Source organism: Planctomycetota bacterium (assembly GCA_016207825.1).
In the GTDB taxonomy this organism is placed as follows: Bacteria; Planctomycetota; MHYJ01; order JACQXL01; family JACQZI01; genus JACQZI01.
Window position 1 is genome coordinate 1 of sequence record JACQZI010000006.1, and the last position, 55960, is coordinate 55960.

Here is a 55960-nt window from a genome sequence, read left to right on the forward strand (position 1 = left end):
AATTCTATTTAAGGGGAACAAAAATAGTTATGCCCTCCTTACAGGGTATCACCACCCCCTCTACCCACCTCCCCTATACCCCCCTCCTGACCCCTATCCGGACCGGTCAAAGCACTTGGAATAGGGGGTGCGACGGGAAATTGAGTTTAATCAGAATCGAAATGCCAAGGGAAATTTTGAATTCGGTATGTAAATTATCAGCCTATTCAGCCTGCAAGGCTTTAATCGGGTTTAGAAAGGCGGCTTTGATTGCCGGATAGACGCCGAATACCATGCCGATTATGCCGGAGAATAAGAATGCAATTATAATTGCCGGAACGGATAAGCTAAGTTGCCAGCCGGTAAAATAAGAAATTCCTACCGAAGCAAATACACCCAAAATAATCCCGATGATTCCGCCGGTCAGGCTCAACACGAATGACTCCATGATAAATTGGAGCAGGATATCCCGCCTTAACGCGCCCACCGCCCGGCGCACGCCTATTTCCCTGGTTCGTTCTTTTATTGATATCAGCATCACCGCCAAGATACCGATGCCGCCAACCAGAAGCGCGATAACCGCCACCGCGCTGAGCAGATTCGTAAACACCTGCGATGTTATTTGTTCGGTTCTCAGAATCTCTGCCTGGTTCTGTATGGTAAAATCATCCGGCTTTCCCCTTAATTTATGTTTTTCCTGAAGTATTCCCCTGATTTCATTGGCGGCGCTTTCAATATGACCGGAATCCTTTGCCTGGACATAAATATTGTTGATATAGCTGAGATTAAACAGCCGCCTGAGCGCCGTATTAATCGGCAGATAAATAATATCGTCCTGGTCCGCGCCCGTAATATCCGCTCCTTTTTCCTTTAGTATGCCGATAACTTCAAATAACACGTTCCCAATGCGGATTTGCTCGCCGACCGGATTCCTGTTTTCCCGCCTGAGGCGGGTCTGCCCCGCCTCCGCGAATCTGCCTTCGGCACCGACAAAGAACTCTGTTGCAATGGTTTTGCCAAGAACCGCAACTCTTTGCAGGGATTTATTATCATCTTCCGAAAAGAACCTGCCCGAATCGATAAGGAGATTCTTTATTCCCAGAATCTCTTCAGTTGTTCCGACAATATTGGCGGTAGTATTGGATGCTTCATATTTGACAAGCATTTTGGCGCTCTGCACCGGGGCAACCGCTTTAATATTTTGCGCCTCATCCGATATGGCTTTGGTATCCCTCATGGTTAATGTCGTCACATTTCCCGTTTGCCTTTGCCTTCCGCCGACTAATCTTACCTGCCCGGCGGTTACGATAACCAAATCAGTTCCCATAGCCCGGATTTTGGATAAGGCTTTAGTTTGCGCGCCCTCGCCGATGGCGACCATGACAATAACCGAACTGACGCCGATAATTATGCCCAAAGTGGCGAAAACGGTTCTTAGCTTGTGGCTGAAGAGCGTTTTAAGAGCGACCTGCGAACCCCTGATTATTCTCATAAGTTGCCAGTTTATCCCCGTATTGCCTCAACCGGGTCGAGCGATGCGGCGCGTTTTGCCGGCTGGATGCCGGATAAAACCCCCACTAACATTGAAAATACAATGGCAAGGGCAAACGGTTCCCAGGAAATCGCCACCGGCATCTTTTTAACAAAGGCAATACCTTTTGACAGGGCAATACCCAGAATCGTCCCGATAATGCCGCCGCTCACGGTAATAATCAATGCTTCAACGAGGAATTGGTTCATAATATCACGGGCCCTGGCGCCGAACGCACGCCTGATGCCTATTTCTTTACGGCGCTCATTGACAGAGATAAACATTATATTGGCAATGACAATGCCGCCGATCAGCAGTGCGATTAGAGACAACAGTCCCAATAATATCACCAGGGTTTGGGAAACCCCCTGGACTGTTTTGGCTATGGCAATTGAGTTAGTAACCCGGAAATCATCTTCTTCGGGAGGCGTAATATGATGGCGCTCCCTCAGGATGGAAGCAACGCTCTTGGTAACCTCATCCAAACGGTTCGGGTCACCCAGATAAAGGCGGAGCATCCCGATATGAGTAATATTAAAAAGCCGCCTCATTGCCGTGGAGAGCGGTATGGTTATACGGCTATCCATATCCATGCCTATCGGGCTTGTGCCGCGTTTTTTCATTATGCCGATGACCTTAAAATTAGTATTATTGATGCGCACGGTTTCCCCGATGGGGTTTTGATTGCCGAATAATTCCTTAACGATGGTTTGCCCGAGCACGCAATTCTTGCTTAAGGAAGAAACATCTTCCTCGCTTATGAAATCGCCTTTTTCGGTAAACCACTGCCAGGCATCTGCCCATTCCGGCGTTACGCCCACTATTACGCATGTCGCGTATTTGTTCCCGTAAACAATATCCTGTTCCAGATGCATGGTAAACGGCGCGATATATTTGATGCCGTTAACGGATTCTTTAATCGCAGTGACATCTTCAAGCGTCAGCGTCGTCGTGTGATCATCCGCCGGACCCCAGGCCTTTCCGCCGCCGGCGGAAACCATCACCGAGTTCGGCCCGAAATTCTGGATATTCTGCATAATCTTGTTTTGCGCGCCCTTTGCCATGGCGACGACAACCGTCAGGGTGGCGATGCCGATGATGATGCCGAGCATCATGAGGAATGTCCTGCCTTTATATTTCAGCAGGCTATTAAAAGAAACCCTGATAAGTTTGGATAGTGGCATTAAATATTCCTCCTATTTCCGCTATTGCGGGGCAATAATATCGCTGATGATTTTCCCGTCTTTCATATTGATGGTGCGTTTTGCCTGCCGGGCGATATCAGGTTCGTGCGTGACAATCACGATTGTCCTGCCTTCCTGGTTCAGCTTCTTGAAGATAGCCATAATCTCTTCGCTGGATGCCGTGTCAAGGTTGCCGGTCGGCTCGTCAGCCAGTATAATCGCCGGGTCGTTCACCAGCGCCCGGGCAATCGCCACCCGCTGTTGTTGTCCGCCGGATAATTCCGAAGGACGGTAATGAAGCCTATCCGCTAACCCCACAGATTCAAGGACTGATTTTACCCGGTGCTTTAAATCCACATTGCCCGATGAGTAAATAAGCGGAAGTTCCACGTTTTCCAGCGAGGTGCTTACCGGCAACAGGTTAAAACTCTGGAAGATAAATCCGATTTTCTTGTTCCTGATATGCGAAAGCTCGTCATCATTCAATTTATCGACTTCTGTGCCATCAAGGAAATATGTTCCGCCGGTGGGCTTATCCAGGCAGCCGATGATATTCATGAGAGTTGACTTGCCCATGCCCGATGGCGCCATAATGGCGACGAATTCGCCTTTCTTGATTTCCAGGCTCACACCTTTAAGAACATTCACCTCAAGACTGTTATCTTTTTTATAAGCCTTGGTGATATTCTTTAATTCAATCATATTAAAATCTCCTTTAACCTATTGGCTATCCGAAAGGCCCGTCTCTCCGATTATTACCGTTTCCCCCTCGGCTACGCCTTCAAGGATTTCCGTGAAGTTGCTGTCTTTCCATCCGGTCTTTACGGCTTTCCTGATCGGTTTATCGCCTTGAAGGATATAAACCACTTTCTGTTCAGATTCGCGCTTAACGGATTTATTGGGAACGCTTAAAACATTATCCCGATTACCTGCCGATATAATTACTGAAGCGGTCATATCCGGCTTGAGCAGGCCTTCGGTGTTTGTAATAGCGATTACGACATCATAATACACGACGTTTTGCTGGATGATAGCTTTGGGGTATATGGCGATAACCTTGCCGGAAAAGTCCTTATCAGGGTAGGCATCGACGGTAAAGGTAGCGGTCTGGCTGATGGCCACTCTGCCGATATCGGTTTCATCCACAAAGGTATCAACCTGCAATCTGGACAGGTCAATAATCGTAACGAAAGTGGGCGCGTTTAAGCCTGCGGCGACGGTTTCGCCTTCCTGGGTAGAGACAGAGGCGATAATGCCAGAAATCGGGGCGATAATCGTGGCATAGGACAGCTGGGTTTCGTTGTATTTAATCGTTTCTTTAATCAAATTCACCTGGGCTTGCGTTGCTTTGCAGTCCCTTTCCGCCACGTCAACATCCTCTTTTGAAACAAGGTCTCGTTTATAAAGAGACTGTATTCTCTGGAGCTTTTTCTGCATAAGCTCCAGATTCGCCTCAGACACCTGCAGGTTCATCTTGGCTTCGTTAACTTTTGCGGTTAAATCGTCCTGCTCCAGCTTGGCGATGACTTGCCCTTTTTCTATTTTATCGCCAATGTTGGCGTAAAGATGCTCGACCTTTCCCGAAAGCCGCGCGCCCACTTTAACTTCAGCGCCGACCATGGGCTTGATAGAGCCGGTCGCAAGAATGGATGAGTTGATATTCCGCTTTTTTACGATGGCTGTTTCAAAGGAAGATTTGCCATTTTGCTTTTCTGAAGATAAAACAACCGCCACAATAATCGTGCCGATTAAAACAATACCAATAAAGGCAGCTAATATCTTTTTCATAAATCCTTAGAATGACATTTCGTTAAAGACTTAAAAAGTCACGACCTTATCGCTCGCTTTAACGATTTCATACATATCTTTCATGGTTGAAATTGGGCACATTTCCGAACCTTCCTGCTCCCGGGATTTGATGCATGTTCCGCAAGCAAAAACGTTGCCACCTGATTTCAGAATCTTATTGGCTTGCTCTATTGTGTTGAATTTATCGGTGCTGACCTTTTGATATTCAACCCCTTTGCCCATAAAGAATATTTTAACTTCATCCTTCTGCCCGATGCAAAAGTTCGCATACCTTAACGCATTCCAGCAAGTCTCGGCATCATTACTCGAAATTATCACTCCTATTTTCATGCAAGACTCCTTTATTTATCTATTTCTATTTGCCGTAAATCAGCGTTTTATTAAGCATTCTTCTATGGTTTAATAACGCCTTGGTGTTAATAGAATAATGCATCCAGTAACCTCTTTTTTTCGCCTTGACCAAACCGGCCGATTTTAAAACCCGCAGGTGCTGGGACACCGCTGACTGGGTAATGCCCAAACGACAGGTGATGGCGTTGACGCATAGCCGATGCGCCTTAAGAAGCCGGAGTATCTTTACCCTTGCTTCAACCGAGAGCGCCTGGCAAACGACGGTAAACCCAGACATTTTAATTGCTCCTTTGCTTTATAAGTATATTAGCTTTTACTTATATAATTGTCAAGATTTTCACGGTATGATATCACAATAAACCAGGCCTCTCCAGCCGCGGGTCAGACCTGTAAGACGATGATTTTATGCAGTCTTCAAATAAATAAACCGCAGGATGAATAATGCGGATAAGAGATAAACCAGCCAGGAAACCTCTTTTCCACGGCCGCTAAAGAGTTTTATCGCAGAGAGGCAGACAAATCCCACCCCAATACCTATGGCAATGCTGAATGTCAGCGGGATGGTAATAATCACCATAAATGCCGGAATGGATTCGGTATAATCCTTCCAGTTTATCTTGATAATGGAAGCAAGCATAAAACTGCCCACGATAATCAGTGCCGGGGCAGTGACCGGATTCAGATTATTGCATCCGCCGGCAATCATCTTGATAAAAGGAGAGAAAAACAAGGCGACCAAAAAGAGAAGCCCGGTAACGATACTGGTCAGGCCCGACCGCCCGCCCGCCGCTATCCCGGCTGAGCTTTCGATGTAGCTGGTCACGGTGGGTGTCCCGCAAACGGCCCCGAAACAGGTCCCCACCGCGTCAACTAACATGGCCTTACCGGCGCGCGGCATCTTACCGTCTTTGATAAAGCCGCCCAATTCGCCCACTCCGGCCAGGGTGCCGACCGTATCGAAGATATCCATAAATAAAAAGACAAATATCACGGTCATTAAGCCCATATTGAACGCACCGGTAATATCCATCTTAAAAAGCGTCGGCGCCATCGAGGGCGGCATGGAGACCAGGCCATCATACTTTAAAACGCCTGTGAGAATACCCAGCACGGCGGTAACGAGAATTCCCCATAAGAGCGCACCTTTGATATTCTTGGCGAGCAATACCGCGGTTAAAACCAGCCCCAAAACCGCCAGCCCGGTTGCCGGATTCAGGATATTACCCAGCGTAAGCAGGGTCGCCGGATGGCCGGTGACAATTCCGGCATCAATCAGTCCGATAAAAGCGATGAATAATCCGATTCCGCAGGCCATGGAGTAACGCAGGCAGGGAGGGATGGCATCGAAGATTAGCTGGCGTATTTTTGTTATCGTCAAAATGATAAAGAGAACGCCTTCGATAAAGACGCAGCCCAGCGCTACCTGCCAGGAGATGCCCATAGTCAGGCAGACCGTATAGGTGAAGAAGGCGTTTTCGCCCATCCCGGCGGCTAAGGCTATCGGATAGTTTGTATAAAGCCCCATGAAAATCGTGGCAAAGGCGGCCGAGATGCAGGTGGCCACCATGGCAGCGTTAAAGTCCATTCCGGTTTTGGCTATCATGGATGAGTTGACGAAGATGATATATGCCATGGTCATAAAGGTGGTTATTCCGGCGATGACTTCGGTGCGGATGGAGCTGTTGAGTTCCTGTAATTTAAAGAAATTATTGAGTGTTTGTTTCATAACGCAATTCCGGGGACACCCCCTCTTATCCTGATTATTTCTTTAGCCCCGGAGTTAGTTCTTTTTTACCCCAATATCCACCGTTACGCTGGATGAGATTGTCGCTCATTTCCATATTGCCTATTTTATAAAGATTTAAAAAACCGGCATTGTCTTCGATAATATTACCCCTGATTTTTACGTCGTCGCAGTTGTTTATATAAAAAGCCGTGAAGGTATTGTCGTGGATATAACAATGCTCAATGGTAACAGAATTACTTCCTTCCGCATGAACCCCGATGGCCCCGCATCCGTTCAGGTCGCAGTTGGATATAACCGTTTTGGATGATTCGCGGATGACGACCACGCCACCGTGGCATTCGTATTCTTCCAGCGGTTTAAGGTGGCGCAAGTGGGCATTTTCCAATAGGATATCGCGCGAGTTTTCTATGCTGATAATGGCTTCATTGACATCATCGACAAAAATCTGCGTCCCCTTTTGGCACAGGATTTTCAGATTGATGCGGTTTTTCACTTTAAGCCCTTCCTTTAAGATATACCGCCCGTAAGGGATATCGACGACATCGCCGTCTTTGGCGTTATCTATGAGTCTCTGGATATTTAAGTCCGCCTTGGGCGGGTTTCCAGGGAAACCTTTTTCCTTTGTCCCTGTGCAACCGATAAGCAAGACCAATGCCAGGCAGATAAAAACCGTCATGTTCTTTTTCATATTACTACTCCTTAAATTATTTTTCCCCTTAGATGAAACCCGATTCTGGGCTTGGGTTTTTCATCTTCAGTCATTAATTGCCTGATGGCATCGAATACCACCTTAAACTGCTTGTCATATTTTTGTTCTAATGCATCTAACCGAAGGGCTAATTCCTTATTGGTAGATACCATTTCTCTTAACCGCACAAAAGTACGAACGACCTGTATGCTTGCCCGAAGTGCAATTTTGCTGTTAAGAACGCTTGCAAGCATTACCGCGCCGAGCTCCGTAAAAGCATATGGCAAATGAGGGGAAAATCTCAGCCTTTTGAGGTGGTCACAATTTGCGACCAGCTCATCCTTTTCTTTTAATGTCAGCTGAAACATAAAATCGTCCGGGAATCTGTCTTTATTGCGTTTTACCTGCTCGCTAAGGCGCTTTGTGGTGACGCCGTAAAGAGATTGCAAAATCAATATCAAGCATGACGTTATGGGTGCGTATAAACAAAACGACGCCTTCAAGCAATTCCGCAGGAATAATGGAAAGTTTATTGCTCATCGTGTCTACTCCCGCCAAGATGCTACTAACTTACAGTTTATAACTTATAATTAATTTTACTCCTCAATGGAAAGTTTGGCAAGAAATAAAAAGTCTAATAAGTCAACGGTGTTTATGGAGACTAAAGAATCAATCCTGATAAAATAGCCGGCTGAGCAGGGAGCGATGTTAGCCGGGAGTGATTCTTTTTATGCCACACTGGATTGGATGTTTGCCTCAGGGAAGCCGTTTTCAAGGAGTTCTTTACGCACGCTTTGTTTGGGACGCGCCATAACGATAAAACCAGGCTCGCTCCGGGCAAAGTCAGCGAATATTTTTATGCAGGCCTTTGCAATATGCTCCGTGCCGCTTAAATCCACAATAATGACGTTCCTTTGGGTATCATTATATAAGCCGTAACTATCTCCAACGGGTTTCCCGGCAGTTTCAACGCAATAGCGTATGAACTCTTTAATGAAGTTTTTGGCAATGCGGACTTCCTCTCCGGAACGCGATGTCGCCGGATGGTAATCTATAAAACGCGGCGCTTTTAGCTGCAAATCATTTATCACAGTAGCAGTGCTGGACATATCTTCCCCCTCCATTAATTTGCCGGCTGGGGAGCCGGTGCAGGGCTGGATTCATCCCCCGGAGTCTCTTCCGGCTTGGTTTCACCCTCTGGCTTGGTTTCTTTCGGTTCAGATTCTTCAGGAACAGTCGTCGCAGGCTTTGACCTGGCGCGCCTGGCCGCTTTACGGGGGCGTGGGGCAGGCATTTCCTGACCGGACTCCGCTTTTGCCACGGATTCGGATTTTGCTTCCTTTGGGGCATTATTCTTTCGGTCATCCGGCAATTCTGCCTTTGCCAATTTGTTGATAAGCGCCGACGCACGCTTCCTAATTTCCTTATCAGGGTCTCCCAGGACGGCTGCCAGGTAAGAAATGCTTTCCTTTTTATCAAGCAGTTCCAGCTTCCGGATGGCGGCTAAGCGCACCGCGGCATTTTTGTTTTTCAGACTGTTCACGGCTAAATCGAATTCATGCTGTTTTTTCCTTTCCCGTTCCCTGGATTCGATTTCATCCGTTATTTTTTGTATGCTCCTGCCGATTTCAACGGCTTTATCAACCATTTGTTTAATCTCCGGCTCGTCAAAGAAACCGGGCATCTGTTTTTTCCTGCGCTTTAAAACCTCTGCGCCAAGCGAGGCAAAAAGTTTCTGCTGTTCCGCCTTATATTTTTTCAATTCCGCATCATCAGGGCATCCGATGCAGCAGGCAAAGGTGCTTTTGACCACATCCTCGCTTTTCTTTACGGCTTTCTGGACCGCCTGGTAAGCTGAGGTTCCTATTTTACCGATGGGATAAACCTGGCGGACGATATTGTTGGAAAACTCGCTCACCCGGTTGCAGATAGTATTTTTCCGCATGTTTTGTTGTTCCGCTGCCTGCGCAGGGGCGGCCCCGGCCGGCTGGGCGGATTGCGCCGCCCTGCCGACGATGGTAAATATCGGGGTCCCGCATGAGGAACAAGCCCCCCGGATGGCTTTCATGCCGTTACTCAACACGACTTCCTTGTAATTTTCAATATCCATCCTTTTTTTGCATTTGACACAAAAACCTTTTTCTAACATTTTGGTTCTCCTTTTAATGCCGGCTGCCGCAATTAAACCTGTTCGGATGCGGCATTAGAAGCACCTCCCGGCTGGGATAAAGGCGGATTTGCCTTTTTCGCCCGCAGCCTGGCCGGTTTTGCCCGGCTTGTTTTTTTAGTTTCAACGGATTTTTTAATCTTCTGGATAGCATCTTCGATTTCCCGAATCTGCTTAATTAACGCCTTAACCTTCGGCTGGCTGAAAATATCCTTGTCGCTTTGCTTGAGAAGCCGCGAAATTTCGGCGCCCAGTTCGGTATGGCACTCACCCAGCTTTTGTTCCTGGCGCAGCAGTTTCCAGCTGTTTTCAAACTGGCCCAGCGCCTTCCTGGCAAAGCGGGAACTTGAATTGCCCAGTTTGGACAGCTGCTTTTCAATCTGCTTCTGTATAATATATAAACGCTTCGTTACTTTGCCGGCAAGCTTGCCAGCCTTATCGCAGAATTCCGTATTCTTAATGCTCTCCTCTGAACGGGCTGTTTTTTCCACTTTTACTTCATTATTGGGCATAATCGCACCTCCTTATATTATTAACATCCGCCATCAGCCATGAAGATTTTGGTCAAAACGACCAGGTCCAGGTATTCCAGATTAAACGGCTTCATGATATATTCGAATGCACCCAGATTTAAAGCCTGGTCTATCGTACCGGATTCACGGTCGCCTGTAATTATCATGACGTTGATTCTTCTATCCAATGCCTTGATTTTTTTTAAGGCCAGCAAGCCGTCCATGCCGGGCATGTTTACATCCAGTAAAACGAGGTCCGGCCTGTCCGCTTTGATTTTATCAAGCGCTTCTTCCCCACAGGATGCCGTATCCACGGTATAACCGCGCTGCATTAAGAATTTACCCAAGAAACTGCATATTTCCGGATCATCGTCAACTATCATAATTTTAGCCGTTTGGTTCTTGGGCTTGGCAGAAGCTGGTTTCTTTTTAAGCTTCAAATCTTCGATGGTATTCATGAATGATTCTATGCTCAAACCCTTTTGCAGGAAACGGGTCACCCCAAAAACTCTGGCATCCCTTTCCAGTTCTTCCGTGCCAAAACCGGTCAACATGATTATATCAACTGCTGGATCAAACCGCCTGATTTCCCGCAATAAATCCAAGCCGCTTAGCCCGGGCATACGATGGTCCAGGATTATCAAATCCGGCCGATCATTGCGCAGCTTAAGAAGCGCATCCTCTCCCGAAACACTGGTATCCACCGCATAACCATAGCGGTTAAGAAGCCTGTATAATAAATCCCTTATCGCCACATCATCATCCACGACTAGGATTTTTTCCATCTTATCTTTCCAGGATATTATGCAGTTTTTCGATACTAACAGTAAAAAAACCGCTGACCTGCCCGTCGTATAATAGGCGGGCAGGGTCGGACGCCTAGAGCATATAAATTAAAATATTTATTTATTGGTCTCTCCGCGTCTTTCAAGCGGTATATTTATCGTTTTCATATTCCGCTTAAAAGAGAAGCAACATTTATGCCAAAATGACATGAGAACAATTCATAATCTTTGTTGGATTTAAAAGAAGCATTTAACTTCCAGGATACCGTGTTAAATTTGTTCTTCTATGGCGGAGTGGGTCGCTATTTTATCACGGAGTTCTTCCAGCGGGATATTAATCATTTCCGCAGCTTTCTCCAGATTGCCGTTAGCCTGGTTTATGACATACTGGATATATTTCTGCTGCATTTCGGAAAGGGGTTTAATTTTATGTGGAGCTTTATTGCTAAATAGATCCAGTTCTTCCCACAAAATCTGGTAATCATCCAGTGATGGGATGGCCAGCGCCACATCAGCCGGAGTAATGGTTTCATTTTCACTCAGGATATGCACCCTTTCCACGAAATTCTTCAATTCCCTGATATTACCCGGCCAATCGTATTCGAGGAGCATTTGGATGGCGCTTGGGGAAAATGGTTTCCTCTTTTGACCGTTGTTTTTTTCATATAAACCTGAAAAATGACCGACCAGTAGCATGATATCATCCGGCCTCATGCGCAGGGGATAAACCTGGATATTCATTACCGCCAGCCGGTAATAAAAATCGCTTCTGAACCGGCCGGACTTAACCTCATCGGCAATATTGCGGTTCGTAGCGGAAACAATCCGGACATCCACCCAGCGTTCCTGGTTATCACCCAGTCGCCTGAAAGTGCCGGTTTCTATCACCCGCAATAATTTAACCTGAAGGGTAGCAGAAAGTTCAGTTACTTCATCCAGAAAAAGGGTGCCCTTGTTAGCTTCTTCCAAAAGCCCGAGTTTGGAATTGACCGAATCGGTAAACGCACCTTTGGTATGCCCGAAAAGCTCGTTTTCCAGGAGATTTTCCGGAATGGCACCGCAGTTAATCGGGATAAAAGGCGCCTGCGAACGCTTGCTGTTTTGATGGACCATGCGGGCCACCAGTTCTTTCCCTACGCCGGTTTCACCGGAAATCAAGACAGAAGCATTGGTCGGCGCCACCTTGCTAACCACATTCTGGATGCCTTTAATCGCAGTGCTTTGGCCGATAAACTCCGTGGCAGACGGCTTGATAACGGACCATTTGCCATCGTTTTTTTCTATTTCTTTCTTGTAATTACGGTTGGCTTTCCGGTAAGCACTGCCGATAACCGAAATGAATTCCTCCGAATTTGATGATTTTACCAGAAAATTATGCGCTCCCAGCGACATGGCACGGCAGGCTATTTTAAAATTGCCTTTGCGGGCGAGAATTATAACTTCTACAAAAGGCAGGTAGATTTTAAGGCTTTTAAGGGTTTCTAGGGATTCTCCTTCATCCTGATTGGCGCTTACCAGAACGACCAGAATCTTCTTTTCGGTCAAATCCTTGAGCCCGGCTGACAGGTTCGGGGTAGAAAACACCTGGTAATTCGCCTCTGCCAAATTAATGGTCAGGCTGTCAACAAACGGCTCATCATCATCAATAATCAAGACCTTGGGCTGCTCGTTCATACCCCTCTTTCTATATAATATTTTTACCTAAGCAACACCTATACCATACAAGAATTATAAAAAGGGAGAAGCTAAATATCCAGGTGCAAAATCAAGCGAGTCAAATCAAAGGATTCCAGCTTCCCCCCGAGCATTTCTACCGGAAACAAGTGGGGAGGGTTAGACTAACATCCCTAAGTCAACCTTGCGGGTAAAACTTATGGGCAAAGCCCAAGGACGTTGTTTCCCTCCCCTTATTACTTCCCTCACAACAAAGGAGCTAATGTCCGCAAGGCTATTTTTCTCAGGTCATCATTCAATATAAGCAATTTTTGTGCCACTATGCCGGATTATTGACATAATCTTTACTTATTGCCCTAACCATATGCCTTTATTGGAGTTAAAGACATAGAATTAAATTAAGGGCTGGATTCTTGTTGTGCGTAGCAACAAATTTTCCCATTAATGACACAGTATCGTGTGCCATTTTCCCATATTTGGGACAGTTATGCTGGCAATGATTCCCAAAACGCGGATTTTCTGGAGGGATGCGGTTATAGGAATGTATTAATCCGGTATTCCTTCAACTTCCTGTATAATTTTGAGCGGCTAAATTTTAAAGCCAGGGCGGCTTTTATTTTATTGCCTTTGTGATCTTCAAGGGCTTTAACGATAATGTTTCGCTCAAAATCTTTTATTGATTCCTTAGGGCATAGTTTATCAGGGGCAAGAAAATTGAGTTGGTTGGAAAGATGCATCGGCAGGTCAATGGGCAAAATGCAATCACCTTCAGAAATCATCAAGGCGCGCTCGACGACATTACATAATTCCCTGATGTTTCCCGGCCAGTTATATTGCATAAGGATTTTCATGGCGTCAGGTGTAATTTTTTTATTTGCTTTGACCCCTTTCCTGGCAATAAAATATCTTGCCAGCAAGGGAATATCCTCTTTTCGTTCCCTCAAAGAAGGCAGGTGGATATTGACCATATTCAAACGGTTATATAAATCATTGCGGAAATTGCCTTTTTCAACTTCCTCCTGTAAAGTTCTATTGGTTGCCGCAATGATTCTAACGTTGACCTTGATTTGTTCGCAGCCGCCGACGCGGCGGAATTCCCGGGTTTCTATCGCACGCAGGAGTTTTGCCTGTGTAGCAAGGTTCATTTCCGTAATTTCATCAATGAACAAAGTCCCTTTATCCGCCAACTCAAAAAGCCCCGGTTTGGCAGAAAGGGCATTCGTAAAAGCGCCTTTTTCATGTCCGAACAGCTCGCTTTCGAAAAGCGTTTCCGGGATGGATGTGCAATCAACAATGACAAACGAATTTTTATCCAGATGATTAATACTGTGGATCGTTTTTGCCACTAATTCCTTGCCTGTCCCAGTTTCCCCGCTGACTAAAATCGTGGGGGCAATTTTCGCCACCTTATTAATCAGGAAAAAGGCCTCTTTAATCTTTTGGCTTTTCCCAATCATCCTGTAATAGCTGTTTTTCGCCGGTAATGTTTCCCCCACATTATTATTTTCACCGCGGCTAGCCATTCTTTTATATGATGCATCAATAGTCGCTTCGAGTTCGCCTATATTGACGGGTTTGGGAAGGTAATCACAACAACCCAATTTCATAGCTTCAACGGCGGTCGGCACGTTACCTTCGCCGGTAATAATGATGCATTCGGGTGATACTTTTTGCGACTTGAGTATCCTCACCAATTCAATCCCGTTCATCTCCGGCATGTTTATATCAATCAGGCCAATATCGAACTCTTTTGTTTTCATCCTGCCAAGAACCGCTTTGGCGTTGGCAAAAACCTCCATGCTATATTTATCTTTGGATAATGCCCTGGCGAGAAGACTGCGTATTCCTTCATCGTCGTCCACTACGAAAAGGTTTATTTTTTTGCTCATCAGACTCCTTTCGCAATAGTCGCATCAAAGATGGTTGATTGTTCCAATCCTTACGCTAAAAAACGGGAAGGACTAGGCAAAAATCCTCGAGCCAACCTTGCGGATAAAAACCAAGGACTTTTCTCCCTCCCCTTGTCGCGTTGTTGCGCAATAAAGGAGCCGAAAACATTTCCCCGCAAGGTTGATAAATAGTTATTTAAGAACAAGAACATTTCTCATCAATCCAATTCAATGCTGCTGTTTAATCCTTGTTCAATCCACGTTAATTCCAGAGATAGAGCGACTTTATTCATATAATATAGAATAACCTGATTAAAGTCAACTTTTTAGCTCCATGCTTTTTTTACGGGCGTAATCATCCTAGTCTTTAGCGGTGAGGCCAAAAAGCAAGCTTCGACCGGATTCATCCCGGCATCCGAGAAAGCACCTCAAGCTTGGACAGGGATTTAATATGAGGTGAAACTTTCTTATTTGTATCAGGAATTGCGGCTTTACGGTTTTATGGTATTCAATTCGTTGCGATAAGCGCAGATAGTCCGGCGGGCGAGGGTGATATTATATTTTCCCCTGATTATTTCCCTTATTTTTTCATCGGTCAATTTATTGCCCGAATCACCATTGAATTGCGATAGTATTTTTTTAATGAACAGTTTCCGGTTGGTCAGGAAAAACTTAAGGTATTTTTCATCACCCCACGGTGTTTCGATATATTTATGATTGATCGCACGGTTAACGGTGCTGCGGTGCACCTTCAAATATTTTGCCAGCATCTGCTGGGTAAGCGGTTTCAAGGCGTTTTCGTCCCTCGTCCGGAAATACTCAGTTTGATCGTTTACGATTTTCTTGACCACCTGGTAAAGAATGGTTTGCCTCGTGTTAATCAACTCTATTTGCTTGAGAAGTTTTTCTATTTCCCTAAAATCAGTCGAGGAAAATTTATTCTGCGATTTAAGCTGGAACAATCTTTTGTAATTCACGTTATAACGGCCGCGTGCATAGTGCGTGGAAAGATACCCTATTTTAAATGCCGTCTGGCCGGCCTGGGGGGCATCGTCATGTTCGATTGCCGCGATTTTCACTCCTGGTGCAGCCGCCGGTACGGGCGCGGAAGCAGCCATCGGGTGCGCCAGGTCCAGAAGATAAAGCTCGTCCATTAGTTCCCGAATGGCTTTGACCTGCGATAAAGGAATATTGCAAGCTTCGGCAATATCCTGCTTGCTCAAATTTTCATCGGGCGTAACGAAATAACGTTTAAAATTATCCAACCCGATCTTTTTGATTTCAGGAATAAGTTCTTTTTTCTTCTCCAGGAGCGGTGATATATCCGCCGCACCGCGGGACACGGTAATTTCTTCGTTCAACTGGCAATACCGGTCTGCCAGGTCGGTCTGTGGAAAGCGCTGGTAACTGATGATTTTTTCCCTGGGATTATCAGGAACGAATAGTTTCTTGAAAAACGGGTGAAGCTCGGTTTCCATGATTAATTTGCGGAAATCTTTTTCGGGAAGCTCCATGAAATTGGAAAGTTTTACCCTGCCCCATAAGCGCGTGCCTACCTGGGTTTTAAGGTTCGTTCCGGGGCGTAAAGATAGTTCGGCCATAATTTTTATCCGCTAATTCGCAAAGTCTAAAACATACTGTTTAAAATTACCCGGAGAAACCAGGATAAACCAGCAGTTAATCGGCGAGTTTATAATACTGAATTTCATTTCAATAGTAAAGAGATATTCGTCTTTGGTTTTTCGGGCCGGGGCTAATTTTTCGGTGATTGCTTTAATCAAGGCATTACGATGCTCAAAGGCTAATTCGGGTACTTCGAGCTTGGCCGAAAGTTTCAGGCGTTGCGAAATTTCTTGAAAACATGTTTTTATAAAAATCGTCCCGGCTGATTTTAAGTAAACCTGACCCAAGTCATCAAAAACTCTGGTGCTGCCGAACGGTATTTTTTTTATCGAATCAATCAAGAGCAAACTATCTTTCCATGAGGTTAAGAATAGCATATTGCCGTTGATGGCGCCGGAAAATTGGCTGTTCAGGCAAACCGAAGATAATCCGGGCTCTTCTAACGGACGGGCAATATGTTCTAAAGAAAGGATATTGACCTGTTGCAGAGATGCTTCCATGCTTTTTTGCATGATCCCAGATAAAACACGTGAAAAAGTTAAAACATACAATTTGGCAATGCCACCCAGGATTTCCAAGCGTTCCGTCATTAAATGGAATGCCGTATGTGTATTGCCTTCCACCGCAATCCGCAGGCTTTTCTTAAGTTCGCCTGTATTGAGCGGCTTGAAAATAAAACCTTCAACCATCTCCTCAGATGAAATTAAACTTTCGCTAAAGTCCTGTTGACTGGAAGAATCACTAATAATAACCACTTTTAGAAATGGTTTAAGCTTCCTCAAGCGGCGGAAAACATCATTGGCATTTATGGTCGTCAGAGCTAAATCGATGAACACTAAATCAACCGGATTAGATTTAAACAACTCCAGAGCTTTATTACCATCATCTATGCTAATCGTACTATAACCGCCTTCGGCATGGATAAATTCGCCGATTGTTTCGCGCAGTTGCTCATCTTCTGATACAATTAGAATTTTAATCATATTATTTCTCTTTACTTATGCTGTTTGTTTCTAATCTGCCTTTGGCCTGGCTGGCATAGGGTCCTTCCGGTTCGATGTTAATTGCCTTTTGCCAGGAACTCTGAGCCAGTTCGCTGTTTTTTAATGACATATACACATCTCCCAGATATAAAAACACCTCTGGATTGGTGTTATCCAACTCCATTGCTTTTTCCAGGAGCGGCTGGGCGGAATACGGCAACCCTTTTTTCAGATAGGCTAATCCGGCAAGAAAATTAATCACCGCCTCATCCGGATTAGCTGTTAATGCTTTTTGGGTATACACCAGAGCTAAATCGTACTCTTTATTTTCAAGATAACCTTTAATCAACTTCTCGGCTGACTCAGTATCGCGGTTATCCGCATCAAAGGCTTTCTTGTAGGCATCAATCGATGACGGCAAATAAACTTTTTCTTCGCTGTAAAACTCCCCTAACAAGAAAGATGCCAGGTTATCTTTCGGGTCGATTTCAAGTAACTTATCGCATATTTCTATGGCTTTGTCATATGAGCCCTGCATACGGTAGATGATGCTTAAAAGATAATAATGCATCATATTATCTGAACGCAGGGTAAAATTCTTTTTGCCATGTGACGTAATGACTTCACGGGACAAATTTAAAAGTATCCTGTCGGCTGCTCGGCGATGATGGCTTAACGTATCGACACTCTGTTTTTCCAGTAGCTGTTTGTAAGTATCAACCGCCTGTTCAAATGAATTTTTTGAATAATACGCTATGCCTAACCCTATCAGGACCCATTCGCTTAATGGGGTAATAGTTGAAATTTCTTTCCAACACTTAATTGCTTCATCATAGTTTTTACAGGCTAAATGGCAAGTCCCAAGCGAATATAAATCGCGCTGGTTTTTCCCGTTTATCTGAATATTCTTCTGGAAAGCATCAATCGCATCCTGATAATTATTCTGAAGAATGTAAACCGATCCCAAAGCGCTATATACGTATTCATACGCTGGATCAAGGGTAATAACCTTTTTGTACAGGGCGACTGCATTGTCATATTCCTCTTTCTCACGGTAACATGTCGCCATATAAAAATAAGGTTCGGGCAATGCCGGGTTGTATTCGGCATATTTTTTAAAACAGTCCAGCGCATGGTAAATAGAACCCTTGTTAAATAATCCCAGCCCGAGATAAAAATATAGTTTCTCCATTTCATCGGGCGGAGGATTAAGCGCTAAAGCCTTTTCTAAATATTTGAGGCTCTGGTCAAAATCACCTTTATTTAAATACGCCCTCCCGAGCGCAAAATGAGCCTGGAAACTGGACGGATTCAACTTTAACGCCTTCTGACCCAGCTCGATAGCCTGCTCCAAATATTCGTTCTTAAAAACCGATGGCATTTTATTTATATCCTTCTATTTTTCTGATTTCAACAAGTAAATCATGGACAAACGCGCATGCGCCTCGGCATTTTCCGGTTCAAGCGAAATAACCCTCTGGTATGAATCAATGGCTTCATCGTATTTCCCTTGCTCATAATAAATTCCGGCCAACCAATTATGAAGACGACTATCCATTGGAGTTTTCTCGAAAAGCTTGTTGATATAACTAACCGTTTCCTGGACAGTATAAGCAGTTTTATAGCATTCGGCCAATCCCTCGTAAACTGAAGCGTCTACCGCTTTAGCATTAATTAACCATTCGTAACTTTTAACGGCTTCATGATATTTTGCAAGATGGCGGTAACTCTCGGCTAAATACTTATGCACTTTAACAGAAAAAGGCATCTTGTATTCTTTATCCGCCAAAGGAATGCAATACCCGATTACTTTACTATAATCTTGTTGTTGGAAATATGTTTCAGCGACAGCCAGGTAAAGATCGGGATTGCCCGCCTGCCGTTTTGTGACATCCTCATAATAATCCATAGCCGTACCGTTTTCCCCTTTCGCAGTATAAATCGCTCCCAGATTCAGGTAAGCATCCATATCGTTCGGATCAAGCTTGACGAGTTTTTTGTAATAATAAATTGCCTCATCATACAACCCGTTCTGGTTATAAATAACACCCAGTTTCCTGCATACCTCTTTATCATTAGGATTAATCTCTATTTCCTTTTTATATTTTGTGATGGTTTGATGGACTTCTTCTTCAAAATCACCCTGAGCATCGACTTTTTGATTGTATTGCGGATTAAGGTCGCTCGCTTTCTGGAAGCAGTTGGAAGATTCTTTAGTTAACCCTTTTTGTTTATACGCCTTCCCTAATATATAAAATGATTTGGCGTCTTGCGGATTTAATGCCACGGCTTTTTTGAGATGCGCAACAGCTTCTTCCAAGAGGTTTTGCATCGAATAAATGGAGCCTAAATCGCCGTAGGCTTCGGCATTATCCGGGTTCAACTCTATTATTTTCTCATATACCTTGATAGCTTTATCATAAGCGGATTGGTTTTTATACGCTTTCCCAAGGATAAAATAGGCCTGTATATCCTGCGGGGCAATGTTTAATCTTTTAAGGCATACGCTAATGGCTTCTTCATAATTACCTTGTGAAAGATAAACCTGGGCAAGCGCGATGGATGTTTGCTTGGAAACAGAGCTTATCCGGTATGCTCTGGTATATGCCTCCATAGATTCGCTGTATAATCCTTTTGCCAGATACGCCGCGCCTAAAGCAAAATACGAACGGCTGTCATTTGGATTAAACAACAGTGTTTTTTTGTAAATCGCAATAGCTTCCTCCGGCAGGCCTAATTCCATATAAGCATTGCCTAAAATCGGGTAGCTTTCAATATTATGCGGAGTAATCTTTACGCCATCGATATTTGCCTCAATCGCTTTTTTAAACTCTTTAGCCACTTCAAGATCTGAACCTTTTTGAAGATATAACTGGGCTGATTTAAGATAATCCTGCATACCCAGCTTGGGCTTACTATTGAGGAAATATTGGTATTGGTTTAAGGCTTTTTCCAGTTCCCCCTTATGCTCAAACGCACTTGACAAATAATAGTAAGCCTGGTAATTTTCAGGGGCTGATTTTATCAGCCTTTCCAGTATTTTTACCGCATCATCATAATTATCCAGTGAAAGATATATTTTAGCCATAGTTAAAAGATGATTAGGGTTATCTGGAATTTGGGCGATTTTTTGTTCGCAAACCGACAAAAGCTGCCTGGTTTGGGCATTACGCTGGTAAGCTATCCCCAAATGATGCATGCTCAAAATATCGTCACTAATCAATTGCAGCCTTTTTTCATATGCACTGACTGCCTCGTGGTATGCGCCGCGGACTAAACAAATCGCACCGATGACGGCATATGCCAAAGCAGCATGAGGGCTAATTTGCTTTTCCGGCATATCCGGGTGTTCATCCTTGGATACAGCGGTTCCAGTAGATTCCGCATAAACAACCGCCTGCTTGCAGGTGCTATAAGCTTCGTCGTTCATTCCAAGCACAAGATAAACTAATCCAAGGTTAGCTGAAAGTTCCGCCGCAACTGAATGGTCCGGTTTCAATAGAATGGCTTTCATATACCATGAAGCGGCTTCTTCCAACAATCCCTTTTCATCACAAGCCAGAGCCAGATTGATACATGTATCCAAGTCATTGGGATTAAGCTGATTAGCCTTTTGCAGGGTAAAAAGCGCCTCGTCTAAATTTCCATTTTCAAAATATAGCCTTCCTAATTCAGCATAAACCCGGACGGATTGTCCGGTAGAAGTTCTAAACGCTAAAGCATTTTTGAAACTCGATAACGCTTTATTAATCAACCCTAGGTTTTTGTATGATATACCGGAATAATAATAAACTTCCGCATCCTTTAAGCCTAATTCAAGCGCTTTATTAAGGCAAACTAAAGCTTTTTCATAATCACTTTTTTCCGCGTAAGCAATCCCCAGATCCCTATGCGTTTCTTTATGATCAGGATTATGCTCCAGCACCTTCTGATAAGTGGCGATTGCTTTTTCCTGTAGATTTTTCATATTTGTCATTTATTAGATAAACTTTTATTCTATCTTCTTTTTGTGCCAGGAATCACAGGCGTTATTTAACATCTTTTCGATGTCCGCTATTTCTTTGTTCATTATTTCCTTATATTGGGTTTCTGTTTCCTGGAGCTTTAAAGCATGGTCTCTTTTTAAATCCTGAATATCGGTTTCTAATTTCTTTACGGTTTGTTCCAGTGCCGCTTTTTCAAGATTCCATGCCTTTTCTTTAGTTCTTATTTTTTCCTCAAGCCGCTGGATATCGTCTTTATAATAAAACTGGGTTTGGGTCTCCCATTTGTTACGCTCATTTTCCCATTCGCTTTGCTTTTTGTTCCATTGTTCTTCTTTTTTTTGGTATATTTCATACTGGGTTTTCCATTTATTTATTTCCTGATGAAGCAGTTTTTTTTCAGATTCCCATGCGGAATCCCTTTTAGCCAATTCCGATTGCAATGCCTTAACTTCAGCCTCGCGCAATAAGCGCACTTCGTCTAGGTTTTGCCTTTCTTCGTCCAGCTTTTTGGCCAACCCGTTCAAGCGGCTGCGGACATCGTCCGGTATCAACTCTCTTTTAGGCATATCAGTATCCGAAAAATTATCCATTTTATCGTTCTCCATAACCAGTTAATATATACTTATCACTCCTTACGAAAACGCATGCCAGAGGAATAAACTCAACATGCCCAGCATGAATACCACCAGCGAAACCATAAAAATGGTTTGCCATGCCTGAAGTGAAATCAAAGGTTTAATCCGGGTCAATTCCCTTTTTTTTTGCAAATAATCATCCGAAATCCCCTCTAAAGCTAGCTGCTGCTGCAAAATTTTCTCATCCAGCAATGCCAACGGCGACCGCATCTGATTATATTTTTCGGTTTCCGACATTATTTTAAATTGCCAGTCAGTTATTTTTCTCATCAACTCGTCACGAAGAGCTTTCTTTTCCTTAATCGCAGACCCTAAATCAGCCAGCATGCTGGTAAGTTTTTTCTGTTCGTCTTTTATTCTCAGTGTTTCTTTTTTTATCTGCGATTCTTTTTCCTGGAGTTTTTGCAAGTTATCCGCCTTTTCCGTTATCTCCGCTTCTAATTTACTAAGTGCGCTTTCGTTCTTCCCCGCTTCTTCGGATAATTTTTTCGTTTCATCCTTAAGTCGGTTCAATTCCTCTTGTGATTGGGTAAATCCTTTCTTTTCAAAATTACTGACCGCATCCTGGATTTTCTGTTTTTCATCTGTTTTGGTTTTGATTTGTGCATCAAGGGTTACTAGCTTTCCCACTAGGTCTTTTTTTATACCCTCCTGTATTGCTTTCTCCTCCTCTAATGCCTTAAGTTTTACTTCTTGAGGCGACAATTCCTTGCTTTCAATTTGCCTAACCATATCCGCCAGCTTCTGCGCCTCAAAGCTCTTATCGCGAACCTGGGCTTCCAGTAATAGTATTTCGGAAACAAGCTTATTATATGATACCGCCTGTTGAGACTTTCTTTCCTCCATACAGGTTATCGAATCGTGGACTCTATCCAGCTGTTCTTTTTTATCCCGTATCTCCGATTCCAACTTTATGATTTTCCGGCTTAATTCTGCCTGTTGGGCGTTTTTCTGGTAAATATTAGATTCCACCTGGGCCGAAAGTTCACTCAGTTCTTTTTGCGTAGCCGAAAGTTCTTGTAGTTTTTTAGCCAAAACACGCTCTTTACCTTCGAGTTCTTCTAACTTCGCTTTTTCCGTAGGCAAATCTCTGGTGATTTTATCTATCGCCGCACATTTTTCATTGGTTTCATTTTTCAGATGCTCGATTACCGTCACCAGCTTTTTTATTTCCTCTTCTTTTTGAGGTAATTCTATTTCCCTCAGACGCTTTATTTCTTCGGTTATCCGTTCTTTTTCGGTTAACTTACCGGCTATCTGGTTGTTCACAGACTCCAGCTGCACACCTAACCCTAGGCGAATCTTTTCCTTTTCCGCAATCATTGTTTCTGCTTCCTTTACCTTGGCCTCATGCTGAAGGAGATCTTCCTTTTCAAGGCGCCTGATTTCTTCGGAAAGTTTTTTAATCTCGATGTTTTTAGCGTAAATTTGGTGTTCTAATATAGAATTCTCCCTTACCAATTCCTTATACCTGCTTATCTGTTGGATATTTTGCTCTTCAATTGTGCTGATGTGCGCCGATAAATCCTTTATTTTATTATTCAGGACGCCTGTCTCCTGCTCGGTTTCTTCCAGCAAACGGCTCTGGCGTGAAAGAGTAGATTGCATCTTTTCGATTTCACCATTTATTTTGGTGAAAGCGTTTTCTTGCCTGGGAATTTCCTCTTCCTCAAGCCGCATGATCCAAGTCAGTAGTTTCTGCTTTTCGGATAATTTCGCGCTTAATTGGATGTTTATTAAGTTAAGTTTACCGGGAAATTGCTGGTTTTCTGTTTTCTGTGCAAGAACCTTGCTTTCCAGTTCTTTTAACATGGATTCTCTCTGCGGAATTTCTACATCTTCCAAGTGTTTAACCGTATCCAGCAGTTCTTTTTTCTGCACTCCCTTGGTTTTCAGCTGCCCCTCCATCAAAGTTGACTGCTTAACCAGGCTTTGAAGATCTGATTCATGTCGGGAAATAGCCTCCTCAAGGTTTTGTATGCGCTTGGGTAATTTTTTCGCCTTTTTATCCAATGCGAATATCTCCTCTTCGGTATTTACTAAAAGCCCACGATTTTGGTCTATTTTTATCGTGGTTTCCTCGATATCCTTTTTCAGCTTGGCCAGTTTCTCTTCGCATTGCGGCTGTTCGCTCTTTTCCAAGTAATTAACCGCTTCTAATAGCTTTTGCTTTTCATTAAGTTTGGTTTCAATATCCACATCCAATAAATGCCTATCCTGAACAAGCTTCCTGAGAGCTTCTTCCTTTTCGTTAATTTCACTTTCTAGCCCATGAAGTTGTTTTTGCTTTTTCCGCAGACGTTGCTCCTCCTGTGCCAGGCTCTCCTGTTCCGCCTTTATTCCTGATTGCTTTTCACCGTAAAGCTTTTCTTCCCAATGCAAAGCGTCCAGCAATTCTTCCATCCGACGGTTTAAGGAAGATGCCTCCTGTTCCATGATTTTGTCCACGCTTTTCAGGTAGCCAGCTTCGGCCTGGGAAATCTGCCAGTATAAGCTTTTATTTTCTTCCTGCAGGATGCTTAACTGCGCCTGATACGTATCCCGTTCCTGGACTATTTCCAACAGCCAATCATTAAGCTTGGATTTTATTCTTTGCTGTTGTGATACTATTTCAATCTGGTTATTCGCAATCATTTTATGTTTTACGCTAATTAGTCCTCAAAAAAATCATGTTTCAGGCTAGTTTCAAGAAACCGGGCAAGCCTCTTGTTTTCAAGCGGGCGCCGGCGGTTAAGCAGCTGTTTTTCACGGTCCTGCCTATTTAATGGTTTTTCGTCTTCAGCCGATTTCTCATTATTTTTTTCTATCACCTCTTCGATAGCAAAAATCAGTTCGTCCAAATCCAATGGACGGTATAAGATGAAAGCAAAATCATCGAAAGAGATATTGCGGGCGTTTAAAAAATGCTTGAGTTTATCTTTAGAGAGACTGGCTAAACCGATGAGTGACAAAGAAAAACGTAATTCCTGGAATGCTTGTAAAAATAACGGTAGGGTTACATTATTTTCAATATCTATAAACGCCAAGGAAAATTCGGCCGTGCGCAACAACTCTTTGCATTCACTTATATCATGAGCGATTATGACATTATAACCCCATTTCTTCAATGGAGAAAAAAGGTCGATATAATCCTTGTTACCGGTTATCAATAAAACTCGCACCATATTTTCTTATTGACGCATAAAACTATAAATTATGCACTATTGTTTCGAAGCAACAAATATGCCATTGCGTTGCATACTGAAAAAAGTGAAAAAACGTAAAATAAAAACATATTAGCATTGCTAATAAAAATCGGGCATAACCTCTTAAAACATATGCTATTAAATATAATTCAAGGGGGTTGAGAATGGAGAAGTTTGTATTTACAGACATCCGGCTTACCAATTAGTTTTATCACCTTATTCTATGTATATCGGATTTACTATTTCACGGCTTACCTTCAACAATTACCCTGGATTCCGAGCGCATAGAATAAATAAAAATCACCAGCTAGAAATGCCAATAAACGACTTTAACTTAGTCTTAACCTAAAAATCATTATCAATCCAAATATGATTAATTGCAATTACCATACTTTAAAGCTTTTGGCACTATTCTTAAAAATCTTCTCGTATTGTCCGTAAACGCTTTTTTTGCAATAAAAAACCAGTCTCAGCTTGATACCGGCAACATCTATAACACGCATATAATATTCATATTTTAGTCCTTCTATATCGTAAGTATACACCAAAGTTGCATCCGTTTTTCCTTCCGGCTTTAAAATAATTTCCTTGGTGCCGTCTTTTACTCCTTGCTCTACCAGGCCTGACAAATATTCATCACAATCCTCTTCGCTGTCTTCCTGAGCAATAAGCCCGTAAACCCCTTCTTCCTCATTTGAAAACTTGGCAGTCATGATACCGTCGATTTTCTCTAATATATCCATCTTCCAATCGGAAGGCAGTGAAATTTCAAATCCCCAGCGGCTGCTACGCCAAATCTTGGTGTCACCAGCATCTTCTTGTACCCCTGAAGAAATCGATAATATTAAAGACTTTGCGCATTCAGCAAATATTTTCTCATATTTATCGTATTGATCAGTCTTGCAATTAAAAAATACCCGTATTTTTTCTTCGCCGGAACTTATAGCTCTGACATAATTTTGATAAGAAGCTCCTTTTACTTCCCCGATAAAAACGGCTGTGGCCTCTGATTTACCTTTTGGCTCCGTAATCATATCGATCTTATATTCTTTCTTAAGAGCATCCAGATATTCTTCCAAATATTCATCTGCACGACCGTCACTTTTTTCCCGGTAAACACTTCCGTAAACCGCATCTGAATCACCGGAAATTTTAGCTATCCGGCCATTTTCATCCTCGTCAAAGATATCTATCTCCCAATCGGAAGGCAGTGAAATTTCAAATCCCCAGCGGCTACTGCGCCAAACTTTGGTATCCTCTTCTATATCGTCAGAAGAACCATTTACCGCCTTCAGCGTCCCGGCGTATTTTTTTAACGCGTCCTCGTATTCGTCGAAAGATGCCTCGTCACACCAAATAACCGTCCAAAGTTTCGTCTCACCGGCCCCAATCGCATATATGTAGTAATAATATTTAACATCTTCTGACTTTTGGGTAAAAATCCCACTGGCTTTCTTTTCGTTTCCTGACACCTCAACTTCTTTAACCGTTGATTCCGAATCTTTTGCGCTGTCAATTATTGACTTAATAAACTCCTTGCAACCGCCTGACCAATCCTGTATTTTGATATAACCACCTATCTTTTCGTTTTTCCCGGTAAATTTAGCGATATTAACTCCGTCTTTTTTATCATAAATGTCCATCTTCCAATCGGAAGGCAGAGTCAATTCAAAACTCCATTTTTCACTGGTCCAAGTTTTATCCTTGGTTTTTACATTTTTGTTGACTGCCGCGGATATGCCTTCCAGCGTTTCGGCGTATCGGGCAAAAAGATCTTCGTATTTATTATAAAGTTTTGCTGAACAATAAAATACAATCCTTAGCTTAGAGCCATCAACATCTACCACACGAACATAGTATTGATAACTAGTCCCTTCTATATCGCATATATAAACCATGTTTGCGGCTAATTTACCTTTTGGTTTTACGACGACTTCTAGCCCACCATCTTCTTTGAGTGATTCAAGAACACCCTTAAGATATTCATCCGCCCAGCTTTCAGAATAATCCTTGGCGATAAGTCCGGAAATACCGTTAGGCTTATCCGAGAATCTGGCAACAAGTATTCCTTCAGATTTATCTAATATATCCACATTCCAATCAGAAGGAAAAGTCACCTTAAAACCCCATTTATCACTTCGCCACACCTTATCTTCCTCAGACAAAAGTGACGGCTCATCCGGTATTTTTTTAGGGCGACTTTCATTTAACTTCACCAAAGCTTTGGTGGCTTTGTCACGAACCGATGAATCGCTATCCCCCAATAAAGCCGTAATATCCTTTATGTATTCAACGGCACCAAGTTTGCCTAAAGCTTCAGCCGCAGTCCCTCTTAATCCGGCATCTCTATGAGCTAAAAATCCGGCGATATTCTGAGAATATTCCATTGCGCCTAAATTACCCAATGCTATCGTGGCGCCTGTTTTCACTAGGACATTCGTATCATCCAAAAGCCCGGCAATATCTTCGGTGTATTGTTTGGCTCCAAGTTCACCCAACTGAACTGCGGTAATGCTTCTTATATTAGCACTGGAATCGCTCAAAAGCATGACAAGCTCTTTGCTAATTTCTATTTTATCGCTGATGCTTAACTGATGGCTGACCTGCTTGATTTTTTCAAATACCCCTATTTTTTTTAATTCATCTTTAGCGCCCCGTATCTCTTTTTTAAGGCTGTCAATATCAACCTTGGACTGGCTATGCAAGGGGAGGTTTAACCCGAAGGGTAAATGTAAAAGAATCAAGCAGAGTAAAAATCTTATAAGAAGTTGTTTCATAATGTTCTCCTATCTAATATTTCATAATTTATGTAAAATACCTTAATTCTTGCGGAAAAGCAACAAATAACTGGCTTCTGGCCGATCGTGTTAGAAGGTGTAATCCAACCCAATCATCAATGCTTTTCGGTTAATATCGTAAAACTTCGATGATGTGAATTCCTTCAGTGCCTTAAAGCATTGGGCGACAGAAATAATTTTTGTGATATTTACGAGGCCGCCAACCATAATCAGGTTCGCCATGGTCGCGTCGCCAAGCTGATTCTGGGCAATCTCGCTTGCAGGGATAGTGTACAATTTTTGCGCCGGGGAACTTTTCTTGACCAAAGAGCTGTCCGTAAGGACAAAACCGTTATCTTTGATATCTTTTAAATATTTTTCATGCGCATTCTGGTGCAAAGAAACTAAAACATCAAGCTTTTCCGTATAAGGATAATCTATCGGGTTAGGTGAATAAACGACCTCTGAAGAAGTCAGGCTTCCACGGCTTTCCGGGCCATAACTGGCCGAAACCGACACAAAACCTTTTTTATAACTTAACCCTGCCCCTAAAAGGTTGGCAGCGTAAACAACCCCCTGACCGCCGATTCCCCCGAATTTTATTTCAAGGCGTTTTGAAACTGTTTTTGTTTTCATGATTATCTATCATAATAAAAAAAAACTTCCAGGTCAATATTATTTTTTTTTATTAAATAGTTGACAAAAAGGCATAAAGAAATAATTATAGTCGATTATTATACACAATAAGAGAGGGGGTGAGTTAATAAATGGCGAACAAAGTACTGATCCTGGTAGTACTGGCTTTATTCACGGTCGCACTGGTCGGTTGCGTAACACATACGCACATCGTCGGCAAAGGCGCACCCACAAACGGCAAAAAAGTCGAACAGAGACAATGGTACGCAGTATGGGGTTTTGTTGATATCAATAAAGTTGATACCGCTAAAATGGCCGGTGATGCTTCTGATTACACCATAAAAACCCGGTACAACGTCATTGACGCCGTGGTAAGTTGGTTGCTCGGAGGTTTCAGCATTTATTCCAGAACGGTTACCGTAATTAAATAACTGCTGTAATTACAACATAAAAAGGGAGGCAAATTACCGCCTCCCTTTTTTAATGGTTTATTATAAAAAAACAGTTCTAAAAAGCAGTATAATCGCCGATGACTATTTTTCTTTTGGCGTCAGGCGGAGGCAAGAAAAGCTCTTCCCTGCTTTTAGCCCGGAATGATTTTCCCCTTAAATCCCGCAGCATTTCAACTGAAGAAGCGTAATTATTGCGCCGACCGTATTGCGAATGGCAATATGTTACGGCATCTACAAACGCAAACCCGCCTTTTTTCGGCTCGAGCGAATGGACAATGGCAGTTTTTATATATTTTAATAAATCCTTATAATGCCAGACCGTGGCCCTGGCAGCGTAAGTAGCGCCTGCGCCGATAACCAGCTTCATCAGATCAAAAGGCGGCTCGCTTGAGCCTTTAGGAGTCGTGACTGTCCGGCTTCCGAGCGGAGTGGTCGAGGCAAACTGCCCACCGGTCATTCCGTAAATATTATTATTGGCACAGATAACGGGTATCCTGATATTTCGCCGGGCCGCGTGGATCAGATGATTACCGCCGATGGAAGTTAAATCACCATCTCCGCTAACCACGATAACATTAAGTTCCGGGTTATATGATTTAATGCCGGCGGCAAAGGCGATTGCCCTGCCGTGTGTAGTATGCATGGTATCCGCGGAAAAATGAGGGGACGGTATCCAGGCTGCACAACCAATACCGGAAACAAAAACCGTTTTTTTCCAATCCAGCTTCAATTCATCAACGGCCTCTATAAGAAGCTTCATAAGAATCCCGTGCCCGCAACCGTTGCAGAAAGGTGTTGGAAAAGATTCCCATCGAAAATATTTTGCTAATTGTTGTTTCATATAATTAAATCGTCCCGTACCTTTTACGCAACTCCCTATGGAGAATCTTACCGCTGGCCGTACGCGGCATTTCCGCCTGTTTTATAAACTCTACGCTTTTGGGTTTTTTATATGCGGCCACTTTATCGCGGCAGAAATCGATTATTTCCTTTGATGTTATTGTTTTACCTTCTTTGGAAATTACCACGGCTTTTACGGATTCGCCCCATTTATCGTCCGGGATTCCGATAACCGCCACGTCAAACACATCCGGATGCCTGGCAATCGTCTCCTCCACCTCAGATGGATAAACATGTTCGCCACCGGTGATTATCATATTGTCTTTACGATCGACGATATAATAATAGCCGTCCTGATCTTTCTTCACTAAATCTCCGGCGCTAAACCATCCGTTTTTGAATGATTTAGCGGTCTTTTCCGGAAGTTTATAATATTCGTTAAAGAGCATGGGCCCGCGCGAGTAAAGTTCGCCGACTTCTCCGACCGGGACTTCGTTCCCGTTTTCATCCAGCACCTTAATGCAATCCGTCCCGCAGGATTCCCGACCGATAGAGCCAAGCTTTACCATCTGTTCGTGAGGTTTTAGAACCGTAACGATTCCCGCTTCAGTTGAACCGTATCCTTCGTAAAGTTCCACGCCCCTGAAAAAACCCATAATCTGTTTCTTTATTTCACCGCGAGCAGGCGCAGAAGAACACAGGAGTTTTTTTATAGAACTGACGTCATATTCGGAACGTTCTTTTTCCGGAACGCCTAGTATTATACTGTAATGAGTCGGGATAAGGGAAATAAACGTGGTTTTTTCGCGCTGGATAATTTCCAATATTTCCTTTGGGTCAAAACGGCGCGCCGGGTGGATATAAATCGCCCCACCGATATATGTAAATGTAAACGAGAAGAAAGTTGAATTCACATGGCATAACGGCATGACATTAAAACAAATATCATGTTCCGTAAAGCCAAAATCCACCGCATTAATCAGGTAGAAAGCAGTATAAGATTCATGGGAGCGGACCACACCTTTGGGCCTACCGGTTGTCCCGGAAGTATAAAGCAATACCCAGGTGTCTTCGGGTTTGACATCATATAACACCGAAGGTTCTGTTTCCGAAAATTTCGCAATGAAATCATCGTAGTTTTTATATCCACCGGGCGTTTTATTGCCGACAGAAATATAATCTTTTACTTTAGGCATTTCTTTGCGGACTGATTCAACCATGGGAATAAATTCTTCATCGACGATAAAAGCCCGTGAATCCGCATCATTCGTGATATAAGCAACGTCATTTGAGGTAAGGCGAAAATTAATCGGGTTAATGACAATGCCTGTTTTGGCGCAGGCTAAATATGCTTCCACTATTTCCACACAGTTTTCCAGAAGGACGGAAACCTTATTACCTTTTTTCAACCCCAGGCTTAACAACGCATGGGCAAGCTTATTCACACGTTGGTTAGTCTGGCGATAGGAAAACTTGCGTTTGGCATCCTTAAGGCAGGTTTTATCCGCATATTTGACTGCATTAACCTTTAATATCTGTCCTAAATTCAACCAAGATGCGCTCATATTTTTATACTAAAATGGGCAGTAGAGGATTCATTATGCCAAATAGATTAGAGAAAAGAATGAATAAACTAACCACCCAACATTTTCTTTATAAATCTTCTGCCAGCAGCGGATTTTAAATACAACTCTCTTTTATGCGCTTCTATCTTATCATTATATTCTTCGGTATAAACGACTTTAATTATTTTCATATTACGGGTAGTTTTTGTTTTACCGCATTTATGTTCGGATAATCTCCTCAGAAGATTATTTGTCATTCCTTTATAAAACCTATTCTTTTCATCTTGTAAAACATATACTGTAAACACAAACACGTTCCTGATTCATCCGTAACTTCACAATTATATTAAATGGACGATAGAGGATTCGAACCTCTGACCTCCTGGGTGTGATCCAGGCGCTCTAGCCAGCTGAGCTAATCGTCCGTATGTTATATTTCTAAACACCCTATACGCCAAGTGCTCCCCGCCCGAACGACCGCGGCCTTTCGGTCGGGCGGGTACCGGGCTGAGCTAACTGCCCAAATTTTATTAACCAGATTTATACTAAATATATACTCCAAGGTCAATACAAAATGACTTGCTCTTATCATTTAGTCTTGCATTATAAAGATAAAAATGTTATATTCGGGCAAATAAATAAAGCGGAGAACACTCGTGAAAATAAAGATTGCTTTCAGCCTATTTTTCTGCATTATAGCAATCCTGCTTTTCTACCGCTATCCGGCAAACGCCCAGGACATGGAAAATGAGGAAGATGATATTATAATCTGGGAGTCACCAGACTTTCAACAACCTGAAATTGGAACTGCCGTCCCTTCCCTGGGGGCAATGGTAAATTCAACCGAGTTCAAGAGCCTAAAAACATTCTGGAATTCGCTGGATGAATCCAAGTCTGGTTCCAAAGAATCGCTTGAATCATTAAAGATTAAATCAATGGAATCACTTAGCGCAATTATTTCCTCAATAGAAGGGAAACAACTGAGCGGGCGATGGGTACGGAAGTTTTTTGAAGATGAGCTTTCCCGCCGGTTCCAACAACAGGTGATTACCCGCAAATTCGAGGCGCCGGAAAACCCTGGCGAAAAAGAACGCACTATACGATTCTGGAAAGAAATCGATTTCTGCCTGGAAGGGCTTGTTACGCTTTCTACCCTTAAAGATTGCGATTCTCTTATCCTGGAACTTTTAAGCGAGCGGATTAAGCGTAATTTCAATGACATTAAAACAATCCGCTTTAAAGGACGATTGGAGATATTGAATATTTCCCGAGACAAGTATAAAGAAAAAATTGTCCGACTTAGCGATGAGTTCGCCGGCTATAAAAAGACCTTGAAAGGCGACAGCACATCGATTATATGTATCAGCAAAGAACCGGTTACCGATTTATCCGTCCGCCAGCCCAAGCCATTGTCGGACGGAGAATGGATGGATTTTTCCAACCGCCCGGATAAGTCGTTTAAAGAAAACGACCTCCTGGATATCCTTTCCAAAGAAGATAAAAAAGTCATCCTTTCCGACCGGCGCTATATTATCCTGGAAGGCGGGTCTCTTGTAACCGGATGGGAACTTGACCCGAAAATACCGGACGACCTTATAAAAGATATTGCCCGCTTAATCGGCGAGCTTGGCAATGATGACTGGCAAACAAGGGAAACGGCGACAAAAGAATTAATCGATATCGGCGAACCGGTTATTATACCGCTCAATGAAACCCTGGAGAAAAACCCAGACCCGGAAGTAAGGATGCGGGCTAAATTTGTCCTAAGCAAACTTAAAAAAGATAACTCGGAAGGCGAAATAAGAAAATTAATCGAGGAGTTTATTCAAAACGGAGGGGGAAACAGGGAAGTTATAGACAAATTAAGAAAGTCATTTACCCCTGAACAATTACAGTCGGTTATTAAGCTGATGCTTCAGGAAGATACAAACCAACCGAACCAAAACCGGATAGCTATGATACAATTTCTAATGGCATTTATAGAAGAGTTTAATAGTATGGAGGGGAGGTAATTTAAAATGAAAGCTGCCGTATTCCACGGGGAAAAGAAACCGCTCACTATCGAAGAATACCCGAAGCCGCAAATCGGTCCGGATGATATCCTGGTAAAAGTGGCCGCCTGCGGGGTGTGTCATACTGACCTACATTATATAGACCACGGCGTTCCCACGGTCAAGAAACCGCCCATGATTTTAGGGCACGAAGCCGCCGGCACGGTGGCCGAAACTGGCGCGAACGTCAAGAACCTAAAAGTGGACGACCGGGTGCTTTTACCGGCGGTCCTCACCTGCGGGACGTGCGAATTCTGCCGCATCGGTAGAGAAAACATCTGCAAGACCATGATAATGTTCGGCAACCATATTGACGGCGCCTATGCGGAATACGTCAAAGCGCCCGCCAAGGATGCCTTTATAATGCCCAAGGAAATACCGCTGGAAGAAGGATGCATCATAGCCGATGCTATTTCCACGCCCTATCACGCGGTCAAGAACCGCGGACAGGTGAAACCCGGTGATACCGTGGCAGTTTTCGGCTGTGGCGGAGTCGGCATCAATGTAGTCCAGTTAAGCGCGGCGGCTGGCGCAACCGTTATCGCCGTTGATATCATGGATAAAAAGCTGGAATGGGCAAAAAAGCTAGGCGCGACCTACACCTTAAACGCCCAGCAAAGCCCGGATGCCACCAAAGATATCAGGAAACTCACCAACGGCGGAGTGGATATCGCTTTTGAAGCCATCGGCAACCCCAAAACCATCACCATGGCATTTAACTCCCTTAAAAAAGGCGGTCGGCTCTGTGTAGTCGGTTACACGGATAAAGACATGATTATCTCCGGCGCCAAGACCATGTTTTTCGAGATGGAAATAGTCGGCTCGTTAGGCTGCAGGCCGGTTGATTATCCACGCCTGATAGAAATGGTGCGTATCGGCAAGGTACAGGTAACACCCCTGGTTACGCATAAATTCAAGCTGGATAAAATAAACGAGGCATTTGATACCTTGCGCAAAGGAGAATGTATCCGGGCGGTGGTAATGCCGTAAAAAGCTATGTTTTGCCTGAAAAAGAAATATTTGTTGTTATTCATTATCTTACCGGCCTTTTGTTTCATTGCTACCGGGGCAATCTGCCTCGCACTGAGCGCGCTCGGTACGGAGTGCCTGGCGCAGGTTTTAAACGAACAAATATCGCCTTCGGACTGGGATAAAATCAAAGCTTCATTTACAAGACAATATGCCTCCAAACTACCCCAAAACCGCATTGAAGCCATAAACCTGATTACACCCTGCTGGTTTAACTTTACCTCACCCAAAAGCGGGAAAGAAGCAGTCATGCTGCTCGTAAAAGTACTCGAAGAAGAAACCGCTAAAGAAGTTGTGGCGGCGGCAATAAATTGTTTATACATGGCTTCTTATGATAACGAATCAGCGGATACTTTAATAAAACAATGCGAAACGGCAAAAAATGAAACGACACGCCTACGGTTGATTGAAACTCTCGGGAGATTTGTCGGGTCGCAGGATAAAGCGGTGGCGTCTTTATCCGCCATGGCCAAGGATAAAAACGTTAAAATACGCCTGGCGGTAATAGAAGCTCTCAAGAAATTACCCGCAAAACACACTCTTTCTCTCTTAATCTCCCTGATAAGCGATGCCGAAAAAGAAATATCCTTTGCGGTCATTGCCCATCTCGCCGCGACAGGCGATTACGATATCGTCCCGCAACTGATTGAATTAACCGGAACGGAAAAGCGCGAAGATGTCAAAAAGAAAATCCTGCAAGCACTTGAATCCATAGTCGGCAAAAACTACGGAAACGCACAGAAAGAATGGCAGGAATGGTGGAAAGAACGGGAAAAAAGCAAGGTTTCACAAGAAGAAATTGATAAAGCCATCGACAAAGCAAAAAACTACCTGCTGGATAAAGCCGCCACCAATATTACCGCCACCAACGAATGCGAACTGACCTTTTACGCTTTGCTCCACGCGGGATGCTCACCAGATACTCCGGTGATGAAATCAGCCCTGCAGCATATCCTTACCAAGCAACTGGCGCAGACCTATAATGTGGCGTTGATAGCGCTGGTGCTTTCCGATTTGGACAAGGTAAAATACCAGGCGCGCATAGCCCAATGCGCCATGTGGCTTTTGGGAAACGAATCCAAACAGGGCAACTGGCATTACGGCACCGCCCTGCCTGATAAAGATATGATTGCCCCGACTATCACCGGGAACGATAAAAAGAAACCGGAAAAAGATAAATACGCTAAAAACACTAAGAAGACTATGCTGAAAATCAAAGTCCCTCCCCGCCAGCAACGCGACCCGAACAGCTGGGATAATTCAAACACCCAATACGCCATACTCGGGCTTTGGGCCTGCGCCAAGGCGGGAATAGAAATCCCCAAAGAAGCCTGGCAGGATGCGGAAGCGAATTTATTGCGCAGCCAAAGCGCGGACGGCGGCTGGAGCTACCAGGCGGCACAGGGAACCGGGCACGGCAGCATGACCGCGGGCGGATTGGCCGCACTGGTAATCTGTATGCAACAACTCGGCAAAAAGACATCGGATAACCGCGCAATAAAAAACGCCAAGGAATGGCTTGGGAAAAACTTCACCGTTAAGGAAAATCCCAAGTACGGGGAATCATGGCATTATTATTACCTCTATGCGCTGGAACGCGCCGGGGTCCTGAGCGAAACCGACTTTTTCGCCAATAACGACTGGTACCAAATCGGGGCGAAATATCTGCTGGGCAAGCAGAAAAAAAATGGGAGTTGGGATGTACAAGCGACCTGGGACACCTGTTTTGCGGTGCTGTTTTTAAGGAGGGCAACCAAATTTGCCCCGCCATTAAAGGCAACCGTAACCGGCGACGAAAAACCAAAAGAAGTAGAAAAGCCCAAGGAAACGGAAAAGCCGGAAACGCCGGAAAACATTGAACCGCCGGAAGATATCGAACTGCCTGAAATCCCGGAAGTGCCTCCAGAACCGGATAAAAAATAACGGATAAAACTACTTCACCACGAAGACGCAAAGAACACAAAGAACGCCAAAAACTCTTTAACTTATTAGAAATTAAGTTTTTCTTCCAGCTTTTCTTTTCCTTCGGTAATCGCCAGCTCTATCTGCAGGGAGTAAATAATTGGTGATTGGTTATTGGTCATCGGAATTTTCACCATATCCTTCCTCGTGGTGACAAGGCATTCAGCGCCGGAGTTTTTGGCGTGTTCGTACAGTTTGCTTATATCGTCCGCTGTGTAGCGGTAATGGTCCGGGAATGCCGTAAAGCCGGCAAGAGACAAACCCGCTTTCTCAAGCGTCAGCTTAAAAGAATCAGGGTTGCCGATGCCGCAGAAAGCAAAGGATTTCTTATGCGCTAAATCAGCAAGGGGAACGGTTTTTCCTTCAGGCGAAATAAACCCAACCGGCTTATGGATGGTTTTCATCACGGGCTTGCCCAAAGCGGTTAAAAGATTCGTCATCCTTAAAAGATGCTCATCCTTAACCAAATCCGTGTGGGTCAGTATAAAAATATCGGCCCGTCTCAAAGCGTTCAGATGTTCGCGCAAGGTTCCGGCCGGAAAAACGTGCCAGTTGCCGAATGGGTTCAGGCAATCTATCATCACGATATCCAGGTTGCGCGCCAGCCGCCAGTGCTGGAATCCGTCATCTAAAAGAATTACATCCGGAGAATATTTGGCAACAGCTTCCTTCCCCAGCTTGGCGCGGTTCGGGCCGGTCAGGCGGATTACCTTATCGGATGAAACTGATAATTTCTCATCATCGCCTGAACCTCCCACAGAGCCGTATCCCCTGGAAAGAACGACGACTTTTTTATTCTTATCGGCAAAGTACTTGGCGAGGTATTCGGTCATCGGGGTTTTGCCGGTCCCGCCGACCGTAATATTGCCGATGCTGATTACCGGAACGGCGAGCTTGACGGGCTTAACAAGCCCGCATTTATATAAACACGTTCTGAACAAAAGAATAAAGCGGTAGAGCAAAGAGACAAGCCAGAACGCGGTAAGCATAACCAGGTCAAAAAAACCCAGCTTTCGCCCGCTCGCGATATTATACCACCACAGTTTAATAGATTTCATACGGATGACATATTATCAAAAGGTTCTTCTAAAGTAAACTATTAGAAGAAAATTCTATTTGGCTTTTATATTTGCATAGTATAAACTAAACACGAATGCACACGAATAAGAACACATATATACGAATATTTCTCTTCATCCTTTGCGCCTTTGCGGTAGTGTTTACTGGCTGCGCAAACGCAACTAAAGAACCTAAGAACGGAAGAACAGAATTCCGCATCCGCCATTCCGAATTCCCTGCCTCGCCGTCAGGCGGGTGGAAATGCGTTAAAATGAGTCTTAGGGTGCCCCTCTATATACGGGGTAGGGTGGGGATGCGGCTTTAAAATCTATCCCAAACGGCTCCAAAAGTTATCCCAAGCGGCTCGAAGAGCTACCCCGAACGGCTCTCCTCAGTATTATGTTTACCACCGAAAATCTAGACACATACCGATGGGGATTGTCAAGCATAATCTTGAACCGAAAGGTTGTTTAACAGGCGGAATTATTTAGAACCTGACTTCCATCTGAATCAGGGTTTCTTTATCCATGTTCTTGATATCTTCCCTGATATCGTTGTAATTTAACATAAAACGAACGGCCCGATTCATCTGCCAGTTAAAGCCGAATGTCGTCATCCTAACCTCGTCATTATTGATATTATTATCAGGGTCAAAATACTGGTAACAAGCTATCGGGCGGATGACCTGGTTTTTCCCGAAGAAGTCTATTGTTTGGTTTGTGGTCAGTTGCAGATACCAGCATTTGCTGTTGATATTATCCGTGCCCGTCACGTCAAGCATCTGGGAAAAATATTCGTAGGTAATCATTATCTTGCTTAATTCATATTTTATGCTGTAGGCATAGCGGTCACGCTGGTTTACCCCGATTTTCAACGGGTTGGGGTCGCTTTCGTAGCCGGTTATCCAGGCAGCACCGAACTCCATGGGTTTTAAGGGAGAGTCGTTGTCATCCTTCCAGGGCAGCATCCTTATCTGGAACATGCGGTCTTTAAGGTCGCTGTCATCGGTGGTGTTTATCCCGTTACCGTTGAAAACGGCTATTGCATATGACGCCTTTTTATCGAGCATTAGCCCTTGCGCCATGACGCCGAGTTCCCGGTCGCTGAAGGTCGCCAGAGGGGTCGGTGTCAATGGTTCATAAATCAATGGACTCCTGATTGTTTCCTGGAGCGGTGTCCCGGCAACATCGGCGGCGAAAGAAAAGGGAATCTTAAACTGCCCCACGGTTACCGCCCAATCCGTATAAGGGATATGGGAAAGAGTGAACCTGGCATCAAGCAGGGTATTATTATAAAAATCATATTCAACCCGACCGGTGACATCCGTAGCGATTTTACCGTCTAGGAAGAGATGCGCCCGGATATTTTCCATCGTGTCCGGAGTATCGGCGGCGGTATCTTCCTCTGTATAGCTGTAGCGCAAGTGGACGTAACCGCCGGGGGAAAGGTCGCTATTCCCTATTTTAATCGGGGTGCCTTCCGCCCAAATATCAGTCAATAAGCAAAGAGTTCCCATTAATAAGACTATAACGAAGATAGTTTTTTTCATAATAGATTCCTTAATTAATAGTTTTTGTTGATAAGAAAGCCTGTTTTATGGTATAAATTTTTAATTATACCATCTTATTTAATCGGCATAATCAATGAAGATATTAAAGGAAATATACCAAAGGCTGTTTAAGCATTTCGGGCCGCAACACTGGTGGCCCGGTGAAACGCCGTTTGAGGTAATGGTCGGGGCAATCCTGACACAGAACACCAACTGGTCGAACGTGGAAAAGGCCATCAAGAACCTGAAGGCCGAAGGCTTAATGACCGCAAAAGGATTATACGGCTTGGATACGGAAACGCTGGCCCAGCTTATCCGCCCGGCAGGCTATTATAATATCAAGGCAATAAGATTGAAGAATTTCATAAAATGGTTTGTGGAGACTTACGATGGGGACGAGGAAAAGCTTTCCAAAAGCAGCCTGGAATCGTTGCGCGAGGAGCTTTTGGGTATCAAGGGAATCGGGCCGGAGACCGCGGATTCAATCGCTTTATACGCAGGAGGAAAGCCCTCTTTTGTGGTGGATGCCTATACATACAGGATATTTTCCCGCCACAGCCTTATCCCTGAAGAAACCACCTATGACGAAATCAAAGCTTTCTTTGAGGACAACCTGGAAAATGACACTAAATTATTCAACGAATACCACGCGCTGATTGTCCGAACGGGAAAAGAATATTGCAAGAAAACAAAGCCTTTATGCGATAAATGCCCTCTAAAAGGAGTAGAAAGATGACAAATACAACATGGCCCTTGGAAACCCTAAAGAAATATCTTTCCATACCGAGCGTTTCGGCACAAGGCACGGGAATCAAAGAAGCCTGCCGGTTCCTGAAAAAGCTATTCACCTCTTTGGGGCTCAAGGCAAAGATAATTGATTGCGGAGGTAACCCAATTTGCTATGCAGAATTAATAATCGATAAGAAACTACCAACCCTGCTTTTCTATAACCACTACGATGTCCAACCGCCTGAACCATTGGAAAAATGGATTTCACCTCCGTTTAACCCTGCCGTAAGAGGCGGGAAGCTTTTCGCCCGCGGTAGCTCGGATAACAAAGGAAACCTGACTGCCCGCCTGTCCGCGGTCAAGTCATTTTTAGACAGGGGCGCAAAGCCGCCGGTAAACGTAAAGTTTGTGGTGGACGGCGAGGAAGAAATTGGCAGCCCCACCCTGCCGCGTTTTATCAATAAATACCGCGCGATGATAAAAGCGGATATGTGCATCTGGGAATCCGGCGGGCGGGACGAAAAAGACAACCCGGATTTATCGCTCGGATGCAAAGGCATCTGCCACGCAGAACTGGTGGCGCGCGGGGCCAAGGATGACCTCCATTCTTCCAAAGGGGTAATCGTGAAAAATCCGGCATGGCGGCTTATCTGGGCATTGAACAGCCTTAAAGACAGCAATGAAAACATCCTGATAAAAGGATTTTATGACAAGACGATAAAACCCGGAAGGCTTGATAAAAATACAATCGCTAAATTTATGTTTTACGAAAAAGAAAAGAAAGCCCAGTGGGGAATCAACGGCTTTTTAAAAGGGTTAAGCGGGATTAAACTAAAGGAAAGGTTTTTCTACGAGCCGGCGCTTAATATCGACGGATTAACTTCCGGCTATCAGGGTTCGGGGCATAAAACGGTCCTGCCCAAACAGGCATCGGTTAAGATAGATTTCCGGCTTGTTCCCGATATGACACCCAAGGATATTTTAAACCAATTAAGAAATCATCTGAATAAATATGGTTTTAATGATATCGAAATACATGATTTCAGGGGATACCCCCCGGCCAGAACGCCTTTAACCACTCCTTACCTTAAAATTGTCAGGAAAGCGCAGGAGCGTGTTTATAAAAAACCCGTAATGGTCGAGCCTCTGGCAGCTGCTTCCGGCCCCATGTATCTTTTTACGTCGCTTATGCCGTGTTTCTCTTTGGGGGTCGGGCACAGCAGTTCAAGCATCCACGCACCCAATGAAAATATCCGGCTGGATGATTATCGGATGGGAATAGAATGCATTGCGGAAATAATGCACGAACTCGCAAGCGCCGCCGGGAGCTGAATTATTTCTTACTTTTAAGTATTTCCAGAGCATTCGCAAACAATCCGGCCATTTTATCGGAGTTCGCTTTCAAGGTATTCTGCAATTCGCCTGTTTTATCACCCTCTTTAAAAATAGTATTGTAAGTTTCTATATTACTCTTTGTCAGTTCTAAATAATCAGCTACTATTTTATAAAGAGGTTGGAATTCTTCGGAAGGATAGTTTTTCTGGAATTCGGCAAAATACTTATTGAATTCGGCAATATTCTGTTGGCGGCGCCCGGCATCTTTTTCCCATAATTTGGCCCGCTCAGAGTTAGTTTTTATTTTCCCGTAAAAGACATTAACGGATTCCGTATAATATTCCAGCATCCTGACCATTTCGAATACGGTTTCAAACATCGCGAAAGACCCCACTTTTCCCAGCTTAACCCTGTCATCCGTAAGCTTGTTGGGGGCATGAGGATTCTGCTCATCAGGATAAGGTTTTCCTCCGCCCTCAACGGAAACACGCATGTTGGTTAATTCATTCTGAATAACGGTGCCGATATCCCTCAAGAAAGAAGCGGCGGCATGGTAACAACCGGGATAACTCTCGTATGAGGAAAGATTAACTTTCTGCATAACATCGGAAAGTTGCGCATCTGTTTTATCAAACCAGGATTTGAATGCGGCTTTTTGCGAATCAAATTTCTTAGCCTGGAAAGTCTCTATAAAAGCATTGAGATCTTTGATAGTCTTTTCGTAAAAGGCGATAATTTTCTTGATGTCTTCAAACTGGCGCTTATTGGAGCCAACAACCTCGTTCATTTCGCCGCCGACTGTGATTGTCTGCTGGATAATGACTTTATCAAACCTGTTGGCGGGCAGTTTGGGAATTATATTCTTTCTCTGCTTTTTAGGAATTTCAACTTTAATGAAATAAACCCCGGCGGGCAGCTCCCAGTTGAAATCCGATATATCCAGCTTACACTCGCCTTTTGAATCAAGCTCAGCTCGATGAGGCCCAACAACCCTGCTTTCTTTAAAGGTGAAATCATCCGTTGAAAAGACTTTGGAAAAAATATACACGTTCAATACGGTCTGTGACGGCAAATCCGAATCTAGTGCAATATTTATAGTATTTTTATCATTGGCTTTAACCTGGGAGAAATTAACTATTTTCAACCCGGTTTCGGCATCGGTAGCCCCTGCCGTGGTTTCTGCCGGGCTTTCCACGGGATTAACGGCAAAAAACACCGCCAGGAAAATACATAATAAAATGTAGCGCATATTTTTCATAACAAATATTCTCCTTATAATAATCTAATTTTCTAAGGAACGGGGCTCCATGATAAAAACCTCGGGCTAGCATAATATATTAAAGTGATATCGTCAAATATTAAAGAATCGACCACGCTCGTATTGATATTCGCATCCGGCCTGAAATAAACCCGGTAACGGATGGGCTCGCTTATATTCGCCGGAGTATTACCGTAACCTCTAATGACAGTGCCATCCGGCTTATTCAATAAAGAAGGCTCGGTTATCGGGTCAAGGGATTTCGCATCAAGGATACTTACTTCGCATGTCGCCGTAGTTGGGAGCGTATCCGGCCGGTACTGCGTCCAATTAGCCATAAGGAGAGTAACGGATGAGTCTTTGGGCAAGCCCATTTCTTTGACCAGATCAATTTCTCGCGAAGTGAAAGAGCCATCATTACGCTTATAATAACGGCCCTCGTTCCATATTTCGGATATTTTTAAGCCGCCATCCGCTAAAGCCAAATTTTCCCAGACAATGACTTCATCAAGCGTTGAATCAGGAGCGGAATTCATGTAATTAGCCGATTTCCTTTCGCCTAACCTCAAACCGCCATAACCGCCGGTTAAATAACCGGTGCTGCCACCGCTTAAATAAGTACTGGTACCTCCCATTGAATATTGGCCTATAACCTTTTGTCCATTAATATAAAGCAAATCCATTTTATCCGAGTTATATCTTGCTACGTGCCCTGCGGGACGGGCCTGTGTTGTTATATCATGCACCCAACCGACATGGATCCATTTTCCTGCGCGGAACCAATTACCCCATTGCTGTGTTCCCCTTGTAATATACTCATGACTATGCCCTTGATGGTTAAGGCATGGCGAACCAACCCCTCCGGCATACTGGGTTTTCCCTGTTGAATCAGCTGCTCCCGCAATAAAAGAAGCATTATCCCAGGCATTCCCATAGCTATATCCCCTGGTGCTCAAGATTTCTGATGCGTTAGAATCCCCTTTACGCCAGATAGAATAGATACCATATGGGAAACCACGCCCGGAACCCCACCATCCTCTTCTGTTTTCCCTGAATTGATAAGTAAAATAAACCCTTGTGCGCGAGGTAAATTCCGGGAAAAACTGTGGTTTAATCCACATGGAAACCGTCACCATATCCATATTCGCAGGCACATATGAATATATGGGAACGGATTCTGTTTCCGAATAAACGCCGTCAGGAAATAATTTACCGCATCTCCAAGCTACATTATCAGCCTGGTTAAACAAAGCATCTTTATACGGTCCTTTGGTATCAACGGTTATCGATGGCCCGACATCCGCATCAAGCCCTTTTTCATTAAAGTTTGCCCTGAATTGCACGTCTTCAGGTTTATTCTCAAGCGTCGCCAGACTGATATACCCGTCATAATTTGCGTTCTTGAGATATTCAACATCCGGTAGTTCAGGAAAGGTCTGGAGGGCAAGATTATTTGTCGTTTCAATAAGGCCCTGATCGCTGTTTTCCGAAATAATAGTTCCTCTGATAGGCACATCATTTTTCCAATTCTCATAAAGAAATTCTGATTGCGTCGTTTCGCGGTATATTTCGAACAATTTAACGAGACTGGAAATTTCGGCTTCCGCAAGCATGGTTTTATTATCGCTATTAAACACCCTGCCGATGGAATCTATCGCAAAATAGCCGGTCGGATAGAATATAAATTCTGTCGTGAAATAAGCCAGGTCTGTTTTATCCACCCAGAAAATCCGGTGGAAATCAGGATTAAAATCGTTAATATTGGAATTAGAGTTGAAGTTCGCCTTAATAACATCGGATTGCTGTGCGGTCAGGAACCCCTGTGGGTTGGCCGTACTTTTCCAAAGCACATTGTCACAAAACAGGTTAAACTGCTGCCAGGATTTAAAACGGCCTTCCCATTTCTTGGCAGGATTTTTTATCGTGCGATTGGCAATTATCGCATCCGCAATCTGGCGGGCAAGCTGTAAAGTAATTTCCGGAGTTTCGGTAACGCTTCCCAAAGCAACGCCCCCAGTATGTGTGGTGCCGTATAATATATCATAGGGACCCGATTGGCCTCCGCCTGTTGCCGGAGCCAAATACCACCCCTTAAGCCCTTTTAATAAAGCGACTAAAACAGCTTTCGGCGCGGTATTCACATTAACCGGCGCGCGCCCGACCGGTTCAAGTTCACCTTCTCCTAAATAACCAGATTCGGAATTGGATGTATCACACGGAAATTCAATTTTAATGGGCCTAAAAATTTCCGCTGTTTCAAGCCCGGCGCCTAATTTGGGAGCTCCGATTCTTTTCTCAAGAGGAACGGATTTAACCACTGTTTTATCCTGCCAGGCATAAACCGTCAGGTAACATTTAATCTTATTATATTCGTCATCGGTTAAATCAGCCTTGTCTTTGATTTCTTCGAAAGTATGATACCCCTTACCGCGGTTCTGATAAATTTTAGTCCCAACCGCCCTGCTTAGACCTATTTCTTCCGCCAGGTTTTCCAGGATGTTTTGAATCCAGGGATGGTCCACCATATTCACATAAATGCAGGACGAAAGATCCGTAACCCTGATAGAAAAGAAATTATTCTTGCCATCTGTCTGGCTCATTTCCGCGGTGACGCCTAATTTCTTTTTCCGCATTTCCATTAGATCTTCTTCATTAAAAACAGGATTGCCGTCTTTGTCCTTGTCATCGTTCTTGTTTAACATGAATGAAGGCCTCACCGCCCTGCGGAGTGGGCAATCATATATCTCCAGCTTATTATTTTTATCAGAATCCTCAAGCGCATCCAAAGACCCGTTATTATTTAAATCTTCGCCCATATACATAAAAGCATTGCTGTAAAAATCATCCGTCAAAAGGGCGCGCGTCGTGGTAATCCCGTAAAAGATGCCGCTTTCCGCCAGCATTTTTGCCTGAACCAGATCGCGATATGCCCGTGAAGTGGTCCGTTCTATGGATGCTAATCTTGTCAGCATCACTCCGATAAGCGATAAAACCGTCAAGACAGCCAACACCATGATAAGCACTACGCCATTATTCTTTTTCCTCATACATTTCCTCCTTAAAATATTTCATTATTAATTACGGAACAAAACTCCATGATAAAAACTTGGGAGCAGCATAATATACCAAAGTAATATCATCAAATATCAATGGATCAACCACCACGTCGTTAATGTTCGTTTGCGGCCTGAAATAAACCTTATAGCGGATGGGTTCGCTTATCTCCAATAAACGGCCATCTTCAGCCTTAATCATACTACCGGCCGGATTCGTCAAATATTCAGAATCATGAATTACATTGCCGTTTCTGTCCACGATATTAACTTCGCAGGTCGCATTCCTGGGAAGGGTTTCCGGGCAATACTGCGTCCAATACGCCATAAGAAAAGTAACAGGGGACCCTCCCGGTAATCCAGCTTCTTTTGACAGATCAATCGGCCCTGAGGTAAATACCGCATCATTTTCTTTATAATAACGCCCTTCTTTCCAAATATCCATGATTACTTTTTCGCCTGCTTCTTCATTTAGGTTTTCCCAAACAAGAACCTCATCAATAGTGGAATCAGGTGCGGTATTCAAACATGGAGAACTTCTTTGCTCACCGAAACGGAGAATATTCTGTTGGATGTAATAATTAGCCTTACTGGCATCAAATTCTCCTGTCGTAAAAATACCGCCGCATTTCTGTCCGTTAATAAACAGGATGTCATTTATTCCCTGCCCTGTACTACCTGTATAACCGCCTTTTTTCTGCGCCGGGACATGAATCCATCCCAAATGCATCCATTTACCGGCCCGGAAATAAGTTCCCCAGAATCCGTTGACATATATACCGTCATGCCCGTGCCCGATATGATTAAGGCAAGGGGTCCCGACTCCGCCTCCCCAATAATTATTTCCGGCATCTATGTTACGCAGGCTGGCACTGCAGCCGCCTGCCATAAAAGAAGCGTTATCCCATGGTTCACAATAACTATAACCATCCCGGCTTAAATTTTCCATATTTGAAGGATAACGGTACCATGCTTGGCTCCCCCACCCCGATGAGCCGAACGAACCGGAACCGTTCGTATTGGCAATACTATAAATCCCGAAAGGGTAGCTTATCCACATTCTATACCAGCTATCCCATTGATTCGACTGATATGTGAAATATGACCTGACTTTCGCGGCGCTTTCCGGAAAAAAGTGCGGTTTAATCCACATAGAAACCACCACTGAATCTAGGTTTCTCGGCCGGTAATTATACATGGGGACAGAATCAATTTCGCTGTATACGCCGTCCGGGAATAATTTACCGGCATACCAGTTTTTTGGATATTCTTTGGTATTCCAGACTAAACGGTCCTCATAAGGACCTTTAGCATCCCTCATTAATTTATGTCCGGAATTTTCCGCATCCAAGCCCTTATCAGAATAGTGTACGGCAAAGTTTGCATTATCAAACTTGTGCTCGATTGTCGCCAGGCTGATATATCCTTCATAAGTTGCGTCCTTGACATAATCCTTATTAAGAATTTCCGGATACGCCTGAAGGCTTAAGTTATTGGCGCTGTCAAAAACACCGTTGTTTTCTGAAATAACTGATCCAATCGAAACATCATCTCCCTTGTATTGATTCAAAAACTCGCTTTGCGAAGTTTCTTTATATATATCAAAAAGCTTTACCACCGTGTTAATCTCGGCTTCCGCAAGCAGCTTATCGTTTTTATCCAGCACCCTGCCGATGGAATCTATGGAAAAATAACCCGAGGGAAAGAAAGAAAATTCCGTGGTATAATAAGTCAGGTCTGTCTTATCCACCCACAACATCCGCTGGTAACTCGGGTTAAAATCATTAATATTGGAATTCGGATTAAAATTCGCCTTAAGGACATCCGACTGCTGTGAATTGATAATTCCTTTATGAGGCGCCCGCCCCCCCTTGCCGAGCCAGAGAACATTATCGCAAAATTGATTAAATTGCTGCCAGGAATTAAACGCGCCTTCCCAATCAGACTCTTTCTCTTCTTCTTTAATCAGCCTGTTAGCGATGATAGAATCGGCTATCTTACCGGCCAATACTTTATCTATTACCGGCGTTTCCACTATTCTTCCTAACGTACCGCTCTGCCCGCTGGAGCCTACATAAGTGTAGTTAACAGTCATCATCCCGTACGCGCTGACCATAGGGATAATCGTGGAGCCTTCATCAAGATAAAACCCTCTAAGATTCCTAATTAAAGCAACAAGAACTTCTTTCGGTGCGGTATTAATGTTAACCGGCGGCCTCCCGACTATCTGTCCGTTATAAGCATCCTTTGAATAATCGCGCGGATAATCCATGTATGGCGTGCGGACCGTTTCCCAACTGTAAATCGGCGTGTTTAATGCCGGTTTTCCCAAGCGGTCAGCCGGCGTTACGGATTCCACCACACTTTTATCAAGCCAGGAATAAACCGTTAAGAAAGGTCTAATTTTATTAAACTCGTCTTCGCTTAATTTCGCCTTGCCTTCTATTTCGCTTAATGAAAAATAACCCGCCCCCCGGTTCTGGTAAATTCTGGTCCCGACATTTCTCTCCAGCCCCACTTCCTCGGCCAGGTTTTCCAGGATGCTTTGAAGATGCGCATGGTCTGACATATTCACAAAAACACGGTTTGATAAGTCGTCAATGCGTAAGGTGAAAAAGTTTTTCTTGCTATCCGTCTGATTCATCATTCCGGAAACGCCTATTTTCCTGCCGCGTATCTCAATCAAATCACCCTGGTCAATAGAACCGTTACCGTCCAGGTCAGCCATAAACGAAGGACGAACTGCCCATTTTAAAGCAGCACTGTTTATATCTAATTTATTATTCTTGTTTAAATCCTCAACGGCATCAAGCGCATTATTCGCGTTCAGATCTTCTCCGTAATAAAAATATTCATCCGCCTTAAAACCTTTTTCCGCCAAAAGCGCACGGATATTGGTCAGCCCGTGGAAAATACCGCTCTCCGCCAGCATTTTTGCCTGGATTAAATCGCTGTAGGCGCGTGAAGTGGTCCGCTCTATGGTGGATAACCTTATCAACATAATCCCTATCATAGAAAGAATCGTCAAAACCGCTAGGACCACTATCAAAACAATGCCTTTGTTTTTCTCTCTCATATTGTTTATTGCGTGCTCAGTTCTATCGAACCGTAAACATTTACCTCTTTATTGTTCTTCCCAGCATTAATTATAAAATCGTTACCCTTTTTAATAACTGTATTGAATGGCGTAATAACCTTTACGGCATTGTCGCTTTTCTTTGCATAAAGTCGGATATGCCCTTTTTCTAAAACAACCTCACCTTTGGTATCGTCTACCCTGATGCTGGAATCCTTTCCCAGTAACACCTTGCTCCCGTCATTCAGAATCACTGTGCGCTCGGCGACAAAACCAGCCTCTTTCACAACTTCGGGATTGGTCTTAATCATAAAAATAATAAGGGCAAACAAAACCAGCATCACCGATGCCGCTATCGCATAAGCAATCGCCTTATTTACGGGTTTGCCTTTTAGCATCACGGAAAACGATAAGATATCCGCGCTCTTAACCCTTTCAATAACTTCCTCTTCACGATTCACGACCGGTGTTATTTTCTGAAAAGCCTCGCAAATCAAACCATCCAGCCTTTTTACCTCTTCGTATGATGACTGGCATTTCTTGCATGTTTTAAGATGCGCCTGTATTAATGCCTTTTCGCTTTCAGGCAACTCCCCGACCCGGTAAAGCTCCATTGATTCTCTTGCTTTTTTACAAATCATTTTTATTCAACTCCTTTTTAAGCAGTTTATACGCCCTTGCCAGATTACTAGTAACCGTACCAATCGGCTGCTCCAGCTTCTCGGAAATCTCCGCGCAACTCATACCCTTAAAATACTTCAAAGAAAGCACCAGGTAATATTGCTCCGGCAAATCCTTTATCATCCCCAATATATTCAGGATCTGCGGTTTATATTCATCAAACTTCGGCACGTCTATCCCTTCAGGAATCCGGCGGAACTTGCTCCGGTCTCTCATCCATTCAGATTGGCAGTTACGCCCGATTTTAAAGAGCCAACCGGTAAAACCTGATGGCTTGCGGCAATTACTTAAAGAACAATAAGCCCTGAAAAACGCCTCCTGCACGATATCCTCTGTTGCGTAGTAATCGCGCATCCTGATAAAAATATATCCGAACAAAGGCTTATAATAACGTTTGACCAACTCGCTGAAAAAATCCTTATCGCCATTCTGGGCGCCTGAAACCAATTCAGCATCTTTTAATTCCCTTTGCCCGTCTTCTGCCACTTAATATATCCTTATCTATTATATAATGACTTCAAACCTCTTTTTACTGCAATTATTATTTTTTTTATTGAAATATTATTACATTATACTAAAATAACCAGCCATGGGCAAAAGAATTGTAATAATCGGGGGCGGCACGGCCGGCGCTTCAGCCGCTTTCTCTGCACGTAAGACAGACCGCTCTGCTGAAATAACCATGCTGGATAAGGAACCATACCCTACCTACTCCCGTTGCGGACTACCCTTTGCCATAAAAGGTATTATCCCTGCCCTGGAAAACCTTATCGTATTCCATGATAAATTCTTCTCCCAGCAGAAAATCAATCATATTAAAAATACGGAAGTAATTAAAATAGACCCGAAAGCCAAAACAGTTTCCACTAAAACAGGTAATTTTGATTACGATTCCCTTATTCTTACCACCGGTTCTTCCCCGGAAAAACCACCCATACCCGGCGCGGATTTACCGCACGTGTTAACTCTGCGCACAATAGACGATGCTCGTTCTATAGTAAAATCAGCCGAATCCGTTAAATCCACGGCTATCATCGGTGTAAGTTTTATCGGGGTGGAAATCGCCGAGGCGCTCCATTCCAAAGGAATTACCGTAACGCTCATCGAGTCTGTCCGGACTATGTGGCGCGCTTTTGATGAGGATATCGGGAAAATAATAAATGCCCTCCTGGCAACCCATAATATCAAAGTGCTGGAACACGCCTTGGTTACCGGAATAACGCCTAAAAAGGTCCAGACCAAAGACCAATCAATCGACGCGGATTTAGTCATTATATCCGCCGGCGTCCGACCGAATATATTGCTTGCCAAGAATGCCGGAATAGGAATCGGCAAAACAGGTGGCATTAAAACTAATGAACATCTCCAAACTAATATACAAAATATCTATTCCGCTGGTGACTGCGCCGAATCCATATCCGCCATAACAGGTGAACCGATTACCATAGGACTGGGCACAATTGCCGCACGGCAGGGAGTGGTTGCCGGAACAAATGCCGTTGGGGAACGGCAAAAATCACCCCCGGTCTGCAATTCTGCAGTCATTAAGACAATGGAAACCGAAGCCGGCAGTGCCGGTTTTACGGAATCTTACCTTAAACAATTTTACGCTGATAAGTTCCAAACCGTTTCTATCATGGTTAAATACCCGTCACTGCCTCATTATTATCCTGGCGGAACGGATATATATGTAAAACTGATTGCCGATGCCAAAACCCATATACTGTTGGGCGGGCAGATCCTCGGTAAGACATCCATTGCCCCACGCATCAATACCCTTGCCTTGGCAATTGAAAAAAAGATTACGGTAGATGAACTCGCACAGGCGGATTTCTGCTACTCACCGCCTGTAGCTGATATCTGGGACCCGATTGCCATCGCGGCACAATCTCTTCTGCGTAAGATTAAGTTATCGAAATAAAATATCATGCCGAAATTTAATTTCACTCCTACAGCCATCGGAAGCCTGCCCCATAAAGACGCCTCCCTTGCATGTGCTTTAATCCTTCAAACGCTGGAAGAAATCCCCTTCCTTCCACAACTGCCAAAACGCAGTTTTTGTGAAGGCATGATTACCCAGTACATAGAAGGCATACCGGGCATCAAGCTTGACCTAAAGGCCGGCAAAGTCCATCTGGATACCCCATCAGCGGAAAAAGGAATGGAACTCTTTTACGAAAATATACTTAATCAGAATATAGAGCACTTTACCATCTCGCCCGATTATGCCCTTGGGCTTCATAAGATGCTGGAAACTATTACGGAACGAAGCGACGTCACCGAAGCGAAGCGTAGCGGGAAAAACATCAAAATGAAACACCTCAAAGGACAAATTACTGGACCAATTACCTTCGGGCTAAACCTGGCGGATGAAAACGGTAAGGCAATCATCCACAACGAAATCCTGGCGGATATGGCGGTCAAATGCCTAACAATGAAAGCTCTCTGGCAGGTTAAAAAGATAAAGGAACTAAAACTCAACCCGATAATGTTTATGGACGAGCCTTCTTTAATGGAATACGGCTCTGCCTATCTGCCGATCGGCAAAGAGATTATAGAAAAGCAGTTGAATGAAATAATAGATGCCTTACATGCGGAAAAGGCATTGATCGGATTACACTGTTGCGGAAACACAGATTGGGGAATGTTATTAAATCTGCCTTTGGATATCATATCGTTTGATGCGTATAGTTATATGGAAAAATTCGCCTTATATACAAAGGAAACAAACAAATTTCTTTCCCGAGGGGGAATAATCACCTGGGGGATAGTCCCTTCGACTACATTGGAAAACCCTATAACAACGAATGAACTTTCCTCAAAGTTGAGCTGCGGCATAGAACTATTGGCTAAAAAAGGAGTAAAAAAAGAATTAATCCTGAACCAATCCCTTATCTCTCCTGCCTGCGGATTAGGGCTTCTTTCGGAAACAGAATCAGAAAAGAGATTTTCTGTGTTAAAAAACATCATCATCAAAAATAATTCAGGACTTATTTAAAATAGCGAAACACAATTTTAATTTCGTCTTGACAACCATTGGTTTTTTATGTATAAACATACTCATGCCAAAACGCACTCGTACTGACCGAAGAGAATCTAAGCCGTTATTTGTAGCGAAAAAGGCTAATCTATCCAATTATCTGGAACTAATCAAATCTTTCTTGGATAAAAAAGAAATAACTAAAGCAAAGCGCCTTGCGGAAAAGGCGTTGAAGAAACTGCCTGATTTGTCTTACACACCGTATGAAGAGTATCTTTTACATTGCCGATTAGGTTATATCTACCAGTGGCGTTTAGAACTATCCCATTCTTTGGACAGTTTCCACGAGGCTTATTTGATTTCTTCCAAGAATCATCTTTCTCTCCCGCATATCATTTATACTTCATATATGCTGGGATATGATTTTTTACTGCTTAGAAACACCAACATGGCTTTGAAGAAATTTGAGAAAGTAGAAGAATATTACGCCAAGCATGGGACCAAGTCGTTTCCCATGGATGAAAATACTTATCTCAAAACACTGATTGATTTGGGATATTGTTATCTGCTGAAAAACGAATTGGATAAAGTGGAGGAAATCATTGAAAAGAAACTTTCCAAATATAGTATTTCCCAATCGGATAAGAAGTTCCAAATAAATTACAAACATCTCAAGGGTGAATACCTGATGGCTTTGAAAAATTATCCCGGCGCCAGGAAACTTTTCCAGGAATGCATTAAAGAGGATTCGAATTCCGAATACCCCTCAAGCACCCTTGAAGTAAAAAAACATCTGGCAACGATTGATTTTATAGAAGGAAAGCTTGATGATGCTATCCAGTGCTCACAAGGCATTCTTAAAGAGGCTAAACAACTCGGATTTAACGATGTTGTCTGTGAAGCAGGGCTTTTTTTGAGCAAGTGTTATTTTTCCAAAGGACTTCCTGACAAATCAGAAGCCATAGAAAACAGAATCAAACCCCTGTTAGCTACCCTTGATACATCGTGGCTTTATGAAATGATGCGGGATTTCGTAAGTCTCTTCAGGCAATCAACTTCGTCAAAAACTGCCCCGGATATTCTTGTTTATGCTATTAATAATCGTTATAAAACGTCTCCTTGCAAAGAAATCGTCATCGGTAATTCCATCGTAATGCACGAAGTCTACCAGCTTATCGAAAAGATCGCTCCAACGGATATGCCTGTTTTAATCCATGGTGAAACCGGCACAGGCAAGGAATTAATCGCACATATTATTCATACCGACAGCCTGCGCGGGAAACATTCTTGTTTAGCATTCAACTGCGGCGCTATCCCGGAAACCCTTATCGAAAGCGGGCTGTTCGGACATACCAAAGGCGCTTTTACCGGTGCAATAGAAGATACAAAAGGTTATATTGAATTGGCTAGCGGTGGAACACTTTTTATAGACGAAATATCCAATATGTCTTCATCAATGCAACAAAAACTATTAAGGGTGTTAGAAGAAAAGCTTCTATGGCGGATTGGCGCTTCAAAATCGATTCCTGTCAATACACGCTTCGTTTTCGCCAGCAATCAAAATATTGAGCAAATGGTCAAACAAAAATTATTCCGCGAAGATTTGTTTTACCGGATTAACACCATAGTTATTAACCTTCCTCCATTAAGGGACCGCAAAGAAGATATTTTACTGCTAGCCCAGCATTTCCTACAAAAATGCTTGCCTACCAATAAGAAACTCCCGGAAATACCGGCCGATACGTCGGAACTCCTCATCAACTATCCCTGGCCGGGTAATGTTCGTGAGCTGGAAAATGAAATGAAGAAAATTTGCGTTTTATTTCCGGACACAAAAACAATAACCCCATCAATGTTATCAGAAACTATCCAAAATTATAAGGAGCCTTATCACAAAGATAATGAAAATGCTAATCACTCTCTCAAAGTAATGACGGATAATTTCCAGCGGGATATAATCATTGGAATTATGCGAAAATTCGATGCTAATATAAGCAAAACGGCGCATTATTTGGGTTACGAAAGACGCTATTTATACAAGAAAATGAAACAATTAAAAATAGAAATTCCAATTAAATCCAACGATTAATCGAATAACGTTTCGCATTATCTTATTTAGCAAGACATCACCACGATAACCTTTTTCGTCATACTTGCTCCTGATAAAAACATGAGGGGGCAAAATAAACACCCTGAGTATCTTAAAAAACACTGGGATTAACTAAACAGTCTTATTTTTCAGGGATGAAAAAGTAGAATCGCTGGAAGTGACGATTTTTATACCTATTAAAATAACAATATACCCTATTAATTTTTAATTATGTGTATTTAAAAGACACAATTGTGTCTTTTTAGACACATAATTTCATAAAGCCTCATATTTATTTCATCTCTCTGTTACCCAACCCCTTATTTTATTAAAGTTAGGTCGATTAAAAAAAATCGCGATTATTCTGAATGTTGGCACGATTATTGCTGTATATTATGTATATAATATCACTTTTAATAAAGAAAGGACAAATATGACTAAAAACGATCCAATGATTTGCCCACCTTTAACGACTGCGGACATTTTAACCGTTCGCGGCAAACCTGCATTAAAAAGGATTGAGCCGGTTAAATCACGACGTGAACTTCAAAAGAATGAAGAATGGGTTTATTTCTTTATTTATAACAATACCAAAGAATATTACTTTTTCGAAAAAGGACGTCTGGTTGGCTGGAAAAAAGCTCCGATTCAGTTAAAGACGGGAAGGGTTTCGTAGAATGAAAAAAAATCTTAGCTGTGTTATGCTGGCAATATTATTTATAGCAATGACTGTCCATCTTAGCGTTAGCGAAGAATCTAACCCGGCTGAAATTAAAAAAGGATTATCAAAAGAAGAGAAAAAAGCGGTTGCCGAATTAATTGCGAAATATTTTAACTCAAACAATGTCATCGAAAAACATAATTTAAGTAATGAAATAGATAAATATAATGACCGCGTCTCAAAAGAGGATTTAACAGAGTTAACCAAACCCATCTGGCCATTAACTAAAAATGGGCCAAAACACGATGGCAAAAATGCAGGAAAATGCACCCATCCCGATTATCCGGGCGAATATATGGTTATTATTCCTTCTTCTGCCAAGCAAGGCAAGAAAACCGGTCTTTGTATAGTATTGCATGGAGGTGGCGCCAATCGCGGTGATGCCAATGAAATTATGGGTTATATCGGCAATCCCAATCCTAATTTTATTGTTGTTTATCCGACAGTAATAAAACATGAGAATTCTGCCTGGAATACGGAACGAGAAGAGCGTTATGTTATTGAAATTATAAATGATATGAAACGGAGTTATAATATAGATACAAACCAAGTATACCTTACCGGTTTTTCTATGGGGGGTTATGGTGCCTGGGGTATCGGCACATGTTATGCCGACCTTTTTGGTTCAATCAGTGCCTTAGCAGGAGGCGTTTGCACTTTAAATGTTTCCGGGGGCATTATTCTGGATGTTGGAACTGCGGCTAATCTCAAAAATACGCCTATTTGGTTTTTCCACAGCCCCGATGACAAGCAAGTGCCCATAGATTCCGCACGCAAGGCGGCTGAAACACTTAAAGACTATAAAGAAAAATATGGCCCTTACGAATTTATGTATAAAGAATATAAAAATATCGGCCATGCTAAACCGCCTGATTTAAAAGATGTTTGGAGCTGGATGTTCGCTAAGAAACGTAATCCTTATCCTAAACGGGTAATATGGGAGCCTCATCGTTCTTATAAAAATACGTTTTATTGGCTTAGGCTGGAAAAGCCCGCGAGGCAACAACGAATTGAAGCAAAAATAGAAAATAATAAAATCATTGTGCAAACTACTCAAGCAAATATGGCAGGCAATAACATGGTATTCAAAAATATTAGCCTTAATGGGTTGACGATTTTCCTTAATGAAAAACTCATTGATTATAGTAAACCAGTAATTATCGAAGTTAATGGGGAAGAAAAGTTTAACGCCCCTGTTGGCTATAGCTTATCTGCCTTAGTAGAAACCATAGATGATAAAAAAGACCCGGAAATGTATTTCACCAGTCAAGTAAAGATAAAAAATGATGAGAAACGGAGGTAATCATGCGTAATAGTAGAGGAAAACCGCTTCGCAGCAAATGGCTTGGTGCAGGCGTTATTGCGGTAGCAGTAACCGCCTTGTTGCTGG

The 55960-nt window shown here is 43.3% G+C and carries 44 protein-coding genes, 1 tRNA gene and 1 pseudogene; 11 read left to right on the forward strand and 35 right to left on the reverse strand.

Going from position 1 to position 55960, the window contains the following annotated elements; all coding sequences use genetic code 11:
* Positions 1-202: 202 nt before the first annotated feature.
* From HY811_01500 to HY811_01615, 24 genes and pseudogenes are all read right to left on the reverse strand, one after another.
* Positions 203-1471, reverse strand: a complete 1269-nt coding sequence (locus HY811_01500; protein ID MBI4833482.1) for an ABC transporter permease — start codon at positions 1469-1471, stop codon at positions 203-205.
* 11 nt (positions 1472-1482) lie between these two features.
* Complete coding sequence (locus tag HY811_01505; GenBank protein ID MBI4833483.1) at positions 1483-2694, reverse strand: ABC transporter permease; 1212 nt, start codon at positions 2692-2694, stop codon at positions 1483-1485.
* Between the two features lie 21 nt (positions 2695-2715).
* A complete protein-coding gene (locus tag HY811_01510) occupies positions 2716-3396 on the reverse strand; it encodes an ABC transporter ATP-binding protein (protein MBI4833484.1) in 681 nt (226 codons plus the stop codon).
* Between the two features lie 18 nt (positions 3397-3414).
* Complete coding sequence (locus HY811_01515; GenBank protein ID MBI4833485.1) at positions 3415-4482, reverse strand: efflux RND transporter periplasmic adaptor subunit; 1068 nt, start codon at positions 4480-4482, stop codon at positions 3415-3417.
* Between the two features lie 30 nt (positions 4483-4512).
* Positions 4513-4833, reverse strand: a complete 321-nt coding sequence (locus HY811_01520) for a DsrE family protein (GenBank protein MBI4833486.1) — start codon at positions 4831-4833, stop codon at positions 4513-4515.
* Between the two features lie 25 nt (positions 4834-4858).
* Positions 4859-5131, reverse strand: coding sequence for a winged helix-turn-helix transcriptional regulator (locus HY811_01525; GenBank protein MBI4833487.1), 273 nt, complete (start codon positions 5129-5131; stop codon positions 4859-4861).
* 126 nt (positions 5132-5257) lie between these two features.
* Positions 5258-6580: an NCS2 family permease gene (locus tag HY811_01530; protein ID MBI4833488.1), complete on the reverse strand. Its 1323-nt coding sequence runs from the start codon at positions 6578-6580 to the stop codon at positions 5258-5260.
* 34 nt (positions 6581-6614) lie between these two features.
* The gene (locus tag HY811_01535) at positions 6615-7289 is read right to left on the reverse strand and encodes a right-handed parallel beta-helix repeat-containing protein (protein MBI4833489.1); all 675 of its coding nucleotides are present in this window, start codon (positions 7287-7289) and stop codon (positions 6615-6617) included.
* Positions 7290-7300: 11 nt separating this feature from the next.
* Positions 7301-7808 (reverse strand): annotated as a pseudogene (locus HY811_01540) (ORF6N domain-containing protein).
* Between the two features lie 209 nt (positions 7809-8017).
* The gene (locus HY811_01545) at positions 8018-8398 is read right to left on the reverse strand and encodes a hypothetical protein (protein MBI4833490.1); all 381 of its coding nucleotides are present in this window, start codon (positions 8396-8398) and stop codon (positions 8018-8020) included.
* A 14-nt stretch (positions 8399-8412) separates the two neighbouring features.
* Entirely contained in the window at positions 8413-9438 is a 1026-nt protein-coding gene (locus tag HY811_01550; protein MBI4833491.1) for a hypothetical protein, read from the reverse strand.
* Between the two features lie 32 nt (positions 9439-9470).
* On the reverse strand, positions 9471-9968 hold the full coding sequence (locus HY811_01555; GenBank protein MBI4833492.1) for a hypothetical protein: 498 nt from the start codon (positions 9966-9968) through the stop codon (positions 9471-9473).
* Positions 9969-9988: 20 nt separating this feature from the next.
* Positions 9989-10753 carry a response regulator gene (locus HY811_01560; protein MBI4833493.1) on the reverse strand — a complete coding sequence of 255 codons (765 nt, stop codon included), beginning with the start codon at positions 10751-10753 and terminating at the stop codon, positions 9989-9991.
* 270 nt (positions 10754-11023) lie between these two features.
* The gene (locus HY811_01565) at positions 11024-12427 is read right to left on the reverse strand and encodes a sigma-54-dependent Fis family transcriptional regulator (protein MBI4833494.1); all 1404 of its coding nucleotides are present in this window, start codon (positions 12425-12427) and stop codon (positions 11024-11026) included.
* 533 nt (positions 12428-12960) lie between these two features.
* Positions 12961-14316 (reverse strand): sigma-54-dependent Fis family transcriptional regulator, encoded by a 1356-nt coding sequence (locus HY811_01570; protein ID MBI4833495.1) that lies wholly within the window; start codon positions 14314-14316, stop codon positions 12961-12963.
* Between the two features lie 491 nt (positions 14317-14807).
* Complete coding sequence (locus tag HY811_01575) at positions 14808-15917, reverse strand: hypothetical protein (protein ID MBI4833496.1); 1110 nt, start codon at positions 15915-15917, stop codon at positions 14808-14810.
* A gap of 12 nt (positions 15918-15929) precedes the next feature.
* The gene (locus tag HY811_01580) at positions 15930-16922 is read right to left on the reverse strand and encodes a response regulator (protein ID MBI4833497.1); all 993 of its coding nucleotides are present in this window, start codon (positions 16920-16922) and stop codon (positions 15930-15932) included.
* A 1-nt stretch (position 16923) separates the two neighbouring features.
* A complete protein-coding gene (locus HY811_01585; GenBank protein MBI4833498.1) occupies positions 16924-18303 on the reverse strand; it encodes a tetratricopeptide repeat protein in 1380 nt (459 codons plus the stop codon).
* 15 nt (positions 18304-18318) lie between these two features.
* Positions 18319-20889 (reverse strand): tetratricopeptide repeat protein, encoded by a 2571-nt coding sequence (locus HY811_01590; GenBank protein MBI4833499.1) that lies wholly within the window; start codon positions 20887-20889, stop codon positions 18319-18321.
* Between the two features lie 24 nt (positions 20890-20913).
* On the reverse strand, positions 20914-21498 hold the full coding sequence (locus HY811_01595; protein MBI4833500.1) for a hypothetical protein: 585 nt from the start codon (positions 21496-21498) through the stop codon (positions 20914-20916).
* Between the two features lie 42 nt (positions 21499-21540).
* Positions 21541-24177: a hypothetical protein gene (locus HY811_01600; protein MBI4833501.1), complete on the reverse strand. Its 2637-nt coding sequence runs from the start codon at positions 24175-24177 to the stop codon at positions 21541-21543.
* A 17-nt stretch (positions 24178-24194) separates the two neighbouring features.
* Positions 24195-24707 (reverse strand): hypothetical protein, encoded by a 513-nt coding sequence (locus tag HY811_01605; protein ID MBI4833502.1) that lies wholly within the window; start codon positions 24705-24707, stop codon positions 24195-24197.
* A gap of 404 nt (positions 24708-25111) precedes the next feature.
* Positions 25112-27505 (reverse strand): HEAT repeat domain-containing protein, encoded by a 2394-nt coding sequence (locus tag HY811_01610; protein ID MBI4833503.1) that lies wholly within the window; start codon positions 27503-27505, stop codon positions 25112-25114.
* 90 nt (positions 27506-27595) lie between these two features.
* Positions 27596-28141, reverse strand: coding sequence for a 2-oxoacid:acceptor oxidoreductase family protein (locus tag HY811_01615; protein MBI4833504.1), 546 nt, complete (start codon positions 28139-28141; stop codon positions 27596-27598).
* A 131-nt stretch (positions 28142-28272) separates the two neighbouring features.
* Here HY811_01615 and HY811_01620 point away from each other — a divergent pair, with 131 nt between their 5' ends.
* Positions 28273-28572, forward strand: coding sequence for a hypothetical protein (locus tag HY811_01620; GenBank protein ID MBI4833505.1), 300 nt, complete (start codon positions 28273-28275; stop codon positions 28570-28572).
* A 76-nt stretch (positions 28573-28648) separates the two neighbouring features.
* Here HY811_01620 and HY811_01625 read toward each other — a convergent pair whose 3' ends face one another.
* The 4 genes from HY811_01625 to HY811_01640 form a co-directional block, all read right to left on the reverse strand.
* Positions 28649-29434 (reverse strand): 2-oxoacid:ferredoxin oxidoreductase subunit beta, encoded by a 786-nt coding sequence (locus tag HY811_01625; GenBank protein ID MBI4833506.1) that lies wholly within the window; start codon positions 29432-29434, stop codon positions 28649-28651.
* A gap of 4 nt (positions 29435-29438) precedes the next feature.
* Complete coding sequence (locus tag HY811_01630) at positions 29439-30998, reverse strand: long-chain-fatty-acid--CoA ligase (protein MBI4833507.1); 1560 nt, start codon at positions 30996-30998, stop codon at positions 29439-29441.
* 68 nt (positions 30999-31066) lie between these two features.
* Positions 31067-31306 carry a GIY-YIG nuclease family protein gene (locus HY811_01635; protein MBI4833508.1) on the reverse strand — a complete coding sequence of 80 codons (240 nt, stop codon included), beginning with the start codon at positions 31304-31306 and terminating at the stop codon, positions 31067-31069.
* A gap of 43 nt (positions 31307-31349) precedes the next feature.
* Positions 31350-31423 (reverse strand) — tRNA-Val (locus HY811_01640).
* Positions 31424-31654: 231 nt separating this feature from the next.
* On the opposite strand from HY811_01640, the gene HY811_01645 reads away from it, so the two are divergent.
* The 3 genes from HY811_01645 to HY811_01655 are packed head-to-tail and all read left to right on the forward strand — an operon-like array spanning position 31655 to position 36001.
* On the forward strand, positions 31655-33010 hold the full coding sequence (locus HY811_01645; GenBank protein MBI4833509.1) for a HEAT repeat domain-containing protein: 1356 nt from the start codon (positions 31655-31657) through the stop codon (positions 33008-33010).
* 6 nt (positions 33011-33016) lie between these two features.
* Complete coding sequence (locus HY811_01650) at positions 33017-34039, forward strand: zinc-binding dehydrogenase (GenBank protein MBI4833510.1); 1023 nt, start codon at positions 33017-33019, stop codon at positions 34037-34039.
* A gap of 6 nt (positions 34040-34045) precedes the next feature.
* On the forward strand, positions 34046-36001 hold the full coding sequence (locus tag HY811_01655) for a HEAT repeat domain-containing protein (protein MBI4833511.1): 1956 nt from the start codon (positions 34046-34048) through the stop codon (positions 35999-36001).
* A 65-nt stretch (positions 36002-36066) separates the two neighbouring features.
* On the opposite strand, the gene lpxK is transcribed toward HY811_01655, so the two are convergent.
* Positions 36067-37098 carry a tetraacyldisaccharide 4'-kinase gene (gene lpxK / locus HY811_01660; GenBank protein ID MBI4833512.1) on the reverse strand — a complete coding sequence of 344 codons (1032 nt, stop codon included), beginning with the start codon at positions 37096-37098 and terminating at the stop codon, positions 36067-36069.
* Between the two features lie 488 nt (positions 37099-37586).
* Positions 37587-38648 (reverse strand): hypothetical protein, encoded by a 1062-nt coding sequence (locus tag HY811_01665; GenBank protein ID MBI4833513.1) that lies wholly within the window; start codon positions 38646-38648, stop codon positions 37587-37589.
* A gap of 94 nt (positions 38649-38742) precedes the next feature.
* Between HY811_01665 and HY811_01670 the strand changes: the two genes are divergently transcribed.
* Positions 38743-39384 carry an endonuclease III domain-containing protein gene (locus HY811_01670; protein ID MBI4833514.1) on the forward strand — a complete coding sequence of 214 codons (642 nt, stop codon included), beginning with the start codon at positions 38743-38745 and terminating at the stop codon, positions 39382-39384.
* Positions 39381-40709, forward strand: a complete 1329-nt coding sequence (locus HY811_01675; protein ID MBI4833515.1) for a M20/M25/M40 family metallo-hydrolase — start codon at positions 39381-39383, stop codon at positions 40707-40709. The genes HY811_01670 and HY811_01675 overlap by 4 nt, the downstream gene beginning before the upstream one ends.
* A 1-nt stretch (position 40710) precedes the next feature.
* Here the strand turns inward: HY811_01675 and HY811_01680 are convergent, their stop codons facing one another.
* Genes HY811_01680 through HY811_01700 form a run of 5 tightly spaced genes read right to left on the reverse strand, consistent with a single transcriptional unit; the run spans position 40711 to position 49266 of the window.
* The gene (locus tag HY811_01680) at positions 40711-41970 is read right to left on the reverse strand and encodes a hypothetical protein (GenBank protein MBI4833516.1); all 1260 of its coding nucleotides are present in this window, start codon (positions 41968-41970) and stop codon (positions 40711-40713) included.
* 32 nt (positions 41971-42002) lie between these two features.
* Positions 42003-45017 carry a hypothetical protein gene (locus HY811_01685; protein ID MBI4833517.1) on the reverse strand — a complete coding sequence of 1005 codons (3015 nt, stop codon included), beginning with the start codon at positions 45015-45017 and terminating at the stop codon, positions 42003-42005.
* Positions 45018-45048: 31 nt separating this feature from the next.
* On the reverse strand, positions 45049-48099 hold the full coding sequence (locus HY811_01690; GenBank protein MBI4833518.1) for a pilus assembly PilX N-terminal domain-containing protein: 3051 nt from the start codon (positions 48097-48099) through the stop codon (positions 45049-45051).
* Between the two features lie 5 nt (positions 48100-48104).
* Positions 48105-48740: a FecR domain-containing protein gene (locus HY811_01695; protein MBI4833519.1), complete on the reverse strand. Its 636-nt coding sequence runs from the start codon at positions 48738-48740 to the stop codon at positions 48105-48107.
* Entirely contained in the window at positions 48730-49266 is a 537-nt protein-coding gene (locus HY811_01700) for a sigma-70 family RNA polymerase sigma factor (GenBank protein MBI4833520.1), read from the reverse strand. Before HY811_01700 ends, HY811_01695 begins: the two co-directional genes overlap by 11 nt.
* A gap of 103 nt (positions 49267-49369) precedes the next feature.
* On the opposite strand from HY811_01700, the gene HY811_01705 reads away from it, so the two are divergent.
* From HY811_01705 to HY811_01725, 5 genes are all read left to right on the forward strand, one after another.
* Complete coding sequence (locus HY811_01705) at positions 49370-50701, forward strand: FAD-dependent oxidoreductase (GenBank protein MBI4833521.1); 1332 nt, start codon at positions 49370-49372, stop codon at positions 50699-50701.
* 6 nt (positions 50702-50707) lie between these two features.
* Positions 50708-51778: a hypothetical protein gene (locus tag HY811_01710; GenBank protein MBI4833522.1), complete on the forward strand. Its 1071-nt coding sequence runs from the start codon at positions 50708-50710 to the stop codon at positions 51776-51778.
* A 64-nt stretch (positions 51779-51842) separates the two neighbouring features.
* The gene (locus tag HY811_01715) at positions 51843-53849 is read left to right on the forward strand and encodes a sigma 54-interacting transcriptional regulator (GenBank protein ID MBI4833523.1); all 2007 of its coding nucleotides are present in this window, start codon (positions 51843-51845) and stop codon (positions 53847-53849) included.
* A gap of 433 nt (positions 53850-54282) precedes the next feature.
* On the forward strand, positions 54283-54525 hold the full coding sequence (locus tag HY811_01720; protein ID MBI4833524.1) for a hypothetical protein: 243 nt from the start codon (positions 54283-54285) through the stop codon (positions 54523-54525).
* 1 nt (position 54526) lies between these two features.
* Complete coding sequence (locus HY811_01725) at positions 54527-55873, forward strand: hypothetical protein (GenBank protein ID MBI4833525.1); 1347 nt, start codon at positions 54527-54529, stop codon at positions 55871-55873.
* Positions 55874-55960: the final 87 nt, after the last annotated feature.

Excerpts from the sequence above, each read along its gene's own strand:
- HY811_01655 (MBI4833511.1), top strand. The coding sequence starts at position 34,046 with ATGTTTTGCCTGAAAAAGAAATATTTGTTGTTATTCATTATCTTACCG.
- HY811_01595 (MBI4833500.1), bottom strand. The coding sequence starts at position 21,498 with ATGGATAATTTTTCGGATACTGATATGCCTAAAAGAGAGTTGATACCG.
- HY811_01720 (MBI4833524.1), top strand. The coding sequence starts at position 54,283 with ATGACTAAAAACGATCCAATGATTTGCCCACCTTTAACGACTGCGGAC.
- HY811_01510 (MBI4833484.1), bottom strand. The coding sequence starts at position 3,396 with ATGATTGAATTAAAGAATATCACCAAGGCTTATAAAAAAGATAACAGT.
- HY811_01575 (MBI4833496.1), bottom strand. The coding sequence starts at position 15,917 with ATGGCCGAACTATCTTTACGCCCCGGAACGAACCTTAAAACCCAGGTA.
- HY811_01515 (MBI4833485.1), bottom strand. The coding sequence starts at position 4,482 with ATGAAAAAGATATTAGCTGCCTTTATTGGTATTGTTTTAATCGGCACG.
- HY811_01705 (MBI4833521.1), top strand. The coding sequence starts at position 49,370 with ATGGGCAAAAGAATTGTAATAATCGGGGGCGGCACGGCCGGCGCTTCA.
- HY811_01665 (MBI4833513.1), bottom strand. The coding sequence starts at position 38,648 with ATGAAAAAAACTATCTTCGTTATAGTCTTATTAATGGGAACTCTTTGC.
- HY811_01535 (MBI4833489.1), bottom strand. The coding sequence starts at position 7,289 with ATGAAAAAGAACATGACGGTTTTTATCTGCCTGGCATTGGTCTTGCTT.
- HY811_01710 (MBI4833522.1), top strand. The coding sequence starts at position 50,708 with ATGCCGAAATTTAATTTCACTCCTACAGCCATCGGAAGCCTGCCCCAT.
- HY811_01550 (MBI4833491.1), bottom strand. The coding sequence starts at position 9,438 with ATGTTAGAAAAAGGTTTTTGTGTCAAATGCAAAAAAAGGATGGATATT.
- HY811_01715 (MBI4833523.1), top strand. The coding sequence starts at position 51,843 with ATGCCAAAACGCACTCGTACTGACCGAAGAGAATCTAAGCCGTTATTT.
- HY811_01620 (MBI4833505.1), top strand. The coding sequence starts at position 28,273 with ATGGCGAACAAAGTACTGATCCTGGTAGTACTGGCTTTATTCACGGTC.
- lpxK (MBI4833512.1), bottom strand. The coding sequence starts at position 37,098 with ATGAAATCTATTAAACTGTGGTGGTATAATATCGCGAGCGGGCGAAAG.
- HY811_01545 (MBI4833490.1), bottom strand. The coding sequence starts at position 8,398 with ATGTCCAGCACTGCTACTGTGATAAATGATTTGCAGCTAAAAGCGCCG.
- HY811_01670 (MBI4833514.1), top strand. The coding sequence starts at position 38,743 with ATGAAGATATTAAAGGAAATATACCAAAGGCTGTTTAAGCATTTCGGG.
- HY811_01525 (MBI4833487.1), bottom strand. The coding sequence starts at position 5,131 with ATGTCTGGGTTTACCGTCGTTTGCCAGGCGCTCTCGGTTGAAGCAAGG.
- HY811_01610 (MBI4833503.1), bottom strand. The coding sequence starts at position 27,505 with ATGAAACAACTTCTTATAAGATTTTTACTCTGCTTGATTCTTTTACAT.
- HY811_01625 (MBI4833506.1), bottom strand. The coding sequence starts at position 29,434 with ATGAAACAACAATTAGCAAAATATTTTCGATGGGAATCTTTTCCAACA.
- HY811_01630 (MBI4833507.1), bottom strand. The coding sequence starts at position 30,998 with ATGAGCGCATCTTGGTTGAATTTAGGACAGATATTAAAGGTTAATGCA.
- HY811_01565 (MBI4833494.1), bottom strand. The coding sequence starts at position 12,427 with ATGAACGAGCAGCCCAAGGTCTTGATTATTGATGATGATGAGCCGTTT.
- HY811_01560 (MBI4833493.1), bottom strand. The coding sequence starts at position 10,753 with ATGGAAAAAATCCTAGTCGTGGATGATGATGTGGCGATAAGGGATTTA.
- HY811_01530 (MBI4833488.1), bottom strand. The coding sequence starts at position 6,580 with ATGAAACAAACACTCAATAATTTCTTTAAATTACAGGAACTCAACAGC.
- HY811_01585 (MBI4833498.1), bottom strand. The coding sequence starts at position 18,303 with ATGCCATCGGTTTTTAAGAACGAATATTTGGAGCAGGCTATCGAGCTG.
- HY811_01675 (MBI4833515.1), top strand. The coding sequence starts at position 39,381 with ATGACAAATACAACATGGCCCTTGGAAACCCTAAAGAAATATCTTTCC.
- HY811_01650 (MBI4833510.1), top strand. The coding sequence starts at position 33,017 with ATGAAAGCTGCCGTATTCCACGGGGAAAAGAAACCGCTCACTATCGAA.
- HY811_01580 (MBI4833497.1), bottom strand. The coding sequence starts at position 16,922 with ATGATTAAAATTCTAATTGTATCAGAAGATGAGCAACTGCGCGAAACA.
- HY811_01520 (MBI4833486.1), bottom strand. The coding sequence starts at position 4,833 with ATGAAAATAGGAGTGATAATTTCGAGTAATGATGCCGAGACTTGCTGG.
- HY811_01590 (MBI4833499.1), bottom strand. The coding sequence starts at position 20,889 with ATGAAAAATCTACAGGAAAAAGCAATCGCCACTTATCAGAAGGTGCTG.
- HY811_01685 (MBI4833517.1), bottom strand. The coding sequence starts at position 45,017 with ATGAGGAAAAAGAATAATGGCGTAGTGCTTATCATGGTGTTGGCTGTC.
- HY811_01690 (MBI4833518.1), bottom strand. The coding sequence starts at position 48,099 with ATGAGAGAGAAAAACAAAGGCATTGTTTTGATAGTGGTCCTAGCGGTT.
- HY811_01725 (MBI4833525.1), top strand. The coding sequence starts at position 54,527 with ATGAAAAAAAATCTTAGCTGTGTTATGCTGGCAATATTATTTATAGCA.
- HY811_01505 (MBI4833483.1), bottom strand. The coding sequence starts at position 2,694 with ATGCCACTATCCAAACTTATCAGGGTTTCTTTTAATAGCCTGCTGAAA.
- HY811_01615 (MBI4833504.1), bottom strand. The coding sequence starts at position 28,141 with ATGAAAACAAAAACAGTTTCAAAACGCCTTGAAATAAAATTCGGGGGA.
- HY811_01680 (MBI4833516.1), bottom strand. The coding sequence starts at position 41,970 with ATGAAAAATATGCGCTACATTTTATTATGTATTTTCCTGGCGGTGTTT.
- HY811_01600 (MBI4833501.1), bottom strand. The coding sequence starts at position 24,177 with ATGATTGCGAATAACCAGATTGAAATAGTATCACAACAGCAAAGAATA.
- HY811_01695 (MBI4833519.1), bottom strand. The coding sequence starts at position 48,740 with ATGATTTGTAAAAAAGCAAGAGAATCAATGGAGCTTTACCGGGTCGGG.
- HY811_01570 (MBI4833495.1), bottom strand. The coding sequence starts at position 14,316 with ATGAGCAAAAAAATAAACCTTTTCGTAGTGGACGACGATGAAGGAATA.
- HY811_01555 (MBI4833492.1), bottom strand. The coding sequence starts at position 9,968 with ATGCCCAATAATGAAGTAAAAGTGGAAAAAACAGCCCGTTCAGAGGAG.
- HY811_01605 (MBI4833502.1), bottom strand. The coding sequence starts at position 24,707 with ATGGTGCGAGTTTTATTGATAACCGGTAACAAGGATTATATCGACCTT.
- HY811_01500 (MBI4833482.1), bottom strand. The coding sequence starts at position 1,471 with ATGAGAATAATCAGGGGTTCGCAGGTCGCTCTTAAAACGCTCTTCAGC.